General features: G+C 59.5%; 52 protein-coding genes and 7 pseudogenes (2 of these 59 only partly in view). 35 read left to right on the top strand and 24 right to left on the bottom strand.

The features are described from left to right. From QA644_RS31960 to QA644_RS32035, 16 genes and pseudogenes are all read left to right on the top strand, one after another. Positions 1-348: the 3' end of a DNA-binding domain-containing protein gene (locus QA644_RS31960; protein ID WP_283073060.1), read on the top strand. It extends 429 nt beyond the left edge of the window; only the last 348 of its 777 coding nucleotides appear in the window; its start codon lies off the left edge, out of view; the stop codon is at positions 346-348. Continuing rightward, on the top strand, positions 345-842 hold the full coding sequence (locus QA644_RS31965; RefSeq protein ID WP_239602795.1) for a DoxX family protein: 498 nt from the start codon (positions 345-347) through the stop codon (positions 840-842). The genes QA644_RS31960 and QA644_RS31965 overlap by 4 nt, the downstream gene beginning before the upstream one ends. Before the next feature lie 540 nt (positions 843-1,382). After that, positions 1,383-2,315, top strand: coding sequence for an AraC family transcriptional regulator (locus QA644_RS31970; protein WP_283073061.1), 933 nt, complete (start codon positions 1,383-1,385; stop codon positions 2,313-2,315). 450 nt (positions 2,316-2,765) lie between these two features. Next, positions 2,766-3,596 (top strand): alpha/beta hydrolase, encoded by an 831-nt coding sequence (locus QA644_RS31975; RefSeq protein ID WP_283073062.1) that lies wholly within the window; start codon positions 2,766-2,768, stop codon positions 3,594-3,596. Positions 3,597-3,709: 113 nt separating this feature from the next. After that, positions 3,710-4,915: an NAD(P)/FAD-dependent oxidoreductase gene (locus tag QA644_RS31980; RefSeq protein ID WP_283073063.1), complete on the top strand. Its 1,206-nt coding sequence runs from the start codon at positions 3,710-3,712 to the stop codon at positions 4,913-4,915. 747 nt (positions 4,916-5,662) lie between these two features. After that, on the top strand, positions 5,663-6,097 hold the full coding sequence (locus tag QA644_RS31985; RefSeq protein ID WP_283073064.1) for a DUF1772 domain-containing protein: 435 nt from the start codon (positions 5,663-5,665) through the stop codon (positions 6,095-6,097). 223 nt (positions 6,098-6,320) lie between these two features. Continuing rightward, a complete protein-coding gene (locus tag QA644_RS31990; protein WP_283073065.1) occupies positions 6,321-7,520 on the top strand; it encodes an ABC transporter substrate-binding protein in 1,200 nt (399 codons plus the stop codon). 127 nt (positions 7,521-7,647) lie between these two features. Then, entirely contained in the window at positions 7,648-8,514 is an 867-nt protein-coding gene (locus QA644_RS31995; protein ID WP_239601771.1) for a branched-chain amino acid ABC transporter permease, read from the top strand. A 4-nt stretch (positions 8,515-8,518) separates the two neighbouring features. Next, positions 8,519-9,508, top strand: coding sequence for a branched-chain amino acid ABC transporter permease (locus QA644_RS32000; protein ID WP_283073066.1), 990 nt, complete (start codon positions 8,519-8,521; stop codon positions 9,506-9,508). Positions 9,509-9,511: 3 nt separating this feature from the next. Continuing rightward, a complete protein-coding gene (locus QA644_RS32005) occupies positions 9,512-10,291 on the top strand; it encodes an ABC transporter ATP-binding protein (protein ID WP_283073067.1) in 780 nt (259 codons plus the stop codon). Positions 10,292-10,294: 3 nt separating this feature from the next. Continuing rightward, entirely contained in the window at positions 10,295-11,017 is a 723-nt protein-coding gene (locus QA644_RS32010; RefSeq protein ID WP_283073068.1) for an ABC transporter ATP-binding protein, read from the top strand. A gap of 23 nt (positions 11,018-11,040) precedes the next feature. After that, entirely contained in the window at positions 11,041-11,796 is a 756-nt protein-coding gene (locus QA644_RS32015; protein WP_283073069.1) for an aspartate/glutamate racemase family protein, read from the top strand. Positions 11,797-11,920: 124 nt separating this feature from the next. Beyond that, positions 11,921-12,625: a GntR family transcriptional regulator gene (locus tag QA644_RS32020; protein WP_283073070.1), complete on the top strand. Its 705-nt coding sequence runs from the start codon at positions 11,921-11,923 to the stop codon at positions 12,623-12,625. A gap of 195 nt (positions 12,626-12,820) precedes the next feature. Beyond that, the gene (locus QA644_RS35275) at positions 12,821-13,204 is read left to right on the top strand and encodes a dihydrodipicolinate synthase family protein (protein WP_349254130.1); all 384 of its coding nucleotides are present in this window, start codon (positions 12,821-12,823) and stop codon (positions 13,202-13,204) included. A 25-nt stretch (positions 13,205-13,229) separates the two neighbouring features. Further along, positions 13,230-13,628: pseudogene (locus QA644_RS35280) on the top strand (dihydrodipicolinate synthase family protein); the annotation flags it as partial. 587 nt (positions 13,629-14,215) lie between these two features. Beyond that, positions 14,216-15,919, top strand: coding sequence for an ISL3 family transposase (locus tag QA644_RS32035; protein WP_283073071.1), 1,704 nt, complete (start codon positions 14,216-14,218; stop codon positions 15,917-15,919). 101 nt (positions 15,920-16,020) lie between these two features. Here the strand turns inward: QA644_RS32035 and QA644_RS32040 are convergent, their stop codons facing one another. The 4 genes from QA644_RS32040 to QA644_RS32055 all read right to left on the bottom strand — a co-directional run bounded on the left by QA644_RS32040 (position 16,021) and on the right by QA644_RS32055 (position 19,444). Next, positions 16,021-17,031: a mechanosensitive ion channel family protein gene (locus tag QA644_RS32040; protein WP_283073072.1), complete on the bottom strand. Its 1,011-nt coding sequence runs from the start codon at positions 17,029-17,031 to the stop codon at positions 16,021-16,023. A 71-nt stretch (positions 17,032-17,102) separates the two neighbouring features. Beyond that, complete coding sequence (locus tag QA644_RS32045) at positions 17,103-17,528, bottom strand: cupin domain-containing protein (RefSeq protein ID WP_283073073.1); 426 nt, start codon at positions 17,526-17,528, stop codon at positions 17,103-17,105. A 62-nt stretch (positions 17,529-17,590) separates the two neighbouring features. Next, positions 17,591-18,343, bottom strand: a complete 753-nt coding sequence (locus tag QA644_RS32050; protein ID WP_283073074.1) for an SDR family oxidoreductase — start codon at positions 18,341-18,343, stop codon at positions 17,591-17,593. Positions 18,344-18,490: 147 nt separating this feature from the next. Beyond that, positions 18,491-19,444 (bottom strand): MBL fold metallo-hydrolase, encoded by a 954-nt coding sequence (locus tag QA644_RS32055; protein ID WP_239602771.1) that lies wholly within the window; start codon positions 19,442-19,444, stop codon positions 18,491-18,493. A gap of 74 nt (positions 19,445-19,518) precedes the next feature. Here QA644_RS32055 and QA644_RS32060 point away from each other — a divergent pair, with 74 nt between their 5' ends. After that, complete coding sequence (locus QA644_RS32060) at positions 19,519-19,686, top strand: hypothetical protein (protein WP_239602767.1); 168 nt, start codon at positions 19,519-19,521, stop codon at positions 19,684-19,686. 101 nt (positions 19,687-19,787) lie between these two features. On the opposite strand, the pseudogene QA644_RS32065 reads toward QA644_RS32060, so the two are convergent. Next, positions 19,788-20,133: pseudogene (locus tag QA644_RS32065) on the bottom strand (DUF1612 domain-containing protein); the annotation flags it as partial. A 131-nt stretch (positions 20,134-20,264) separates the two neighbouring features. On the opposite strand from QA644_RS32065, the gene QA644_RS32070 reads away from it, so the two are divergent. Then, positions 20,265-20,570 carry a hypothetical protein gene (locus tag QA644_RS32070; protein ID WP_239602765.1) on the top strand — a complete coding sequence of 102 codons (306 nt, stop codon included), beginning with the start codon at positions 20,265-20,267 and terminating at the stop codon, positions 20,568-20,570. Positions 20,571-20,693: 123 nt separating this feature from the next. On the opposite strand, the gene QA644_RS32075 is transcribed toward QA644_RS32070, so the two are convergent. Then, positions 20,694-20,945 (bottom strand): hypothetical protein, encoded by a 252-nt coding sequence (locus QA644_RS32075; protein WP_283073075.1) that lies wholly within the window; start codon positions 20,943-20,945, stop codon positions 20,694-20,696. A gap of 543 nt (positions 20,946-21,488) precedes the next feature. Between QA644_RS32075 and QA644_RS32080 the strand changes: the two are divergent. Together QA644_RS32080 and QA644_RS32085 are read left to right on the top strand one after the other, a co-directional pair. Further along, positions 21,489-22,456: pseudogene (locus tag QA644_RS32080) on the top strand (EamA family transporter). Positions 22,457-22,590: 134 nt separating this feature from the next. Further along, positions 22,591-23,151: pseudogene (locus QA644_RS32085) on the top strand (AAA family ATPase); the annotation flags it as partial. Positions 23,152-23,375: 224 nt separating this feature from the next. On the opposite strand, the gene QA644_RS32090 reads toward QA644_RS32085, so the two are convergent. Then, positions 23,376-23,519 carry a hypothetical protein gene (locus tag QA644_RS32090; protein WP_239602753.1) on the bottom strand — a complete coding sequence of 48 codons (144 nt, stop codon included), beginning with the start codon at positions 23,517-23,519 and terminating at the stop codon, positions 23,376-23,378. 54 nt (positions 23,520-23,573) lie between these two features. Here QA644_RS32090 and QA644_RS32095 point away from each other — a divergent pair, with 54 nt between their 5' ends. The 11 genes and pseudogenes from QA644_RS32095 to QA644_RS32145 form a co-directional block, all read left to right on the top strand. After that, positions 23,574-24,167 (top strand): DUF6088 family protein, encoded by a 594-nt coding sequence (locus QA644_RS32095; RefSeq protein ID WP_283073076.1) that lies wholly within the window; start codon positions 23,574-23,576, stop codon positions 24,165-24,167. After that, positions 24,160-25,173, top strand: coding sequence for a nucleotidyl transferase AbiEii/AbiGii toxin family protein (locus QA644_RS32100; RefSeq protein ID WP_283073077.1), 1,014 nt, complete (start codon positions 24,160-24,162; stop codon positions 25,171-25,173). The genes QA644_RS32095 and QA644_RS32100 overlap by 8 nt, the downstream gene beginning before the upstream one ends. Positions 25,174-25,198: 25 nt before the next feature. Next, positions 25,199-25,390 (top strand): hypothetical protein, encoded by a 192-nt coding sequence (locus QA644_RS32105; RefSeq protein ID WP_283073078.1) that lies wholly within the window; start codon positions 25,199-25,201, stop codon positions 25,388-25,390. 228 nt (positions 25,391-25,618) lie between these two features. Further along, positions 25,619-26,149: pseudogene (locus QA644_RS32110) on the top strand (substrate-binding domain-containing protein); the annotation flags it as partial. 353 nt (positions 26,150-26,502) lie between these two features. Then, the gene (locus QA644_RS32115) at positions 26,503-28,458 is read left to right on the top strand and encodes an SARP family transcriptional regulator (RefSeq protein WP_283073079.1); all 1,956 of its coding nucleotides are present in this window, start codon (positions 26,503-26,505) and stop codon (positions 28,456-28,458) included. Between the two features lie 40 nt (positions 28,459-28,498). Then, on the top strand, positions 28,499-29,530 hold the full coding sequence (locus QA644_RS32120) for a phosphatase PAP2 family protein (RefSeq protein WP_283073080.1): 1,032 nt from the start codon (positions 28,499-28,501) through the stop codon (positions 29,528-29,530). Between the two features lie 31 nt (positions 29,531-29,561). Further along, complete coding sequence (locus QA644_RS32125) at positions 29,562-31,256, top strand: S8 family serine peptidase (RefSeq protein ID WP_283073081.1); 1,695 nt, start codon at positions 29,562-29,564, stop codon at positions 31,254-31,256. Positions 31,257-31,360: 104 nt separating this feature from the next. Continuing rightward, positions 31,361-32,944 carry an HEXXH motif-containing putative peptide modification protein gene (locus QA644_RS32130; RefSeq protein ID WP_349254131.1) on the top strand — a complete coding sequence of 528 codons (1,584 nt, stop codon included), beginning with the start codon at positions 31,361-31,363 and terminating at the stop codon, positions 32,942-32,944. After that, the gene (locus QA644_RS32135) at positions 32,944-33,921 is read left to right on the top strand and encodes a ThiF family adenylyltransferase (protein WP_283073083.1); all 978 of its coding nucleotides are present in this window, start codon (positions 32,944-32,946) and stop codon (positions 33,919-33,921) included. The genes QA644_RS32130 and QA644_RS32135 overlap by 1 nt, the downstream gene beginning before the upstream one ends. Before the next feature lie 70 nt (positions 33,922-33,991). Then, the gene (locus QA644_RS32140; RefSeq protein WP_349254148.1) at positions 33,992-34,276 is read left to right on the top strand and encodes a hypothetical protein; all 285 of its coding nucleotides are present in this window, start codon (positions 33,992-33,994) and stop codon (positions 34,274-34,276) included. Positions 34,277-34,351: 75 nt separating this feature from the next. Next, positions 34,352-34,648: pseudogene (locus tag QA644_RS32145) on the top strand (DUF982 domain-containing protein); the annotation flags it as partial. Positions 34,649-35,170: 522 nt separating this feature from the next. Here QA644_RS32145 and QA644_RS35285 read toward each other — a convergent pair. After that, on the bottom strand, positions 35,171-35,446 hold the full coding sequence (locus QA644_RS35285; RefSeq protein ID WP_349254132.1) for a hypothetical protein: 276 nt from the start codon (positions 35,444-35,446) through the stop codon (positions 35,171-35,173). A 196-nt stretch (positions 35,447-35,642) separates the two neighbouring features. Then, positions 35,643-35,963: pseudogene (locus QA644_RS32155) on the bottom strand (DUF6088 family protein); the annotation flags it as partial. Positions 35,964-36,101: 138 nt separating this feature from the next. On the opposite strand from QA644_RS32155, the gene QA644_RS32160 reads away from it, so the two are divergent. Continuing rightward, on the top strand, positions 36,102-37,007 hold the full coding sequence (locus QA644_RS32160) for an EamA family transporter (RefSeq protein ID WP_283073086.1): 906 nt from the start codon (positions 36,102-36,104) through the stop codon (positions 37,005-37,007). 573 nt (positions 37,008-37,580) lie between these two features. On the opposite strand, the gene QA644_RS32165 is transcribed toward QA644_RS32160, so the two are convergent. Next, the gene (locus tag QA644_RS32165) at positions 37,581-38,393 is read right to left on the bottom strand and encodes a HEPN domain-containing protein (RefSeq protein ID WP_349254133.1); all 813 of its coding nucleotides are present in this window, start codon (positions 38,391-38,393) and stop codon (positions 37,581-37,583) included. Between the two features lie 579 nt (positions 38,394-38,972). Between QA644_RS32165 and QA644_RS32170 the strand changes: the two genes are divergently transcribed. After that, positions 38,973-39,971: a substrate-binding domain-containing protein gene (locus tag QA644_RS32170; protein ID WP_239602735.1), complete on the top strand. Its 999-nt coding sequence runs from the start codon at positions 38,973-38,975 to the stop codon at positions 39,969-39,971. Between the two features lie 46 nt (positions 39,972-40,017). Here QA644_RS32170 and QA644_RS32175 read toward each other — a convergent pair whose 3' ends face one another. The 9 genes from QA644_RS32175 to QA644_RS32215 form a co-directional block, all read right to left on the bottom strand. After that, a complete protein-coding gene (locus QA644_RS32175; RefSeq protein WP_283073087.1) occupies positions 40,018-41,283 on the bottom strand; it encodes an ABC transporter substrate-binding protein in 1,266 nt (421 codons plus the stop codon). Positions 41,284-41,309: 26 nt separating this feature from the next. After that, complete coding sequence (locus QA644_RS32180; RefSeq protein ID WP_283073088.1) at positions 41,310-42,146, bottom strand: carbohydrate ABC transporter permease; 837 nt, start codon at positions 42,144-42,146, stop codon at positions 41,310-41,312. After that, positions 42,143-43,066 carry a sugar ABC transporter permease gene (locus QA644_RS32185; RefSeq protein ID WP_074072790.1) on the bottom strand — a complete coding sequence of 308 codons (924 nt, stop codon included), beginning with the start codon at positions 43,064-43,066 and terminating at the stop codon, positions 42,143-42,145. Before QA644_RS32185 ends, QA644_RS32180 begins: the two co-directional genes overlap by 4 nt. Further along, positions 43,059-44,222, bottom strand: coding sequence for an ABC transporter ATP-binding protein (locus QA644_RS32190; protein ID WP_283073089.1), 1,164 nt, complete (start codon positions 44,220-44,222; stop codon positions 43,059-43,061). The genes QA644_RS32185 and QA644_RS32190 overlap by 8 nt, the downstream gene beginning before the upstream one ends. Further along, positions 44,219-45,049 (bottom strand): metallophosphoesterase, encoded by an 831-nt coding sequence (locus QA644_RS32195; protein WP_283073090.1) that lies wholly within the window; start codon positions 45,047-45,049, stop codon positions 44,219-44,221. The genes QA644_RS32190 and QA644_RS32195 overlap by 4 nt, the downstream gene beginning before the upstream one ends. A 216-nt stretch (positions 45,050-45,265) precedes the next feature. Continuing rightward, entirely contained in the window at positions 45,266-46,105 is an 840-nt protein-coding gene (locus QA644_RS32200) for a metal ABC transporter permease (protein WP_283073091.1), read from the bottom strand. Continuing rightward, positions 46,102-46,962, bottom strand: a complete 861-nt coding sequence (gene sitC / locus QA644_RS32205) for an iron/manganese ABC transporter permease subunit SitC (protein WP_283074071.1) — start codon at positions 46,960-46,962, stop codon at positions 46,102-46,104. Before sitC ends, QA644_RS32200 begins: the two co-directional genes overlap by 4 nt. Further along, positions 46,959-47,861, bottom strand: coding sequence for a manganese/iron ABC transporter ATP-binding protein (locus QA644_RS32210; RefSeq protein ID WP_283073092.1), 903 nt, complete (start codon positions 47,859-47,861; stop codon positions 46,959-46,961). Before QA644_RS32210 ends, sitC begins: the two co-directional genes overlap by 4 nt. After that, positions 47,858-48,772, bottom strand: a complete 915-nt coding sequence (locus QA644_RS32215; protein WP_022712915.1) for a metal ABC transporter substrate-binding protein — start codon at positions 48,770-48,772, stop codon at positions 47,858-47,860. The genes QA644_RS32210 and QA644_RS32215 overlap by 4 nt, the downstream gene beginning before the upstream one ends. A gap of 257 nt (positions 48,773-49,029) precedes the next feature. On the opposite strand from QA644_RS32215, the gene QA644_RS32220 reads away from it, so the two are divergent. After that, complete coding sequence (locus tag QA644_RS32220) at positions 49,030-49,893, top strand: alpha/beta hydrolase (RefSeq protein WP_283073093.1); 864 nt, start codon at positions 49,030-49,032, stop codon at positions 49,891-49,893. Positions 49,894-50,248: 355 nt separating this feature from the next. On the opposite strand, the gene QA644_RS32225 is transcribed toward QA644_RS32220, so the two are convergent. Further along, the gene (locus tag QA644_RS32225) at positions 50,249-52,252 is read right to left on the bottom strand and encodes an EAL domain-containing protein (protein ID WP_283073094.1); all 2,004 of its coding nucleotides are present in this window, start codon (positions 52,250-52,252) and stop codon (positions 50,249-50,251) included. A 259-nt stretch (positions 52,253-52,511) separates the two neighbouring features. On the opposite strand from QA644_RS32225, the gene QA644_RS32230 reads away from it, so the two are divergent. Then, positions 52,512-53,549 carry a class I SAM-dependent methyltransferase gene (locus tag QA644_RS32230; RefSeq protein ID WP_283073095.1) on the top strand — a complete coding sequence of 346 codons (1,038 nt, stop codon included), beginning with the start codon at positions 52,512-52,514 and terminating at the stop codon, positions 53,547-53,549. Positions 53,550-53,675: 126 nt separating this feature from the next. Here QA644_RS32230 and doeB read toward each other — a convergent pair whose 3' ends face one another. The 4 genes in view from doeB to eutB are tightly spaced (at most 32 nt apart) and all read right to left on the bottom strand, a layout consistent with a single transcriptional unit that may run on beyond the window. After that, complete coding sequence (gene doeB, locus QA644_RS32235) at positions 53,676-54,674, bottom strand: N(2)-acetyl-L-2,4-diaminobutanoate deacetylase DoeB (RefSeq protein WP_283073096.1); 999 nt, start codon at positions 54,672-54,674, stop codon at positions 53,676-53,678. A gap of 7 nt (positions 54,675-54,681) precedes the next feature. Continuing rightward, on the bottom strand, positions 54,682-55,863 hold the full coding sequence (gene doeA, locus QA644_RS32240) for an ectoine hydrolase DoeA (protein WP_283073097.1): 1,182 nt from the start codon (positions 55,861-55,863) through the stop codon (positions 54,682-54,684). Between the two features lie 32 nt (positions 55,864-55,895). Next, positions 55,896-56,888 (bottom strand): ectoine utilization protein EutC, encoded by a 993-nt coding sequence (gene eutC / locus QA644_RS32245; protein ID WP_283073098.1) that lies wholly within the window; start codon positions 56,886-56,888, stop codon positions 55,896-55,898. Continuing rightward, positions 56,885-57,340, bottom strand: the end of a protein-coding gene (gene eutB, locus QA644_RS32250) for a hydroxyectoine utilization dehydratase EutB (protein WP_283073099.1). It continues 546 nt past the right edge of the window; only the last 456 of its 1,002 coding nucleotides appear in the window; the start codon falls outside the window, past its right edge; the stop codon is at positions 56,885-56,887. The genes eutC and eutB overlap by 4 nt, the downstream gene beginning before the upstream one ends.

Here is a 57,340-nt window from a genome sequence, read left to right on the forward strand (position 1 = left end):
CTTGCAGACTTGCGGCTCGTCCCGCACCCTTCAGCGGGCTTGATCTCGTCGGACTATCCCGTTGGCTCCATCTGGAGCGCGCATCAGCAGGACATGGTTGCGCCGCTCGCCGACTGCGGACCGCAGGCCGTCCTGATCGTGCGGCAGGAGATGACTGTCAATGTGTATATCCTCCCGCCGCAGGACGCCGTCTTTGCGGCCTGCCTGTTCAACGCCGCCACGCTTGGCGCGGCGGCGAAGGCGGCATTTGGCGCTGGCCCCGCATTCGATTTCGGAACGGCGCTGATTGGTCTTGCCAGTCTCGGTGCATTCAGCGCCCTCCAACAGGATGAAGGAAACGTCCCATGAAGACCGAAGCAGTCCCCTCGCACGGCTCTGGCGCTGCCCTTGCCGCCCTCATCGCGCGTACCGAAGGCCTACTCGCCTCCGTTCCTCAATCGCTGCCGCTGCTGGCACTGCGCTTCGCGCTGGCGATTCCCTTCTTCAGGTCGGGACTGACAAAATGGGACGGATTCCTGACACTTTCGCAAGGTGCGAGATATCTCTTCGAACAGGAGTTCAAACTCCATATTTTCGGCAGCGAGATTGCCTATCCGTTTCCACTGGCGATGGCGACCGCAGCGGGGATCGGAGAACTGATCCTGCCGGTTTTGTTGGTCCTTGGCTTGGCGACACGCTTCGCCGCCCTCGGCTTGCTGCTGATGACGGCGATCATCCAGCTCACCATTCCAGATGGCTGGGCGAATTTCCACCTGCCCTGGGCGGCGATGGCGCTGGCATTGATCGTGTTTGGCGGGGGCAGGCTCGCGATTGATCCGCTTGTCATGCCCCGCCGCAAATGACCTGCGCTTGCAACGTGTATGCTGATATACAAAAACGTATCACGCAGCTGAATTAAATATGATTATGTATCGCTGCGGACCTGTAACGACCATGGTCGCGTGGCGGTGTGGGAACTGACGGCGGCCAGCTGAAGACTCATCTTCTCCTTCCTCCTCCGGTTCTTCTTCCTCTTCCCCATCCGGTGGAAATTCGCCATTCTCCATGACGTCGCGCATATCACCATAGGCGTTATCGTCGAAGTGGCCCCTCAGGCTGGCGGCGCATACATCGCGCGACGCTTGAGCTCGCGTGATTGAGAACCAGGTCCAATCGCGAACCAAACCTATCCTGGAGAATAGGTTTCGTCCTCGAAAATTCTTGATATCCTCGCTACATCTAGCAACGCGCGAATGACCAGAAGCACAGCGGAATTGCTCACGACATGGGGATGTCATGCGTAAGAAGACTGACAGGGTTGGCCACTATAGGCGGGCGCTCAACGAGCTGGCAATTGTTGCAAGGATCGCACGCAAGCAGCGCCAATCGACGAGCGCGCAACCATGAGCTTGCCTTGTTCCACCGATCCTCTCGAGAGCTCGCCGGCTGAGACCGAAACGAAGGCCGCCGAACAGAACCCTGCTAACGAGATGTCACGTGTTCTCAGAACTGCGCCAATTCATCTTGCGGCGGACCCCTCTGGCGGTGCAATCGCCCACTGGAATCACGGCCCCTTACATGATGTCGTCGAGCCCATGACCGACCACGTCATCATGGCTTACAACGGCGCGATACAGCGCATGGAACGGCGGTCAGGAAGATCGATCGTGAGCGGAACGTTTCGTCGCGGGGTTGTGATCATCATCCCGGCTGGATCAAGCTCCCGATGGGATATTCCAAAACCGGTTGATGTCGTTCAGCTCTATCTTCCCCACACGACACTGACGCGCATTGCCGACGAAACCGATACTTTCACGCCGACCGATCTTCTGGAGCGAACGGCGCATCCGGACCTCATTACATCCCGATTGCTCCTGAGCGCAGCCGATGTCCTGGAAGGCAATACGGCACTGGATACACTGTTCAGGCAGCAGTTGACCGATCTTCTGGCCACGCGCCTGCTGGCTGCACATACCGGCAAGGCACCGAGCTATCAGCCGGCGCTGGGCGGCCTCGCGCCGAGCGTGCTGCGCCGGGCCATCGAACGATTGCGGTCGGACGCAGACGCGGACGTCTCCCTCGCGGCCCTCGCTGCCGATTCCGGGCTATCACGTTTTCATTTCTGTCGCGCTTTCAAGGAAAGCACGGGGCTTTCGCCTCACAACTGGCTCCGTCAATATCGGCTCGAGCAGGCCATAAACATGCTACGTGATCCTCAAAATTCGATCGCGTTGGTCGCAGCCTCCCTCGGTTATGCCTCGCAAACAGCATTTGCAGCTGCATTCCGAAAATTGACCGGTGAAACACCGACCGATTGGCGGCGCCGCCACGGCTGACCGCAATCTCCTTTCGCCCTCGCCTCAGATTCCGGACTGTCGCGTCTTCGCTGCGACGTCATCGGCTCGAGCACGCGACGACCATGCCGCGCAATCCCCCTGGCATGGCGTTGTCGCAGCCTCACTTGACTGCGCCTCGCAAACAGCCATGGCCGCCACATTTCGAAAGCCGACCGGTAAAACGCCGGGCGATGAACTGCGGCGCATCCGTTAAACCGCAATTGCTCTGCAATGGCGCCAATCCCTCTGGCGCAGCCGCAGACTTGTTTCGTTAAACCACCACTGCGCCCATACCAATGGATCCTGCGGAGACAAAGGATGGTCTGGGACACCGATTACGGGTCAATCGCAACGAAGCGAGCTGTAGCGGCCTGCATACCCGATTTTAGCAACTGTCCGTCCGATTCAATGACGGGCACCGAAACAAATATTCTACAAAGGATCAGCACAATGACCTCCATTACAACCAGCGACGGTGTTCAACTTTTTTACAAGGACTGGGGACCGAAGTCCGCTCAGCCGATCGTCTTTCACCACGGCTGGCCGCTCAGCTCCGACGATTGGGATAATCAAATGCTCTTCTTCCTCGGCAAGGGCTTTCGCGTGATCGCTCATGATCGCCGCGGTCATGGCCGATCGAGCCAGGTGAGCGACGGTCATGACATGGATCACTACGCCTCCGACGTTGCCGCAATGGTCGACTACCTCGATCTTCACAACGCGATCCATGTCGGCCACTCTACCGGCGGCGGTGAAGCCGCGCGGTATGTCGCGCGCCACGGCAAGGGCCGCGTTGCCAAACTGATCCTAGTTGCGGCCGTGCCGCCATTGATGTTGAAGACCGCCGCCAATCCCGGCGGTTTGCCGATCGAGGCATTCGACGGATTGCGCAGTCAGCTGGCCGCCAACCGTTCGCAGTTCTATCGCGATTTTCCAAGCGGCCCCTTCTACGGCTACAACCGCCGGGGTGCCGAGCCTTCGCAGGCGGTCATCTCAAACTGGTGGCGTCAGGGCATGATGGGCGGCGCGAAAGCGCATTACGACGGCATCAAGGCATTCTCGGAGACGGATTTCACCGAGGACCTGAAGAACATCACCGTGCCGACGCTGGTGTTGCATGGCGATGACGACCAGATCGTTCCCATCGGTGCCGCCGCGCCGTTGTCGGCGAAGCTCCTGCAGGCCGGCACGCTTAAAATCTACGAGAACCTGCCGCATGGGTTGTGCACGACCCATCCAGATGTGGTCAATGCCGACATGCTGGCCTTCATCACCGCCTAAGCGACGTCGCTTCACCAATCCGTGCGCCATCGTTACCGACCATCTAGCCGCCCATCAGGAGCGGCAACGGTGACGCGCGGCCTTTTGAAACTACAAACCACGGAGTGAATAAAATGAGACTTGTGATTGTAGGCGCCGGTTTCGCCGGCATGTACGCCGCACTGTCCGCAGCCCGCCTGCGCGATATCGAAGGCGTTTCGCCCGAAGAGCTCGAAATCGCGCTGGTGTCCCCGGACCCGACGCTCGTCATCCGCCCCCGGCTTTACGAGCCGAAACCCGAGACCCTGACGGCACCTCTGCAGGATGTATTTCACGCCGTCGATGTCGCCTACGTGCAGGGCAGCGTGGAAGCGATCGATACGAAGGCCTGCACCGTAGAAGTCGTCAATGCCAGGGGCGAACGAAAGTCCCTTCAGTATCATCGCCTTGTGCTCGCCACCGGCAGCCGGCTGTTCCGCCCGAATATTCCGGGCCTTGCCGAATACGCCTTCAGCGTCGATAACATCGACGACGCCATTGCCCTTGATCGCCACCTGCACGAGCTTGCGAAGATGCCGGCCTCGGCCGCGCGAGACACCATCGTTGTTGCCGGCGCCGGCTTCACAGGTATCGAGGCGGCGACCGAGATGCCTTCGCGGCTGCGGACCCTGTTCGACAAAACTGCCAATCCGCGTGTCATTATCGTCGACCGCAGCAGCGCGGTAGCCCCCGACATGGGCGAAGGTCCGCGCCCGATCATCGAGGAAGCACTGCGCAAGCTCGGCGTGGAAACGCGGCTCAATGCCGGCGTTTCATCGCTGGATAAATCCGGTGTTACGCTGAATACCGGCGAGTATATAGAAACCATGACCGTGATCTGGGCGGCAGGCATGCGGGCCAATCCGCTGACCACCCAAATTCCCGGCGAGCGTGACAAATTCGACCGGCTGCTGGTCGATGGCTGCCTGCGTGTGCCGTCCGTACCCGGCGTCTTCGCCACCGGGGATGCGGCGCGCGCCGCGTGCGACGGCTGCGGCAACTACGCACTGATGTCGTGCCAGCACGCCACACGCATGGGTGCCTTCGCGGGCAACAACGCCGCCGCTGAACTGTTGGGCGTGCCGGCACGGCAATATCATCAGGAAGCCTATGTCACCTGCCTCGACCTCGGCGATGCCGGAGCCCTCTTTACCCGAGGCTGGGACCGTAAGGTGGAGATGGTCGGCGAGAAAGCGAAGGCGACCAAACAGGAAATCAACACCGTCTGGATCTATCCACCGCAGCCCGAGCGAGCCGCTGCGCTGGCTTCCGCCGATCCGGAGCGTGTGACGGACCTCTGATCGCATCACGACACGAGCTGCGCTCTGTGCAAGAGCGCAGCTCGTTATATTCCGGCCTGCTCGTAAGGCGCGCCATCAATTCATCGATCGTTTTCTCCTGTCGGTCACGACATGGAGCTTGGCGCCTAGGCCCGCCTTGGAACGGTCTCAGACTTTCGGCATCACGGACCCTTTTTGCCTGCGTGCACCACTGGCATGCCAATGAGCGCGAATGACTGTGGCATGCACGCACAACCATTCGAAATCGCCATCGTGGCTGAGGCTGTAGAAGAGATCCTGCAGCACGCCCCGCTCCGCCCAGTCAACAGCGGCGCCGCTCCGGCAGGTCGCGCCAGCGCCCACCGGACCGGGCGACCATTTCGATTTCGTTCGCATGCCAGCCCATAGCGGCGTCACTGTTAACGATTTGTTAACCACACAAAGTGAGGAAGACCCCAATTTACTGCCAAGCGACAGACGCTTTCCCATCCAAGACCCGTCCCGGATCGACAACCAGAGCCACAGGCCAGCCGCATAGAAATTCTCCCGCCGCAGTCGCAATTTGTCTAGAAGTTCACGCAAACTCCGGCAGGCAGACCACACAAAATCACCGGCGGTGATACCGGCTTGTCACAAAGCAACCGAAATTGGCGAAGGACGGAGAGCGCCGGGTGTCGGCGACACGCGTCTCACGCGTGCAGAGGAAAACAATGCACCTGCTGTCGGGGCGTTCATCGTGTATGATGGTCCGAGGTAGGAGAACGTCGAATGTTCGGTCTGCTCGCTTTGCTCACGGCGTCCATCTTCTTCGGCGCCGCCATTTACATAAACGTGGCCGAACAGCCGGCAAGGCTTGGCCTCGATGATCGCGCGGCCCTCGCGCAATGGGGTCCGGCGTACCGGCGGGGCTTCGAGATGCAGGCTTCTCTCGCGCTCGTTTCCGGCCTCCTCGGCGCTGCGGCCTGGTGGCAGACCGGCAATCCGCTTTGGGGTGTCGGCGCAGCGATCATCATCTTGAACTGGCCCTATACGATGCTCGTCATCATGCCGGTCAACCGGCGCCTGGAGGCAACGCGACCGGAAGAGGCGGGCGAGGAAACCCGTGACCTTCTTCTCCGCTGGGGCAAGCTTCATGCGGGCCGAAGCGCCCTCGGCGCAATCGCGGCGGCCATCTTTCTGCTCGCAGCCTTTCGCGGTCTTTGAACCGTCCTCCCGAGGGCTACACGCGCAATCGGTGCGAAGATTTCCCCTCAGCAGCCATTCAAAGTGCTTTGCGCGTCTGAAAAGACGCGCGGCGCTGTGGGACGGCGCAATCAATTTTGTATACAAAAATAGACAATAATGTTGACAACAATGTATTTTAGGATTTCCTTTGACGCATCCGCACCGCCACGGCGCACCGGATGCTAAAAAAATGGGGAGTGAGATGATCAACAGACGCTCGACATTGAAATCGCTGGCGCTCGGCGCCGTTTCGCTGCTGGCAATCGCGGCCGGAGGCACCTTTTCGGCGCAAGCCGAAAACAAGGTGCTCAAGATCGGCTTCGTTGGCGTGACCAGCGGTCCCGCCGCCGCCTGGGGTACGTCCAACGTGCGCTCGATGCAGACACGCGCCGACTGGATCAACGAGACCGGCGGCGTGAAGATCGGCGATGACACCTACAACATCACCATCGTCACCTTCGACGACCAGAAGGATCCCAAGCGTGCCATCGCCGGCATGGAGAAGATGGCCCAGGAAGGCATCCGCTATGTCGTCGGACCGAATGTCGACGACGGCGCCGCCGCCGTTCGCCCGGTGGCGGAATCTAAGGGGATCATCTATTTCCCCTATGCCTTCCCGAAATCGCTTTATGTCGCACCGGCTTCGAACGCGGTGCTCGGCATGGTCGCCAATTATCAGTCCGGGCCGGCGATTTACAAATACCTGAAGGAAAACAAGGGCGTGAAGAAGGTCGCCTTCATCGCCGCCAATGAATCCGATCCGCTCAGCCAGCGTGACAGCGGCGTTGCCGCCGCCAAGGAACTCGGGCTCGAAGTGGTCGCCGAGACCGACACCTACCAGACCGACACGCGCGACTTCACGCCCGTGCTGACACCCATCGTGCAACTGAAGCCAGACCTGCTCGTGCTGTCGGGCGTCGCACCGGCCAATGCGCCGTTGCTGATCCGCGCGGCACGCGAACTCGGCTATGAAGGCCTGATTTCGGCCGAGACAGCGCAGGACGCGACGGTGCTGCAGGAAGGCGCCGGCGAACTCGCCAACGGCTTCATCTCGGTCGGCGGCGCCTCAACGCCGGAGATCCGCACGCCGATGATGGAGGAATTCATCGATCGCTACATCAAGAAGTTCGGCGAATACAACGACGAGTCCAATACCAAGGTCTACGCGCTCGAATACATCATCGAAACGCTCAAGGCGAACCCCAAGGCGATCGACGACGTCGAGGAGTTCAAGAAGACCATGGACACGTTCTCGGCGCCCAATCCCTATGCCAAGAACGGCACGCTGAAATATGTCGGCATGACGTCCTTCGGCCAGAAGCGGCAGGTCTCGGTGCCGATGGTGGTGACCGAGTTCAAGGACGGCGCATTCCAGACGCTGTTCGTCGGTGAAGTGGACTGACATTCGTCGCGGTCACGTTGTGATCGTCCTGCGAGCGAGACCGGGAGCTGGTGAAAAACCGCCAGCCCGGCACCTCAATCGAGGTTCGGGAATAGTCCCGAATCTCCCACCGACTGGATCCGTCGCTATGGAACAGGTGATTGCCAACGGACTCTATCTGGGCGCCCAATACGCACTGATCGCGCTCGGACTGACGCTGATCTTCGCGCTGATGAACGTGCTCAATTTCGCCCATGGCCAGATGTATGTGCTGGGCGGCTTCGTGACCTATTCGATCTACGGCCAACTCAAGCTGCCTTTCGTGATCGCGCTGATCTGTTCGGGCGTGACGCTCGCGATCGTCGGCGCGCTGATGGAGAAATTCCTGTTCCGCACGGTGATCCGGCGCAGCAAACGCGAGGAAAGCACGATGCTGCTTGCGGCCGCGACCGCATTCTTCCTCGATGCCGTCGTGCTGTTGCTGTTCGGTGAGAAGCAGCGCGGCGTGCCGAAGATCATCAGCGGCGTCTTCGTTTCCGACAGGGTGATCCTGCCCTATGACCGGATTCTCGTCGGCGTTGTCGCCATTCTGATGATCGCCACCTTCATGCTCTTCATGCAATACAGCAAGCCGGGCCGGGCCATGCGGGCGCTGGCGCAGGATCGCATCGCCGCGCAACTGATGGGCGTCAAGGTCGAACGCTATTCGATGATCGGCTTCGCGCTCGGGGCGATGCTAGCCGGCATCGTCGGCGGGCTCCTCGTCAGCATCACCGGCGTCAATTCCGGCATCGGCGGGCCGATCTCGATCAAGGCCTTCCTGATGGTGATGATCGGCGGCGCCGGCGTCGTCGGTGGAGCGATCGCCGGCGGCTTCATCCTCGGCATGATGGAATCGGTCGGCCTCACCGTGCTGCGCGCCTATGGCGACATCACTTACCTCGTCATCTTCGCGCTGCTGATGATCTTCCTGAGCATCCGCCCTCACGGGCTGATGGGCAAACCGTGGGGTTGAGGCGATGGGCAAGTCACGAGCCAATACCGTCAAGATCGTCTCGGCCGCCCTGTTCCTGCTTGTGCTGCTGGTGGTGGTCCCGCTGCTGATCGCGGCAACGGGGCGAAGCGATCTTTATTACACACTGACATCCGTAGCGCTTCTCAGCATCATCAGCGCGGGCGTGTGGATCACCTTCTATATCGGCCGCATCAACATCGGCCAGGGCGCCTACGCGCTGATGGGCGGCTACGTCTCCGCCAGCCTGGTCATGAACTACGGCGTATCGTTCTGGCTGACCTTGCCGCTGGCGGGCCTGTTCTGCGCCGCCGCAAGCGTTCTCATCGGACTGCCGATCCTGCGCCTGCGCGGCGTCTATTTCGCCATGGTCACGCTGGTGCTGACGGAGGTCACCCGCCTTCTCGCCCTTGCCGTGCCGACGATCACCAACGGCGCCTCGGGTATCGTCAGCATTCCCCTGCCGGCCGGCATAAGCTTCTTCGGCATCACGCTCGTTCCGGATTTTGCAACGCTCGCGAATCCTCGCCTCGCCTTCTACATTGTTTCCGTATTGCTGATGGCGCTTTGCTTCCTGGGCCTCTACCGGCTCGCCCATTCCCGCATCGGCCAGCTCTGCCAGTCGCTGCAGCAGAACGAGGAGCTCGCCTCCTCGATCGGCGTCAACATCGCCTATCTCCGCGTTATCGCCTATGCGCTGTCGTCCTTCCTCGGCGGCGTCGGCGGAGCGATGTTCGCATCGATCTCCCAGTCGATCTACCCGTCGAGCTTCACGGTCGCCGACTCGGTTAATTTCATGCTCAACTGCTTCCTCGGGGGGCTCGGCTATGTTCTCGCGCCGATGCTCGGCACCTTCGTCCTCTATTTCGGCTGGGACCTGTTGTTCGAGACCGGAGAGTTCCAGCTCCTGATTTTCTCGACAGTGCTGATCGCGTTGATGCTGGTGTTACCGAACGGCCTGCTGAGCCTGACCCTGCCGCACAAGAGGAGGGCCTAGGCGGTGGCTGATATTCTCGAAATCGTCGGCCTCACCAAGCGTTTCGGCGGCCTCGTCGCGGTCAACAACGTATCCTTCTCCGTGCGCGAACGCGAGATCCTCTCGGTGATCGGGCCGAACGGCGCCGGCAAATCGACGCTGTTCAAGCTGATCGCCTCGTTCCTGCGGCCGACGGAGGGCGAGGTGCGTTTCAGGGGTGAACGGATCTCGGGACTCGCACCGCACATCGCTGCCCGAAAGGGAGTGGTGCGGACCTTCCAGGAGACCACGATCTTCAAGGACATGACCGTGCGCGACAATGTCGTGACGGCCCATCATCTGCGCTCGCGCGCCAGCCTTGCCGGATTCTATTTCGGCAGCGCGGCGGCGCGCGGCGACCTGGATGCATTCGGCACGTCGGCAGACGAGATCCTTGCCTTCCTCGGCCTGGCGGCGATGCAAAGCGAGGTCGCCAGCACCCTGCCCCACGGGCATCTGCGCGCACTCGGCATCGCCATCGCGCTTGCCACCAATCCGTCGGTCATTCTGCTCGACGAGCCCTTCGCCGGCATGAACCACGACGAGACGAGGCGGGCGATCGAGATCGTGCGGAAGCTGCGCGAACGCGGCATCACCGTGCTCCTGGTCGAGCACGACATGCCGGCGGTCATGAACATCTCGGACCGCATCGTGGTGCTCAACTTCGGCCTGAAGATCGCCGAGGGGGTTCCGGCAGAAATCCAGCAGAACCCCAAGGTCATCGAAGCCTATCTCGGTGCCGAAGACGAATCGATCGGATTGTAGGTCATGGAACCACTGCTGAAATTCGATGACGTCGAGCTTTACTACGACCACGTCTACGCCCTGAAGGGCGTGTCGATCGAGGTGTACGAAGGCGAGACCGTGGCGCTGATCGGTGCAAACGGCGCGGGCAAGTCGTCTATCCTGCGCGCCATCACCGGTCTCAGAAAGATCCGCAAGGGCGAGATCCACTACCACGGCAGCCGGATCGACGGCACGGCACCGGATGAGATCGTCCGGATGGGCATCTCCATGGTGCCGGAGGCACGCCGCGTCTTTCCCTTCATGACCGTGCGCGACAACCTGCTGATGGGCGCCTTCACCCGCACCAACAAGATCGAGATCCAGCAGAGCATGGACATGGTGCTGACGCGCTTTCCGCGTCTCAAGGAGCGCTATTCGCAGCAGGCCGGAACGATGAGCGGCGGCGAACAGCAGATGCTGGTCATCGGCCGGGCACTGATGGCGCGCCCTCGCCTGCTGCTGCTCGACGAGCCCTCGCTCGGCGTCGCGCCGAAGCTGGTGCAAGACATCGCGCGTTCGATCGTGGCGATCAATCGCGACGAAAAGGTCAGCGTTCTCCTTGTCGAGCAGAATTCGCGCATGGCGCTGCGCGTTTCCCAGCGCGCCTACGCGCTGACGACCGGCAAGGTGGCGCTCAGCGGAAATTCGGCCGAGATGCTGGCCGACGAGCGGGTCCGGCATCTATATCTCGGCGGCGAAATCTAGGCGGCGAAACTAGGCGGTAGGACATGCGCATCCTCGTCATAAATCCAAATACCACCGCTTCGATGACCGACAAGATCGGCAAGGCGGCAGAGGTCGCGGCCTCGTCCGGAACGCAAATCGTGGCGGTCAACCCGAAGGATGGCCCCCCGAGCATCGAGGGTTATTTCGACGAGGCTTTCGTCGTCCCGGGCATCATTGCGGAAATGGCAAAGGCGGGCGCGATGGATGCCTATGTGATCGCCTGTTTCGACGACACCGGTCTGGACGCGGCGCGCTGTGCCGCCGACGCTCCGGTGATCGGCATCGGCGAGGCGGCCTTCCATATCGCAACGCTGATCGCCGGCAAGTTCAGTGTCGTCACCACGCTCGCCCGTTCGGTGCCGGCGATCGAGCACAACCTGTCGAAATACGGCCTCGCCTCGCGCTGCGCCAAGGTCCGCGCCTCGGATGTCCCCGTGCTCGACCTCGAGCTGCCCGGTTCCGATGCCCGCCGCAAGATCTCCGCCGAGATTGCCCGGGCAATCACAGAAGACAAGGCGGAGGCGATCGTCCTTGGCTGCGCGGGCATGGCCGACCTCGCGCATGCGCTTTCGCAGGAACACGGCGTGCCGGTGCTCGACGGCGTCGCCTGCGCGGTAAGGCTCGCCGAAACGGTTTCGGCGCTGGGTCTAAGGACATCCAAGGTCGGTGGCTATGCCGCCCCGCTCGCCAAACGATTTGCCGGGCTCTACGCGCCGTGGTCTCCGGGAGGTGACAAAAGCGCCGACGGCACGCCATAGGCCCACGGCGCTGCAATTATGGGACTGCGGCTCGGCCGAGTGGGGCGGCGCACCGGGGTGGGATTGACCGGAAGGCGAGCCATATGAGACTTCATAGGGGCCGACTCGCCAGAAAACGATGAACATGTTGACAACACTCAGGCCCGAAAACGATCGTCAAAAGCCGGCGGCGCGCTGGTCGCCGATCTATCATAGTCTCAGGGACGCCATCGTCGGCCACCGCCTGTCCCCCGGCACGAAACTGCCGGAGGATGAGCTGGCGTCGATCTATTCGGTCAGCCGGACAGTCATCCGCGCCGCCCTCCAGGAGCTTTCGCACGATTGGCTGGTGCGGCTGGAGCCCAATCGCGGCGCCTTCGTCGCGCAACCCTCACCCAAGGAGGCGCGCGAGGTCTTCGAAGCACGCGCCTTGATCGAGCCGAGGGTTGCAGCACTTGCCGCCAGAGCGGCGAAACCGGGGGATGTGGGTCTTCTGCGCCACCATCTCGAAAGGGAGCATGAGGCGCTGCACGCCGGACGCGACAGCGACGCGATCATGCTTTCCGCCCTGTTCCACGTCGGCATCGCCGAAATCGCCGATCAATCCGTCATGACGGGCTTCGTCCGCGATCTCGTTTCCCACTCCTCGCTGATCATCGCGCTCTACTGGAAACGGCGGGACACCACCTGCGAGAGCCACGCCCATCACGCGCTGGTCGATGCCATCGAGGCAGGTGACCCCGACAAGGCTGCGGACCTGATGAAGGAACATATGCTCGACCTGCTGTCGGGTCTGGACCTGAACCGCACGGAGCAGAAGCCGGGCAACCTCGCCGATATCTTGCGCTGATATCGTGTTCCGGTATTCGGCGCATCGAGCCCATCCACCGCCAAATGCGTTACACGCAAGGCGCAGTAGCATTTTACAGCGCCGCGCGTCTTATCAGACCCGCAAAGGTCGCTGTAGCACTTTGAATTGCTGCATGTTTTTATCCCTAAATCGGTTACGATTTAAGGAAACATGCAGCAGAAAAGGAGAGCAGCCTTGCTATTTCACGGATTGTCCGCCTTCCCGATCACGCCTGCCGACCAGCAAGGCCGTGTGAATATCGATGACCTGGCGGTTCTGCTGCGCCGCCTCGGCGCCGCCGGGGTCGCCTCCGTCGGCCTGCTCGGAAGCACGGGTTCCTACATGTATCTCACGCGCAGCGAGAGGCGGCGGACAGTCGAGGCCGCCGTCGATTGCCCGGGCGGAAGCACGCCGATCATCGTCGGTGTTGGCGCGCTTCGCACGGATGACGCAGAGAGCTTGGCGCGGGATGCAAAAGCGGCCGGCGCCGACGGGCTCTTGCTTGCTCCGGTGTCCTACACGCCGCTGAACGACGAGGAAGTCTTTCCAATTCTTTGCCTCCGTCGCAGCCGCGACTGACCTCCCGCTCTGCGTCTATAACAATCCGGCTACGACGCACTTCTCGTTCAGCAACGCACTGCTGAAGCGGCTGGCAGGCGTTCCCAACATTGTTGCGGTGAAGAACCCCGCGCTGCCGCCATCGGAAATGCGGGCCAACCACCAGGTCCTCCAATCCATGCTCCCAACTCACTTTGCAATCGGCTACAGCGGCGATTGGCATGCGCCCGAGGCTGTGCTTGCTGGTGGTGTTGCCTGCTACAGCGTCATCGCCGGGCTCCTTCCGGAGCCGGCTCTCAAGCTGATGCAGGCTGCGCAAACGGGCGATTCAGCCGAGATGCAGCGCATCAACAGCCGCGCCGCCTTGATCAGCAGCAGGCGCGAAATCTCGCGCGCGCCGCCGATCGTCCGCGACTCTGGCGGACCCTCGTCGAGCTTTACATAGAGCGCCTCGTTATTCTGCTGTGTAACATAGATCGGTCGCTTTCCGTCCTCGAAGGGATCGAAGGCGACCAGCCTGACTGGCATTGGGACGTTCCGGTTCTGGTACTCGCGATTATAGACCGGGGTTGCGGAAACTCGGGTGAATCCAAAGCTGTAGTCGCAGATCGGCAGCCCGCGAAGGATGACCATCCGCTCTACGCCAGTCTTATCGAGAACGTCGCCCACGGCCTTCTGATACTTTGCGAGTTCGTTCTTGATGCCGGCGGCGCTGCTGAGCGTACTATGTCGGGCACCATCACGTCGACGGCCTTTTTCGCTTCAAGTCCTCCGCGAATGTGCTCGTCGACGAACGCAGCGTGCTCGATCGTCAGGCGGATCGGATCGTACTTCCGCGTCCAGTCACGGCGTATCACAACCGCCCGCGCGACGGCGCTGCTCGACACCGTGCCCTTCTCGATGATCCCGTTGTCAAACCATTTCGCCCGGATCTCCTCGATCGCCCGCTCCTTGTCGTTTGGCAGTTAAACGGGGTCTTCCTCACTTTGTGTGGTTAACAAATCGTTAACAGTGACGCCGCTATGGGCTGGCATGCGAACGAAATCGAAATGGTCGCCCGGTCCGGGCATTAAAGTGCAGAGCGTCATATCCGGCGAACAAGGTGATTGGGTTGTGTCTGCTTGCGGGCCAGAGTCTGGCATATGCCCAGATTGCCGACATCAGAGTAGAAGTCGACACGGCTGGTCGTACCGCAATCTTCAGGACCTGCCTATCCAAGGCAGTGCCGTGACGGTGAAGCTCCAGTTGCGCCGCTGGCGCTGCACATATCGGCCGTGCGGACGACAAACGTTCACTGACCGGGCCCCAGCGATTGCCTCCCCTTACGCCCCCAGGACAACGAGGGTCGCCGAAATAGTCGGCCTGCTCGGTCACAGTACAGGCGGGCGGCCCGGAGAGCGCTTGATGAGGCGGCTTGGAATGTCGATCAGTGACGACACCATCCTTCGGCACTTGAAGCGCAATGCTGCACGGATCGACGACGATCCCCCGGCACGTATCGTCGGTATCGATGACTGGAGTTGGAGGAAATCTTGGCGCTACGGCTCGATCATTGTCGATCTTGAACGCCGAAAGGTCTTGGACATTCTCGAGGACCGGAGCGTGGTAAGCGTTGCACGATGGTTGAAGCAGCACCCGTCTATTGAGGTGGTAAGCCGAGATCGATGCGGGCTTTACGCGCAAGCTGCTCGTGAAGGTGTGCCGCAAGCATCTCAGGTGGCGGATCGCTTTCATCTCATTCAAAATTTGCGGCTCGCTATCGAGGAACAGATGAGTCTTTCCGGTCGCGCTACAGGCAGAGCATTGCTGCCTGACGGGGACATCGAGATTGATCACGACGATCGAGCGACGCGTAACCAACTCCCTGAGAGGTCGAGGCGCAATCAGCTTCGCCGGGCACATCGGCAGTCCCGGAAGGATGTCTTCAAGACAGTACACGCCTTGAGCACAGAAGGTCTGTCGTGCTCGGAAATTGCACGTCGTACAGGATATGGCCGACGCAGCATCGCGAAATGGCTGACTTTCGCGACGCCACCCGATCGACGCAGGAGCGCGCTACAGCCGACATCTCCTCTATACTTCGAGGCGTTTCTCACCCAGTGTTGGAAGGATGGTAACCGCCGTGGGCGGCACCTGTTTCACGACATCAAGCACCGCGGATACACCGGCAGCTTCTCCAATCTTGAACGCCTCCTGGCAACCTGGCGCCGAGCCGAGAAGCCGGAACGGGATAAAGATGGTGCGGTACCGGCTCGGATCGATCTTGCCGACAAGACATCTGACGATGCGCCTGTGCGCGATCCGCACACTGGTCATTTAATCTCACCGGTTATAGCCGCTACTCTTTGCATAAAGCCGCGCGGAACGCTGACAATAAATCAGGCGCGGAAAGTCGATGCCCTCAAACAGGGATCACCGACGTTTGCGGTTTTGCGCAGCTTTTCCATGCGATTTCGAGGTATGTTTCGTAGCCGGGCTTCGGGGAAACTCGAACAATGGATCGAGGATGCCGTTCATTCTGGCCTTACCGTCTTGGCCCGTTTTGCCCGTGTTCTTCGCCGTAATATCGAAGCTGTCTGTAACGCCATCGACCTGCCGTGGAGCAACGGTCAGGCAGAAGGTCAGATCAACCGCCTGAAGACGATCAAGCGCGCAATGTATGGCCGAGCGGGCACAGAGCTTCTCAGAGCGCGGATGATGCCGATCTCCACACAAAGTGAGGAAGACCCTATTTAATTGCCATCGCAACCCGATATGGCACATGCGACGACAACTTCCTCGCATCCACCCAGCTTGCCTCAATTCGTACCTGGCTACGATCTTATGGGACCGGTGACCTAGACCGGTCGGCATTCGGCAGGATACTGATTGCCGATCGGTGCCGGCACGAAAGCGAGGCTTTCGGCCGGCATGGCCAGCGAAAGCCCGCTTGCTCTGCATTGGTCATGAAGCAGGTCGACGATCTCGTTCTTGGCGGGCGCTCGAATGGCGACGCTGTCGACGCGGAACTGCAGCTCGACTTCGATTGCGACCGCGTCGATGGCCGTCAAGGCAACGACCGGCGGCGGATTCTTGACGATTCGGACGCTGGCTCGCAGCACAGACCGCATGACTTCCTCGACAATGCGCGGTCTTTGCGTTGCAGCGATGCGCACACGCAACGCGATCAGGTGGGTTTCGTCAGGGCGGCTGAGGTTTGTCACGCCCTGCTTTGCCAGGATGCTGTTCGGTAGCACGACGACATTGTGCGTAACGGTCAGCAGGTTGGTGGAACGCCAGGTGGTTTCGATGACGCGACCCTCGGTTCCGTCGCTCAACTGGACCCAGTCGCCTATTGCATAGGCCCTGCCGAGTGTCAGCGCGATGCCGGAAAAGACATCACCCAGCGTATTCTGTAACGCGAGGCCGAAGATGACGGCGATGACGCCCGATGTTGCAACCAAGGTGCCGACCGGCATGCCGAAGACGAAACCGATGACGGAAAGCGCCACGCCGAGATAGATGACGGCAATGGCCATATCCTGGATGAGATGTGCTTCCCGTGGCTTGCGATTCAGTCTGACGTAGATCTGGATGAAGCCGATGATCGTCCAGGCGAGATGGGTCCACCACAGGATTCTGGCCGACTTGGAAAGCAGCGCGGCAAGACCTTGCGTGTAGATACCGTCGGGCCGATGCGGAGCGATGCCCCCCAGATAGAGCACGAGGCTCATGCTGGTGAAGAACAGGATCTGGACGATCAGGCGGCCCGTCGGACGGTTGCCGCCCTGGATGTGCCACACGACGATGCCGGCAATTCCCAGAAGGTTGATCAGAACAAGCGGCACGAAATTGTCATTACCAAACATGGCAGCAATCACCGATTTTGGTTGCGTCAAAGAGCGGCCGGGCACCAGCACTGCGGGCCCGGCCTGATCGGCTATTTCTTGATCGGGAATGTCAGTTCCTGCTCAGCGGTATCGACCACGAAGACTGCGAGCAGCCTTGCCGGTTTGGTCTTGCTAGCGTTTTCGCTGACACCGTGGCGATCGCCCGGCAATTCCGAAAAGCTGTCACCGGCCTTATAGACGGTGACGGGGCCATCGTTGACCTGACTGCGGATCGCGCCTTCGAGGACGGTCGCGTAAATGAAGGCGGACGCTGGATGAGTATGGCCCTCCGAGAAACCGCCCGGAGCATATTCGACGAGAACGCCCTTCATGCTCTTGCCGGGAACGTTCGGCAGTTCATGGTCATAGACCAGCGTAACCTTCGCGCCCTCGCCGCCACCCGGCGTATCATGTGCAAGAGCCGAACCTGATAGGAGAGCCGTCAACGCAACGGCAAAATGCAATGACTTGATCATGTCTATCTTCCTTTCGTGAGTAAGGCACCGGGCCGCCCATACGACGGCCCATATGCAAGTCGTTATTTTCTGGGCGTTGTCGCAAACCAATCGTCGAAACCGATGCGGCCGATGCGAGGATGATTGTCGGAGACGAGTGAACCGTCTTCCAGTTTGGTCCCGAAATACCGGGCATCCGGATCCGCGATAACGGTGCGGGAATCTCCGATCGCCTTGAGGTAGCGCGCGGCGAAATCGCAAAGACGTGCGCGCTCGGGGCCGCAGATTTCGATGATGCCGTTAGCCGGCGCCGCAAGCGCCGCGTCCGTTACGAAATCGGCGACGTCGTCGGACGCGATCGGCTGCAGGAAACCCGTCGACAAGCGCGCCGTGTCGCCGACCGTGCCCTCTTGGGCGATGCCGCCGAGAAATTCCATGAACTGTGTGGAACGCACGATCGTATAGGGAATGCCGGCTGCCAGGATGATCTTTTCCTGGGCGACCTTGGCTCGAAGATAGCCGCTATCCGGCAACTTATCCGTGCCGACGATCGAAAGCGCGACGTGGTGTTTCACGCCGGCCTCGATTTCCGCTGCCATCAGGTTCTTGCCCGCCGTCTGAAAGAATTCGAGCACGGCTTTATCCTCGAAGGATGGCGAGTTCGCGAGGTCGATTACCACCTCGGTATCCTTCAGTGCTTCCGCCAAGCCCTCTCCGGTGAGGGTATTGACGCCGGTTTTCGGGGCAGCGGCAATGACCTCATGCCCCTTCTTGCGCAGGCGCTCTGCAGTCTTGGAACCGATCAGGCCGGTTCCGCCGATAATCACGATTTTCATAAGATGCTCCATTTGCTGCGCGCCCATGCGGTGCGCGTGGTTCAATAGGTGGATAGGTGAAGGCCTGGTTGAAGCTCGGGCTTGAAGGCCGAGCTTGACACGGCCTTCAAGGATGACGCTCTGGTTCGACCTTAATTCAACATGCGGTCAGTAGTCCCAGAAGACCGGTACCCAACGAAAGGCGTTGCCGTCGACCGCGACATGACCAACAGAAGGAAACGGCATATGAGTTGCCACCAGCAGTTCGCCGGTCGCTGCCAGCTCCTGCAAAAGCCGGACCCGAACGCGGGCAGCCTCCTCGGGGTCATGTTCGAAACCGTTGTGCCAGTCGGGGTGGTCGAACCCGACCGCGAACACGGCGTCGCCGGCAAACATCAGCCGGTCGCCGCCGGACGCCACGCGGACCACGCTGTGCCCGGGGGTGTGGCCGCCGGTACGGGAGACGACCACGCCCGGCGCCACCTCATGCTCATCCTCGAACAACCGCAGCTGGCTCTGGTACTCTTTGCTGAACCGCTTGGCGGCCGCCCGAAGTGCGTCCGGGAAGCCCGCCGGCATCGAGACGTGAGAGAAATCGGGCGACTCCCAAAATTTGACCTCGGCAGCGGCCACATGGATCTGCAGGTCCGGATTCAGCCGTTCCTTCACCCCATCGACGAGCAGCCCGCCAACGTGGTCCATGTGCATGTGGGTCAGTACCACGTCGGTCACGGATCCAAGATCAATGCCGGCGGCCTCCAGTCGCTTCATCAACTGCCCGGCCCGCGGCAGGTTCAAGTCGGGGTCCAACCCCAGCCCAGCGTCGATGAGTATGGTCTGCCCGCCGCTACGCACCACGACGACGTTCAGCGCCCAGTCGAAGGCGTCCGGCGGCAGGAACATGTCGCCCAGCCAGGCGGCCCGGGCGGCCGGATCGGCGTTGTGGCCCAACATCGCGGTCGGCAGCGGTAGCACCCCATCGCTGACCACCAGCACGTCAATCTCGCCGATCCGCACCGCGTAGCGCGACGGAACCAGCTCTTCGGATCCCGGTCTACCGGGATGTGCGGTGTTGTCCAGTTTCATGCTTGCCTCCTGAGTGTTGTTGATCATCTGGTTCATCTTGAAAACTCCTTTGTTCTATCTTGGTGCTAGATCCTGGGTGGCTTGCGCTTCCTGGACGGGAAGCGCCGTCAATGCTGGTGAAGTCTTTAGCGATCGGCGACACACTCATTGCTGGCGTGTCCTCTGATGATCTATCGAAAGTGATTTGCCGCTGCGCCAGAACGATTGCTGCCGCTGTAGAGCAATTGCTGCTGATGCATCGCATGCCGCGATCGCCCGGGGTTTCGCCGGTCAGTTGAATGCGGCCGCGAGAGAACCGTCCGGCAATGATCCTCAAGGACATCCTGGCCTTCGGGATCGTCCTTTACGTGGTTCTCGACCGCTTCGACCTTAGGGTCGCCAGGGTTCGCTCCATCATCTGCCGGGCCAGCGCCAGCCGGTCGTGCTCCTTCAGGCCGATTTCCGCGGCCGCGGTCAGACCTCTGAGCGATCGCGAGTAGCCGGGTTTCGCGATCGCGATGCCGGCGCCGATCGACGGGAATGGATTTCGGGCCAAGATTGACGGCGAGGAGATGGGTCGCGGTGGTCAGGCCCGCCTGGCGCAGGGACGCGGCCGCCAGAAGCCGGCCGAGCCAGGGCGCGTGCTGCAGCACGCCCAGCTCGTTCCAGGCATCGAGGGCGACGATGACCTGCAGCACCGGTGGCAGATTTTCCGCCTGCCGCCGCACGGCACGCCATTCCTCGAGCGACCAGGAGGCATTCGTTGTCCCGCCGGTTTCCAGCGGAATACACAGGATGGGTTGTGCAAAAGTGTGAGTTGACCGTTTTCGATGGCGAGGCGACACTTGCAGCCCGCAGCAAGGCAGGAGGAAAAACGATGGATGAGCCAGACCGCTGGCGCCACATGGCCAGCGCGCCGAAAGACGGCAGTCGGATCCTCGTCACGATCCACCCGTCCGAACAGGGGCCGGCAGAAGTTGACCTCGCGTATTGGTCGAATGGCGATCAGTTCGGTGCAGAAGGCTGGCGTGCTTCCGATTCCTCGCCCGGCCGCATCATCGAATACGCCGAGCCGGAATTGAAGTGCTGGATGCCGATGCCTTCGGCCAATCTCAATCGCACCTCGATGCCCTCACCCTGGGAGGGCGACGACGCCCTGCAACTCGACGGGTCAGGGATTTGAGAACTCGATACCGGGAGCGACACTATCGGCTAGGCCTCGAGCGTACTTGGCTCCGGAGTATTGGCACGCGCAATATAGAAGAGGAAAGTCATCGATCGAGCGGCGGGTGGTATCGGAAACGACTCAGATAATCGTGATTCCCGCGCGCTTACCATAGCCTCTCAGCTCCAGAAGAAGATTGGGGTTTGTGGCAATATCGATACAATCCAAAACATCGAAGTCGCTCTCTCGGACACGATCTCCAAAAAGGATGAGGCAGCCCGCTGAATCGCATTGGCTGGACGTCCAAATAGAGCCTTTGATTTCGGGAAATGCCGTATGCAGAGCCTGCGCCCACAGCACAGTTTTTAGATAGCTCGACTTTGGTGTTTCCATCAAATTCGTGCGGGCAATGTTCCAGGCTTTGAGGTCCGGCGAATAGTTTTGCGACAGCGAGGTCTATGTTTGGCGCGTTTGTTTTCGATGTAATCATCCAGCGAAGGCATCCGACAATCATACGCAAAAACAAACACAAATATAGGGTTTTGCATATGATTGGCGACAAATCGTCGCCACGAAGCTGGAGCTTGACCACGTAACTTTCTGCCGTTCGATGATCTTTGTAAGAAGGATCGAGGTCAGTAATCTTGGCGCGCGCAGCACGGCCATTCTTTGAAAGGATCCGTCGACTCTCCCCCCAGAGGGTTTGCTGGCTTTCAAAGATTCCGACCTGATATCGAGCTGTGAATGACGCATTAAAGGCAGGTAGCGTGAGAGGAAACCGCCGCCGATCCGCCGGCTTGAGTAGCTTAGGTCCCCTTTTGCTGCCTGCTTGGTGTCCTTCGCCAGTCCTTCATAGTTCGGCCTTGGTCGAAGCAATGTCAGGCCAATCCACGATAAAGCAGAGGAGTTTTAAAACCACTCGAACGCGAGACGACCATGACAACACAAAAAACGGATATGAGAATAGAGCTCGCGCTTCTTCTCGCGCTCGCGACGCTTTGGGGCGCGTCCTACACGTTCATCAAGATCGGCGTGGAAACGATCCCCCGGTGACGCTGATCGCCGCCCGCACCTTGATGGCCGGCGCGATCCTTCTTGGCGTTATCAGGTCACGCGGATTGGTCTTGCCAAAGGACCTCGCGACATGGCGGCGTTTCCTGTTTCAAGCCTGCCTCAACAGCGTGATTCCATTTACATTGATCGCCTGGGCGGAACGCACCGTGGATGCCGGGCTTGCTGCGATTCTGAATTCGACGACGCCGATCTTCGCGTTCCTTTTGACGGTCCTTATCACGCGCCATGAACCAGTGACTGGCCGCAAGCTGTTCGGCGTTGCAGCCGGCATTACCGGCACCTGCCTCATCATCGGCATCGAGGCATTTCATGGGCTCGGCGATGAACTGCCGGCGCAGCTTGCCATTGTGGCCGCCACCGTCTGCTACGCTGGAGCCGCTATCTTCGGCCGGGGTTTCAAAGGGCTTGATCCAATCATGCCCGCAGCGGGATCACTCATCTGCGGTGCGGTCATCCTCATTCCCGTCAGCCTTGTCTTTGATCAGCCGTGGACATTGATGCCCTCTTCGGCATCGATCCTGGCATTGCTCGGTCTCTCGGTGTTTTCGACCGCCCTCGCGTTCGTCATCTATTTCCGGCTCGTTCACACACTCGGCTCGGTCGGTACGACTGCCCAGGCCTACCTCCGGGTTCCGATCGGCGTGGGGATCGGAGTCCTGTTTCTCGGTGAAACCATGACCTCAACCGCGTGGGCGGGGTTCGCTTGCGTCATTGCCGGAGTGGCCGCGATGACCATTCCCGCTCGCAAGCCAGCGCTGGCCGGTTTAGATCAGACAGGATGCCACGGTTTCACAAAGCTCACCGGAGCTATACGAACCCGTCATCCTTGAATCCTGGAACGCAGGAGGGATGCACCTCACCCGTCTGGTTAACCTTGCAATTGTGGATCATACCTCCATAATTGCGCGGATGACGGAAAACAGCAGAGCTCGTCGAGCTCCTCAATAACAATCCAGCGGTCGCCTTGCTCGGGCCTCGACAGGTGGGGAAAACCACCCTCGCATTGGAGGTCGGCGAGCAACGGCCGTCTATCTATCTCGATCTGGAATCCGACGCGGATCGTGCCAAACTCGCCGAGCCGGAACTTTATCTTACCGGACATGAGGACAAACTCGTTATCCTCGACGAGGTCCGTCGCGTCCCGGACCTGTTCCAGAACCTTCGCGGCCTGATCGACCGAGGGCGACGGAAGGGACTGCGCAGCGGCCGTTTCCTGTTGCTTGGCTCGGCCTCCATGGATCTCCTGAAACAGTCTGGCGAGAGCCTGGCCGGTCGGATCGCTTATCTGGAACTCGCACCGATCGACGGCTTCGAGGTCGAAGCCGGCGAACTCAACAGGCTTTGGGTTAGAGGAGGGTTCCCCGACAGCCTTCTGGCGGCGAACGACACCGTAAGCCAACGCTGGCGTATCGATTTCATCCGGACTTATCTCGAGCGTGACATCCCTCTTCTGGGTCCGGGGATCCCAGCCGAAACGCTACGCCGCTTCTGGACGATGCTCGCTCATCACCAATCAGGCCTCCTCAAGCATATCTCCGTCCTGTGCACGCCTCCGAAGATCCAGAAGCGGATAGAACGACATCGAAAGATGCCCGGTACTAGTATGCCGTGGCGCATCTTCCATTGTGATCATCAGAAGATCAGTGTCCGATCGGGCATCCCGATCGCCTCTCGCATGACTGCCAAAAAAGGAAAACCGCTGTCACAGGCATAGCGTCTGCCGGACTCGAATGGATAGTTGGTAGGTCATCAAGGATTGCTCGCCTTCCGGACCCGATCTTCGTCGGCGAGGGCGACATCGACGCCGCCCGCGAGATCGTGGAGAAGGTCGAGGACGCGGAGCTTTTCCTGTACCCGGGCGATCGGCACTACTTCGCCGACAGCTTGATACACCTTCACTTGCAGACTGTCAGAAAACTGCTTATATTTCTGACAGGAGAAAGACCTATGCAACGACTGACATCTCAAATCCTCGCCTATGCCGCACAACTGTCAGAAGGCACTGCGCTATCTGCAAAGAGCCTGCTGCATCTCGGAAACCGGGCGGCAGTGGATCAGGCTCTGTCGCGGCTGCATGGGCGTGGAGAACTGATCAGGGTTGGGCGTGGTGTCTATATGAAAGCTATCAAAAGCCGGTTCGGAAGTAGGCCGCCGACGGTCGAGCAGGCCGTCGAGGCGGTCGCGCATCAACGCGGCGAGATTATAGTTTCAAACGGGGCGGCCGCCGCTAACTCCCTTGGGCTCACAACACAAGTTCCGGTTCGCTCAATCTATCTGACCTCTGGCCGCAGCCGGATGATGAGTGTCGGCAGCCAGAAGGTCGAACTCAAGCACGTGCCTCGTTGGCAGTTGTCGCTGGCTACCCGGCCGGCCGGCGTCGCCGTACGCGCGCTCGCCTGGCTGGGGCCGGAGAGAGCGGAAGAGGCCCTGACGAGCATCAAGCGAAAACTGCCGCCTGAGGCGTTCAACGAGCTTGTCGCTGCAGCTCCCCAGTTTCCGACCTGGCTCGCAAGAAGCGTTGGAAAGGCAGCGCATGGCTGATCATTTCCTCCGGCTTTCAAACGATGACAAGCGTGAGGTTTTGGCCATTGCGTCAGATCGGTCGAGGCGTCCAGTTCACCTGCTTGAAAAAGATGTCTGGGTCGTATGGGCACTTCGAACGCTTTATGCAACGGCACTCGGCGAGAGCCTCCTATTCAAGGGCGGGACCTCACTATCAAAGGCCTACGGCGCCATCCGACGATTCTCGGAAGACGTCGACCTCACGTACGACATTCGCGCGCTCGCCCCTGATCTTGTAGGTGATACCGACGAGGCGCTCCCGAAGACGCGTAGCGAGGAGAAGCGCTGGTCGAGCGAAGTAAGGAAGAGGCTGCCGATCTGGGTGACCGAGACGGTTAGCCCCATCATCACTGAAACAATCAAGCAGCAGTCACTTCCTGCTGAGATCCGTATCGATGCCGATAAGCTTTACATCGACTACCATGCCATGAGCTCTGGATCTGGATATGCTGCGCCAAGCGTGATGTTGGAATTCGGAGCTCGGTCGACCGGAGAGCCGGCAAGTCTTCGAGACGTCGCCTGTGATGCAGACGGTCTCGTTGACGGTGTCGAGTTTCCGACCGCAAGGCCGAAAGTGATGCATGCTGAACGTACCTTCTGGGAAAAGGCAACTGCGATCCATGTCTTTTGCCTACAGGAGCGGCTTCGGGGCGATCGATTTTCGCGCCACTGGCATGATGTCGTCCGCCTCGACGACATTGGTCTGGCGGCCAGCGCAATCTCCGACCGTGAACTCGCCAATGCAGTCGCGAAGCACAAGTCGATGTTTTTCGCTGAGAAAGCCGCCGACAGATCGCCGATTGCTTACGACGAAGCGGTAAACGGCAAGTTGCTCCTGACCCCCAAGGGCGAGGGACAGAAGGCCCTCAAGGAAGACTACTCCAGGATGGTGGACGACGGTCTTCTTCTCGATGACGCCGAGCCATTTGACGAGTTGCTCGAACGATGTGCACGGATCTCTGAAAAGGCGAACTCGGCGGCTTGAGAGGTTAGTTGGCAGGACCCGTCGAATGGCAAAGCGCAACATGTCGAGAGAAGAACTCCTCACATTGGTGTGGGAGCGCCCGACCAGCGAGATTGCGGTCGAACTCGGCATCTCCGATGTCGCAGTCGGCAAGCTTTGCCAGAAATTGCAGGTTCCAAAGCCACCCCGGGGTTATTGGGCCTGGGTGGAAGCCGGTCAAACGCCTCGGCGCGCCTAGCTTTAAAGGCCTTTCGGGAGGAATTGGAGGCAAAACGCCGAAGCACCATACAGGCGCGCACCGCCGGACATTGCACTGAACTTCAATCGAAATTCCTAGCAGCCGCGCTCGACGTGCTCCGTGGTCGCGGCATCGGACACCATCGCTTCGACGTAAGGGCGCATGACCGACCAGATCCGCGCTTTGCGTGCGTAACGCCAGAGTTGATCCGGTTTACATCTGCGACTGACGAGTGCCGCCCTTCTGCCGTCCCTGCCGCCGACGGTTTTCCTCAACAACATGCCGACGCAGCGATTTCCCGCTGCGGTCACGGCCGACAACCGCAGCGCTGGACGCGAACTTACCGACTTTCTGATCGCTATGGGACACCGACACATCCTTTTCGTATCGGGAAATTTCGTCGCCTCCAATAGAGCTAGATCCCGCTATGCCGGTCATGTCGACGCCATGCATGAAAGGGGCCTTACGCCGCTGGATGCGGTCGAGATCCCGTTTGTCAGCGGTTATGAGGAGCTCGATCTCCGCGAGGCGATGACCACGTTTTCGCCGACGGCGATCATCGCCTCCAACGATCTTCTTGCCTTCGGCGTTATCGGCGCGCTCAGGCGCGAGGGCTTCTCGGTGCCCCGGCACGTTTCCGTCGCCGGCTTCGACGGTATCGCGATCGGCCGGCTGATGGACCCGCCGCTGACGACGATCGAGATGCCCGATGCCAGCATGGGAGCGACGGCGGCCTCGCTGCTCCTCGATATCTCGAAGAGAATTCTTAGCTTCGTTATTCAACCTGCTCCTTCGCCTCGGCGATTTGCGATACGGTCGTCGCCTGTTCCGACGTGATGGATGCAGATTGGCCCAGCAGGTCGCGCAGGAGTTCTGTGTAGTCCGATCGATTTGATCAGCCCTCGCTCTACCAGAGACTGCTTGCGCTGGAGCTCGTCTTTTACGACGTCCGCCCGCTTTTGAATGGCAGCCTTGTGTTCCCCCAAGCCGTGACGAATCTCGTCAAGCTCTTCGAGGCGTTGCTCAAGGATAAATAACATTGCTTTGACGCTGCTTTGACGGCAGGGCGCTACGACCGGTTTACGAAGTTACACAGAGGGTTTCAGCCGGTTATGCTTCAGTTTAATTATCACCAAAGCCTCGATCTTCCTTTCGGAATCCCGATTTCCCTTCCCGGTTGCTTGCCAGCCGCCGCAGGTATGGCAGACTGGTCTCCAGATGCCAGGTCTTCGGCCTGCCAGACGAGCGCATCGGAGGCAACGGGGGCGGGGCCGGTGGATCGCATGAACAAGGAGCAAAATCCGTTTCGGATGTTCCTGCTCGGGCCTTTTGCCCTTGTGGACGCTGAAGGGCGATTGGTCACTCCGAAATCCAAAAAAGCCCAGGCTCTTTTGGCGATGCTTGCATTGTCCGCCCGGGGCTCGCGCTCGAGAATCTGGCTTAGGGACAAATTGTGGAGCGACCGCTCTGACGACCAGGCGGCAGCTAGTCTGCGCCAGGCCCTTTTGGACGTTCATAAGACTCTGGGGCCTGCACGTGATCTATTGATTGCTGATAAGAATACCGTTTGGCTGGATATGGACCGACTCGTGCTTGATACCGAGCTGGTGGTTCGGACAAAGCGGTCCGCGGATCAAATCACCGACGAATTGCTCGAAGGTATAGACATCCGCGATCCAGAATTCGAGGACTGGTTAACGCTGGAACGGCAGAACTGGTATAGCCGGCTCAATCAAGGACAAGTCCACGATGTCTTCGAGCCGCGACAGCAGCCGAGCCGCGATATCGCCAAACGTTCCGCCCTGCTACCTTTGACAGGCGCCCCGGATGTGCCAAGACGAGGCAAATCCGTGGAAATCGCCAGCAGCAACCCATATCGGCGGCCGGCCGACGGTGATTGGCAATGGATCATGGTCCTTCAGCCCCCTATCGTGATGGGTGCTGGAGAGGGCGGACAAATTGCTACGACACGGTTCCAGAATCTCATTGCAAAAGCCATCATCGATGGGCTGGCCATTGGCGTCAGCGACCTCTCCTTCACCTTGCCAGATATTGAAGAGAGCGAACAGCAGATCAGCCTTCCGATATGCCTACAGCTTCGCCTCACGTTTGACGGCGACATGGTGATGATCGAACTGGTGATGAAGCACCTGATCAACAACCGTATTCATTGGCTGGGCAGTCAGGCAATCAACCGCATGCAGTTCGAGCGGGCCGAGTTCGGCACCGCCGCTGCGCTAATCAGCCAGGCCGTCGATCAGCTGGCCTATTTCCAGGAGACCCAGGCAAACGACAGTCGATTGTCGCAAGACGGCCTCCTGATCGACGCCGTCAATGCGATCTTTCGGCTGTCGCGCGGCGATCTAGATAACGCGGAGCGGCGCCTGGAAGAACAGATCCAGTATCAGCCGCGGTCATCGACTTTTGCCTGGCTGTCATTCATCCGGACTTTCCAGGTTGGCCAACGTTTCAACGCGCTTGACGCGCATCTGATCGAGGAAGCTCAGGCCTATGCGCGCAAAGCGCTGGAACTCGATCCGCAGAATTCCGTATCGCTCGCGCTCGTCGGCCACGTACATTCGTTCCTGTTCTGCGAATATGACTATGCGGCCAACCTGTTTGAAAAATCGATCCGCCTGAACCCGGCCCTGCCGCTCAGCTGGGATCTCTATGCGATGCTTCATTGCTATGCAGGCCAGCCCGACAAGGCCGTGGCCATGGCGCGTTGGGTACAAGAGCTCGGCGTCTACAGCCCGCATAAGTATTACTTCGACACGACCAAATGCATTGCAGCAGCGCTTGCAGGCGATCATGCCGCAGCCATAGCTGCAGGCGAAGAAGCCCTGCGGGCACGGCCGAACTTCAACAGCTTGCTACGCTATCTTGCCTCCAGCCATGCTCATTTCGACGATCTAGGCGGCGCGCGCCATTACCTGCAGCGTCTTGAGGCGGTCGAGGGCAGCTTCTCCATCAATGCCTTTCGCGGCAGCGGCTATCCGCTGCTCAATACAGGCGGCGGCCAGATCTTGATCGACGGCCTGCTCAAGGCGGGCGCCAAGCTGCGCTGAACCCGGACAATTTTTCAGAACTTCGCGCAAGGAGGCTGCAATGGAAGAAGCGGACACTACTGTGGAATCGCAATCAAAAATCGTTTTATTTCTAAACACTTATAAATTCAGGATTGAGCCGGATACGGTTCTTCCATGCGAACCCAGGGACGATGCCGGGGCTGATCCTCTCGCCGGTGCATCGCCGGTTGCGCCTGATGCAGTCTCCGAACCTGCGCTTTTCGTCGGCACGGATGAAGATGCATCGCTCCTGGCTGGGCCTATGATGGCGACGATGACCGTAGCCTCGGTCCTCAACAAGAGCGTGGCGAATAAGTCGGTGCTCAACAAGGCGTCGCTGAACAAAAACAAGAACAAAAATAAGAATAAAAACAAGAACAAGACGACGATGGACGGTGCCAGCCTTGGCGTGTCGCAGCTTATCCCTTCCTTCGAGCTGCGCAGGCTGCACCAGCAGCCGTCACGCAACGCCTATACCGCGGCGCGGCGCTTCACCTGGGAAACGCTGGATATACTGCCGCCACCAGGCCCCGATTATACCCGTCTCGAAACGACGGTGCTGCTCTCCATGCAACGCCGCGACCGAGAACGTGCGCGGCGCCTGCCCGACATCCAGATCGAGTCGACGATCTCCGTGACGGAATTCACCCGCGCATTGCATATCGAGGATCTCGGCGGTTTCGAGCAGACGGAAGGACTTTTCCAGGCGATCCTGACGGCCTGCGAATATGTAGGACTGATCTACAAGAGTCAGTTCAACCGGCTGCGGCCAAACCAGTTCGAGCCCATGCTGCGGCCGTTGCTGGCCGTGCCCGTCCACGAGTCCTATCCCAGCAACCACTCGTTCCAGTGCTTTTCGATCGCCTTCGCATTCTCGACGATCCTGCCGGAACATCCGGCCACCGACGAGCTAGCCCGCATCGCCCAGAACGTCGCCGAGAACCGTGAATGGGCTGGCCTCCACTATCCCAGCGACACGCAGGCGGGGCGAGATCTCGCCCGACGCTTCGCTCCCTACCTCCACGACGCGTTCGGTCCTCTATTCCAGGCCGTACACGACGAATGGGTCTGAATTCGCCCGCTGCACAACAGGGATCATGAACATGACGGATCAATCACAAATGCCTGAGCCCGCGCCGATCAACTACTATTATCTCTGGCACCTGACTGCGCTTGGTGTGGTCGACGCGGAATACGGATCGGCTCCGCCTGCTCCACCCGCGCTCGATGCGAGCGCCGCACGCGCGCTCCCCGATCCCCTCATCACCGGCACGGTCTGGGATGCCATCGCTTCCGCCGGCCCGTTGCGACCCGCGCGGGTCGCGCTGATCGATGTCGGCGTATCTTCGGACCATCCCAATCTGGCAACCCGGCTTGACCGGGAAGCGTCAATCGATTTGACGACCCATCGTTACGGCGCGCGCGTGCTCGAAATACTCGATACGACTACGTCGTTTGACCGCGAGGAAAGACATGCCTTCTTTGCCGGGCTCAACATCGCTCCGCTCGGCAATATCGGCCTTTCGAATGACGACCGGGACTATCTCAGTGACCTGGTTGCCGAATACGCCACGTCGGAGGGTGTTCTCCGGCGGCTCTACAATCCGGAATCGCTTTTTGCATCGCATGGTACGTGCTGCGCAGGGCTGATCGTCGGCGAACCCGCCGTTGTTGCGGAAGAAGGCACAGCAAGCGCTCCGCCGGAGGGAGCCTTCTACGGCAATGGTGACGAGTCGCGTACGAGCGGTAATCGCAATGTCATCCCCTATTTCGGCGTTGACCCTTTTTCAAGGATCATCTCTATCAGGACGTCCTTCGAAGACGATGTCAGGCAGTTCATCGCTGCCTTTCTTTATGCCTATCATCAAAAGGCGGACGTGATCGTCTTGCCGCGTGGTCTGCCGGACCCAAAACGCAGCGTCGTTGATCCGAAGAATGAGCTGAAGGCCGACTTGGAACTATGGAAAAACCAGGATGCCGCCAATCTCTTCACGCGCATTGCCTTCGCCGACCAGGGTGGGCCTGAACTGGAGCCGAAGGCTGCACAGAAAGGCTCCAATCCGGATCGCCCGTGGCATATCCTCAAACAGCTCATCCTCGCCATCAGTCGGCACATTCCGATCGTTTGCGCCGCGGGAAACAGTGGCGAAAGCCAGCTGATCTATCCGGCAAGTCTTGCCGCCGACGACAACGGCATCATCGCCGTCGGGGCCGTTACCGTCGAAGGTTTCCGTTCGGGCTACAGCAATTACGGCGAAGGATTGACGGTTGTCTCCCCCTCCGACGACGGTGAGGTCTTCAACCGGCATCAGTTGCGCCTCGACCGGCTTTCACCATTTGCCGCACAGCACGACTACAGTGCTTTTCGAATGCGGGAATACTACTATTCGCACTTCTCGCTGCTGACGACGGACCTGTCGGGGAGTTTCGGCTATGATCACGGCTCCGATCAATGGTCGGCGATCGTGCCGTTCGGAACCAATCCCGGCATCGGTGGAGGATACTACACCACCTTCGGGGGCACCTCCGGCGCGTCGGCGCAGGTGGGCGGGCTATGCGCCCTGATTCAGCGGGCCTACAAGAGCCGCCACAATCCCGGTGACCGCCTCTCGGGTCCTCATGTCAAGTCCATTCTGAAAGCCGCGTCCCGCCTGGACGCCATTGTCGCACCCGGAACGAGGAAACTGACGGCGGATTGCATGAATGCAGAAAGCGAGGACGCTCTCGACGCAGCCTATTTCTTCGGGTCAGGGCTGCCGAATGCGCGGGCGGCGATACAGGCGGCTCTGGCGATCTGACCGCTGCGCATGCGTTTTCCAAAATTCTAAGCCTCCTCGATCGAGGAGGCTTTTTCTTTGTTAACGTCATTTTTACGGATTTTTAACGCGGAACTGGCGGGCGAATGACGCCCTTGGGGAATAGTGCCTCTCAACCGACGACGCGCAACGTTCCGATGCCGGACGAAGCCGTCCCGAACTCGGGCATTTTCGCCCGAGATGCAACCTTGATCCGTCCGAAGACTAACCCACGGAGGCTGCCGATGTCCGCGTCCCGTATACAAGAATTGGCAGATGAGGCGCGTCTCCTGCTCAAGCGCAATCCCCTGATGGCAAGTACCGTCTCCCTGCAGCGCGTGGCAACTCGCAACCTTTTGAAGCGACGCTTCCAGTATGGCCGCACGCTTGCGGCGGCTTCGAAGCTCGCCGATTGTTCGGTCGGGATAGAGGCGCTGGCAGGTCATTTCCCCGATCTTGCAGATGGCGGATACACTCGTCTGCTGGAGCTTCCGCCAGCGGTTGCCGGACCGGTCGGTGCCGACCCCTACCGTTCATCCGCGCTTGCAGCCTGGATGGGTGGGCTCGCGCGCAGTCTGGAATGGCAGGCAGCCCGCCCCGATGTGCAAGTCGTCAGCGGTTATCTGCAGCCGGATCTGATCGCATCGGATCTTGAACTCGAACGTCAGCCGGCGTGCCGGCTCTCTTGCGGCATCGGCCTCGTCCGCATCGAAGGCCCGGCGCGAAGCCCTATCATGCAAGCCCTCCTCCGCCAATGCATGCCGGACTATCCCGGGCCCGACCGCCCCATCACGGACGATGCGGAATTGGATCGCATCGCCGACCATCTGGAGAAGGCCTTCGCATTAATCGCGGAATTGGACGAGTGCGGCTATCAGCGTCTGATCGCCGGCCTGCACACGCTTCACGTTGGCGTGCGGCGCGAACTGCAGTGTTCCTTTTCGAGTTCGAACGAATTGCCGGGTAGCGCGCTCATCGCTCTTTCCAGAGAGAGATTGCGCGACGGCGATCATGCCGCGACAGCGGCCCAACTGCTTCACGAGGCGGGAAATATCCTGCTTGGGTTTTATACGACCTCGGCGGCGGCATCCCTGCCTGGGGAGTTCCAATATGTCTCCCCATACAAGAACGACCTACAGACGCTCGAGAGCATCCTGCATACGGCCTACGCCATTCCCTGGGAGTGCGCCATGCGTATGGCATGCCTATCCACCGAGGCGGATCCTGAGCGCCGCGCCCGGAAAACGGCATTCATAATCGCCTATGCCGCGCGGCAAGTCCCGCTCATCGACATCGCTCGGAAAGGAATCGAACGTCTCGGCGGCGATGTCCTCCTCGACCTCCCAGACATCGCCGCCATTCCTTCCTGGAGTGGCCGGATCCTGGACCTCGTAGGCCAGTTGCTTGCCGAAGAGCCTGTCGCGCACCGCCAGGCCCATCTTGCCGAGCGCCAGCGAGTTCTCGATCGCCAAGCCTGGGATATCGGACAGATGCTCCTGCGCGGCAAGGAGCCGGTCGATCCTCGGATGGGCCGGCGAGAGATCGATGACAGCGGCGACAATATCAGCCTCTGGTACGACGGAAAATTCCACGTGATCCCGAAGGCCGCCGACCATGCGGTGGGCAAGGATTACGGTCGCTACGCCGCGGCGAGCCGCGGAATCGCGCCCAGCGAAATGGAGGCGATGTGATGATCAATTATCGGTCTAGACGATTGTCAGCGGCAGTCCGTGCGCCCGTCGACTTCCCGAACTTCTTCGCCCACAGCCTTGGGTGGGGCGGCAGGGGGGCTCTGTTCACCGGCAATAGTACCGATGCTGTCGAGGAACAGAGCCCCACTGTTACTGGGCCTGCGTTCGGCGGCGCGTTTGAGGGTTCCAATATGCCGGCTGAGGACGAATATGTCTCCGCCGCAATCGATCACGACGACGCCTTCCTGACGCCTCTATGCCATCGGCAACGCGGCTTCGCAGGGTCTCGCGAAATCGACTTCGTCATCATAGGATGCGGCGGCCTGGGCTCGCAGATTGCCATCCAGCTTGCGGCCCTCGGCGCGCGCCATTTCCTTCTCGTGGATGCCGATCGTATCGACGAGAACAACTTGAACCATCTCCCATGGGCGAGCGAAGCTGATCTCGGCTGCCTGAAGACGGACAAGCTGGCGACCTATCTGGCCGCGTGTTTCTCGGCCAATGTCTTCGCGCTGCCGGAATTTGCGGAAGGGGCCGCAGCGCTCCGATTAATCGCAGATTACGCCCACAATCCGTTCGTCGTTCTTGCCGGCGACGATTCTCATCCGGCCCAAGAGTTCCTGACGGCCTGCCACGCATCGAAAGCCGGCCTGCCGCCCCATCTGCATGTCGGCCGCTCCGGGGCCAATTGCATGGCAGGTCCCTCGGTCGCAGTGCATGAGGACGCATGTCCCGTCTGCCATTGCGCCGCCCAGGTCGAAACCGACGACAGCTTTCTCGCCCCACCGGCCGCTGCCGACAACGCATTTATCGCTAGCCTTGCCGTGTCGCAGATCGCCGAAGAGTGCCTTTCGAAGCACTCCGCATCACGGGGACGCCAATGGATATTGGACCTCAAAAGCAATCAGGCCGAGTTCCGTTGTCTTTCCAAACAGCTTGAATGTGCGGGCCTGTTTCGCCGCTACGAGAGGCGCTGATATGGATCATATCGAAATCGCTGATGCCATCTATCCGGCTGCGACAAATTCGGAGCCGCGGTCGTCCGCGCTGTGCTCAGTCATCGGCTATGCCGGTGCAACTGGCGGAAAGAACGATGAGCTGACCATATCCGAAGCTCTTCGTGATCCACTGATCGCCATGGTGATGCGCGCCGATGGCGTGACCTCCGAAGAATTCAAGCGAGTTCTTCAGACGGCAGCCCGTGAGATGGAAACTAAACTGGCCTACCCTATCAGAGGAGATGGGAAGGAACAGGCAATGAGGACGCCCACGCCTTCCCACCAATGGGAGGACACGCGACATTTTTGTCGAAACGACGCGGAAGATGGTTGACGAGCATGTGTAGTCAATCCCGGTTCGAACCATAGCACGGGATTCACATTGGCTGTCCGACGGAGTTCAGGGGCAATGAAATTCGATATGTTGAGAAGGTTCCCAACGATAATTCTTGCTTTCGCGGAAGGCAAAGATCGCAAGGTGATCCGTACCGCACGCGAGGCTGCCCAACTGTTGCTGAAGGAATGGCCCACCGACGATGGTGAGGAATTCTTCACGGCGGTGAGAACCTGTTTGGAGGTCCTTACCGGAAAAACCGAACCCGAGAACTTGCACGAGGCGATCGTCCGCGCCGCATATGAAGCGGGTATCGCGGCGATCACGACTGATCACCGCCTGGGTATCCTCAGGATCTATCCAGTCAGCGAGGTCGGCCGCGCACGCGCTCATCGCAATCCCGCTCCCATCGAACCGCTTCGCCTATCGCCATCAGTGCGCCGACGGCGGCAGCGAAAATGGTCGGGGCGATCCAAAAAGGCATTGATCGGAAACGCATCGGGGCGTTTCGAATGAAGGCGAAACTACCCCGCCTGTTGGGCAAGTTGGGTTTCAAATTCCGCTGGCGAACGATAGCCGAGGGCAGAGTACAGCCGCTTGTAGACCTCTTCGATAAACTTGGGCAATCGCTCGGCCACGTCCCCAAAGGTTCGTAGCCAGTAGACGCTGGAGGAAATAGCGAAGTCGTTTTCCCTTCGAACCTCCGTTCACTGCATATTTCGGGCCGTCGATGTTGACCTTGATCTCTGAGGCCAAGAAGTCGGAAAAGCTCGTGTCAGAGAAGTCCAGTACGAAACCCTGCCCCCCGGATGAAGTCGACGAGATCATCTACGAGGCGCAGATCGATGGACCGTATCGAGCTAATAAACCTTCCCTCCAGAATGCAGCATTGAGTTAGCTATTAATTGTTTCTTGGAGCTTTTTGATTTTGGCAAGTATGTCTTCGAAAGAGAGTGGCTTTTCATCAAACATCATTGGCGCCATGGCACGATAGTCGCCGCGCAAATCTTTGATACGGGAACCGCTTGGCATCAATCTCAGTGTACCGGGCCTTGCCGTATCGTAGCTGGCCCAACTGGACCAGAAGAAGGTCGCCTTGTGCTTTGCCACGGTTATCAAAAGGTCGAAATCGCTGGCCGCGGCTTTACCCTCCTCGGTGTCGAGGAGCATCGCGACGTCATAATAGTGGCGTGAGAATACTGCGGCGTGGCCGTCTCCGAGGGACGGTGCGCCTCGGCGTATCCTTTTCCTGCAGGCCGGTCCAGCAGACCCAGAAGTCTTTTTCGATGATCGTGTTGGCGACCCTCGAACAGCGCCTGTTTCGCCAAAGAGGGCAGCTCGATCATCAATCGGAAGAAGAGCTACACTATCCATCGATTTCACCCGACGCTGCGTTGGCGATCGATACGAGCGTCGGCCTCATCCAGGCGGGGGCCTGGACCGCAGAGGAAGCGAGCGTCTTCTTGTCACTTGCCGACAAACGACGCGCTGCGATCTGTGCAACGTCGCCGGCACGCATCGCTCCCACATGGCGAAGCGCTTGCACGACCGTGCCAGCCGCACTGCCAGGAGCGATCAAATGCTTGGGCGAGGCATGTCGCAGATCGACTACGCGCTTGCCCAAGACGACACGGCGGGAGGGACCATCGGTGAGATAGGTGTTCTTTGCCGGAACCTGCGTGGTCAGATGCAATATTCGACACCGGCCCAAGGATAGACTGCCTGATGTCCTTCGTCCTTCATAGTTCGGCCTTGGTCGAAGCAATGTCAGGCCAATCCACGATAAAGCAGAGGAGTTTTAAAACCACTCGAACGCGAGACGATCATGACAACACAAAAAACGGATATGAGAATAGAACTCGCGCTCCTTCTCGCGCTCGCGACGCTTTGGGGCGCGTCCTACACGTTCATCAAGATCGGCGTGGAAACGATCCCCCCGGTGACGCTGATCGCCGCCCGCACCTTGATGGCCGGCGCGATCCTTCTTGGCGTTATCAGGTCGCGCGGATTGGCCTTGCCAAGGGATCTCGCGACATGGCGGCGTTTCCTGTTTCAAGCCTGCCTAAACAGCGTGATTCCATTTACATTGATCGCCTGGGCGGAACGCACCGTGGATGCCGGGCTTGCTGCGATTCTGAATTCCACGACGCCGATCTTCGCGTTCCTTTTGACGGTCCTTATCACGCGCCACGAACCAGTGACTGGCCGCAAGCTGTTCGGCGTTGCAGCCGGCATTACCGGCACCTGCCTCATCATCGGCATCGAGGCATTTCATGGGCTCGGCGATGAACTGCCGGCGCAGCTTGCCATTGTGGCCGCCACCGTCTGCTACGCTGGAGCCGCTATCTTCGGCCGGGGTTTCAAAGGGCTTGACCCAATCATGCCCGCAGCGGGATCACTCATCTGCGGTGCGGTCATCCTCATTCCCGTCAGCCTTGTCTTTGATCAGCCGTGGACACTGATGCCCACTTCGGCATCGATCCTGGCATTGCTCGGTCTCTCGGTGTTTTCGACCGCCCTCGCGTTCGTCATCTATTTCCGGCTCGTTCACACACTCGGCTCGGTCGGTACGACTGCCCAGGCCTACCTCCGGGTTCCGATCGGCGTGGGGATCGGAGTCCTGTTTCTCGGTGAAACCATGACCTCAACCGCGTGGGCGGGGCTCGCTTGCGTCATTGCCGGCGTGGCCGCGATGACCATTCCCGCTCGCAAGCCAGCGCTGGCCGGTTGAGATCAGACAACATCCGGAGGGCTTCGAGCGGGAATACGCTGACCAATATTTTGATACAAACTTTGGTCAGCAGCGACGCAGACCTTGTTACTGACCAATATTTCTAAATAATTTTCGGTCAGAAAGCAGGTCCGCGTCGAAATAGCCTCGCCAAGTGATCGATGCCGAGCACCAAAGGGACTTATCGCGACCTGCCGAGATGACATTCGTTGCATCGCAAGATTCGGTAAAGAGATTGAAAGCGTTGCCATAGCTCGCCTCGTTATTGACCTCGGCCCAAAGCCCGTAGAGGCCCTTATGCCGCGATACGAATGGAGCGATATCCGACCTCGATGCCCGCTATCTCGGGCGCATATTGACCGGCCAGTATTTTGCCGGCGGCTCCGACCACCACTGGACCGTAGTCCGTCCCCTCTTCGTTGAAGATCACCCAAACATTGTCGCGACCTGCTTTCCTAAGCGCCTCAATTAACCAGAAGCGAGGCTGCGAATCTTAAATGAAGTCCTGGCTTCCGTAAGTAGCGTTTATCGGAAGTGAGCGTTTGCCGCAGCACGTAAGATCGCTTCATTCCCTCAACTGGCATTTGCCAACTGAGAAATGTAATCGGCACATGCGGCGTCAATCGCGTCAATCAGCTTCTCGGAACGAGCAATAAGCCACGACAGCGCCTCTTCGCTTATTGTGTAGTGAGGCGAATACCGTGCTTTCACATAGGCCTCGTTGAGTATATTGAACCAGGCGACGTACCGGCTTCGGTCGCGTGGCCAAGCCTCCGAAAGATGTTGCATTCTATCTTCCGCAAGTTGGCGCAGGAGCGAAAGATTGTGTGACGACGGGCTGTAATTTGTTAGCACCAAGAGGAGGCCCGAATAGGTTTGCTCTAACGCCTGATGCAGCAAGAACGCCGATTGCCTGAAGTTTCGCTCCGATTCATAAAACTTGGCACCCTTCAAAAACACTCGTCCATCGGAGAGTCTTTCATTGTAGTATGATCGAGCAATTTCATAGGCTGCTTCACGACTAAGGATTTTGGCTTCTGGGAGAGGCTGATCATCTGCTTCATAAAGGATGACGCCGTCGCGGCTTATGTCCGAGAAGAAGTAGCGGCCTTGATGAAGCGCGTCACCGACTTCGCGGCGGGAATGGATGATCGGATTGACCAAGGTCTTGATACCGCGGTCGCGCATCAACCGGTCCTTGGCAGCATACCAGTATTCGGGATCGGTCAGCTTCTTCGTGTTGACGATGATGAGAATATCGTAATCGGACCTATAACCCTTCATCGTATGCGGTTCATCGACCCAGGTCCCGCGGGCGTAGGAGCCAAAGAGGATGATCTTCCAGATGCGGGCCTTCTTCTTGAACTCCGCCTCCCCTCCCTTCAACGCGTTCTCGAATTCCTCGTGAATGATCTCGACAACACGCGCCAGTTCGCGCTGCTTCCTTTCCGGCAGATGATCGAGGCTCGACTTCATCAAGGGCAAAACTCCCACTGAATCACTATCTTAGCGCATGCGCTTGCCTGCGCGCCACCGCAATTTCTTAAGGGTAACAGGATCAGTTCGGTCCCGACGGGCTGGTCGATAAGAATGTCCTTGTAGATTGACGACATCGCCGTGGCTCGCGGTGTTTTCTTGATTTGTGAGCTAATAAACTACGGCACCTTGTGGTCGATCTCGCTCGCCGACAGAGGCTTTCCGCGCTCGCATGCTGCAGCATTCTGGAAGGCAAGTCTTCTGGCGAGACCGAACAAGCGCTTGTCATGAGTCGACTTGATGGGATGCTCTACATCATTGGCATGGCTGCGAACTGACCGTTTCAACATTTTTAGTCAACAGCATCAGAGGCTGCCAAGGAACCGGACGTTGTCAGCGCAACCATGCGATTCGCATAGCGCATCAGAAGCGGATTTTATGGTACTGGTGGCGCGCGATTTTCGATGACGTCATATTGCGGAGCATTTCATGACCACGCTGCAACAGGTGGCTTTTCGCGCGGGGTGTTCGCTTGCAACCGCCAGCCGGGTCTTAAACCGCAATGGTCCCGTCAGCGACGGAATGGTGCGCAAGGTACGCCGGGCAGCAGCCGAACTCGGCTATCGGCCAGCGGGACTTGCCGCTGGGAAGCTTGGGCGACGCCCGGTTGTCGGCGTCCTTATACCGAGCATAACCAATCCGGTTTTTGCCTCATCGCTTTCCAGCATTCAAAATCGCATGCTGGTCGCCGGTCACGGCGTTGTAATCGCCCAGTCCAATTATGATCCTGGGCGCGAGGCTGACGCCGTTGCATCACTCCTGAACGACCGTCCAACTGGCCTGATCCTTACCGTTTGCGATCCGCTGACGAGTGCAGCCCTCCTGCCGTCCCTGCCGCCGACGGTTCTCCTCAACAACATGCCGACGCAGCGATTTCCCGCTGCGGTCACGGCCGACAACCGCCGCGCCGGACGCGAACTTACCGACTTTCTGATCGCTATGGGACACCGACACATCCTCTTCGTTTCGGGAAATTTCGTCGCCTCCGACAGAGCTAGATCCCGCTATGCCGGTCATGTCGACGCCATGCATGAAAGGGGCCTTACGCCGCTGGATGCGGTCGAGATCCCGTTTGTCAGCGGTTATGAGGAGCTCGATCTCCGCGAGGCGATGACCACGTTTTCGCCGACAGCGATCATCGCCTCCAACGATCTTCTTGCCTTCGGCGTTATCGGCGCGCTCAGGCGCGAGGGCTTCTCGGTGCCCCGGCACGTTTCCGTCGCCGGCTTCGACGGTATCGCGATCGGCCGGCTGATGGACCCGCCGCTGACGACGATCGAGATGCCCGATGCCAGCATGGGAGCGACGGCGGCCTCGCTGCTCCTCGATATCGCCGAGAACGCCGCCCCTGCCCGCCATCTCGATGTTGCCTATACGCTGCGCAAAGGCGGAACGGTGCGCGATCTCACTCAAGATCCGACATGGTAAAGCCGCCGAATGTGAGATGCGGCGGCTTCGTGCTGAGGCGAACGGCTCAGCTGCGCGGCAGCATGCCCTGAACGTTGTCGGCTGCGTCGTCGAGCGCTTCCTTCGGCTCGGCAGAGCCGTCGACGATGCGCGAAAGGTTGTCGACGATCGTCTGCGTGACCTTCACGCCGTTGCTGCCCGGGAAGGCATACCAAGGCACCATCACCGGCATCTGGCTCAAGCCCGCCTGGAAGAGCTGGTTCTGCTTATAGAAATCGCCGAGATATTCGGCCGACTTGGCGGCAAGTTCGTTGTTCGGAACATAACCCGTACCTGGAACGACGACAGAAGCGCCATAGGGGCCGGCAGCGAACTTGGCGAACTTCCAGGCGGCGTCCTGCTTTGCTTCATCCTGCGTCAGGATGACGACGGCGTTGCCGCCCGTCGGCAGGCGCCCGTTGACCGGATCGATCAGCGGGATCTTGGCCGTGCGCAGATCGAACTTGTTGCCGACATTCTTGATCGTGTTGCGCAACGCGCCGGTCGTCTGGAATTCAAAACCGACCTTGCCGGCGGCAAAGGCCTGTTCACCGGCAGCCTTGGTGAAGACAGGCATGCCGCCCTCAGTGACCATGCGGTGCAGGGTCTCGACGGCCTTCTGACCTTCCGGGCCATTGAACGCAACCTTGCTCTCGTCCTCGTTCAGCATCTTGCCGCCGGCGCCGAAAAGCAGAGCCGAAAACATCCAGTCGTCGCCCTGCCAGCGGAAATCGATGCCGTCAACGCCGTTGCCGAGCGCCTTGATCTTGCCGCCAAGCGCAATGACCTCGTCCCAGGTCTTCGGCGGATTGTCCGGATCGCCGCCGGCTGCCTTCACGAGATCGGCATTGTAGTACATGATCGGGTTGGAGGTCGCAAAGGCGAGACCGACCTGCTTGCCGTTGACTTGCGCAAGCTTCAGGATCGTGTCGGAGAAACCCTGCTCGGCCATGTTCCCGTCCTTTTGGACGAGCGGGCTCAGATTAAGACCGACGTTGCGCTCGTTTAGCATGCGCAGGCGATTGAGGCCGACGAATGTGACGTCGGGCAATTCGCTGGTGCCGACCTGGCGAAGGATCGTTTGGATACCTTCTTCATAAGTCGCAGACGGGCTTGCGAACTGGATCTTGATATCCGGATTTTCTTCCATGAACTTCTTCGAGATCGTGTCCATCACGTCCTTGAAGAAGCCGGGCATGGGGTAGTGAACCGTCAGCGCTGTTTCGGCACGAGCCGGAAGCGAAATTGCCATCGATACAGCCGCTGCGGCGAGAAGCTTGGTGATATGTTTCATCGCTCGTTCTCCTTTGTTAGAACCGGTCAGCCTTTAAGACCGGTCATGGTGATGCCCTCGACGAAACGTTTCTGCGCCAGCAGGAAGACGGCAACGAGGGGAAGGGTAATGGTCAGCGTTGCCGCCATCAGCGCGCCGTAGTCGTCGCCAGCTTCGGCGGCGCGGAAATACATCAGACCGAGCGGCGGCGTCGCATAATCCTGCCTGCTGATGACGACCAGCGGCCAATAAAGATCGTTCCAGTGGGCGACGACCGAAAAGATCGCAAACGCGGTCACTGCAGGCCAGGCGTTGGGAACAATGACGCGGGCGACGATACCGAGTTCCGACATGCCGTCGAGCCGGGCGGCATGGATGAGATCATCCGGCATGGCGCGAAAGAACTGCAGAAACATGAAGATCGCGAAAACCGAAATCGTAAAGGGAGCGACAAGGGCGGCATAGCTGTTGAGCAGCGAAGCGCGGTCGAAGGCCACATAAAGCGGCAAGGCGGTTGCGTGAATCGGCACCAGAAGGCCGAGCATGACCAAGACCATCATCATTCGTGCGGCGCGGAAGCGCAGCTTCGCCATAGCATAGGCGCAGGGGATCGCGACGAGCACCTGGAAGAAGAAGATCAGCCCGCAGACGACGATCCCGTTCCACAGCAGCCTCCCCATCGGCACGCGGCCCAGCGCCTTGGTGAAGTTCTGCACATAGTTGAAGTGCTCGGGGATCAGCGACAGAGAAGAGGTGAAAATATCGCTCTGCGCCTTGCCGGCGGTCGAGATCATGAAGACGTAGGGCGCCAAAAACACAATGGCGCCAAGGCAAAGCAGTGCCAGACGGATAAGTCTGACGAGGGGAAAGGCGCTCGTCGTCATGTGTAGTGGACCCGGCGATCAAGAAGGCGGTACTGCAGGAACATCAGCACGACGAGGATTGCGAGAAAGACGACCGTCATCGCCGAGGCATAGCCGACCCGCAGGTAGACGAAGCCTTCCTGGTAGATGGTGAAGAGCAGCACCTCCGAGGCTTTGTTCGGACCACCCTCGGTCAGCGTCTTGACAGTCTCGAAGACCTTAACGGCGTTGGTGATGCTGATGGTGATGACAAAGAGCGTCGTCGGGCCGAGCATCGGCCAGGTGACCAGGAAGAAACGATCGACTGCGGATCTGGCGCCGTCCACTTCGGCTGCGGCATAAAGCTCACGCGGGATCGCCGTCAGGCCAGCGAGGAAGAGCACCATATTGAAGCCCGCCGATTGCCAGACGCCGATGATCGACAGGCTGTAAAGCACCGTGCCGGAGCTGCCGAGCCAGTTCGGGCCGGAAAGGCCGACAAGCGAAAGCAGCGCGTTGAGCGGACCGATGGTCGGATGGAACATATACTGCCAGACGGTCGCCATGGCGACGATCAGCGAGGCGACAGGCAGGAAATATGCGGTGCGAAAGAAACTGCGCGCCGTGGTCTCGCTTTCGATCAGCATCGCAATGCCGAGCCCGAGGCAGATCGAGACCGGCGCGACGATTGCCGTGTAGACCGCCGTGTTCCACAGCGACCTGCGAAAGGTGCGATCGGTGATCAGGTCAGCGTAGTTTTCCAAACCGACGAAACGGAACGTTCCATAGCCGAGCTCGAAGTCGGTGAAGCCGAGGATGATGACGGCAACGACCGGAAGAAGCACGAAGAGGAAAAGCAACACGATCGCCGGCAGCGCCAGCATCCAGGCAATGCGGGCTTCGCTCAGCCGATGCGCTGCGGCCGGATCTCGCGGCATGGCCATGGACGTGACGCTAGCCATGCGCCTTCTCCCGTGTGGCATCCGCAGCAGCAACGACACTGCGCAGGCGCAGGCCGTCTTCGGCAAAGACCATGGCCCGTTCGCATGAGAGCTGAAGGCCGACGGGAGCGCCGGCTGAAAGACCGGCGGCCCGCGCAGGCGAAAGCTTGACGATCATTGTCTCGCCGATCGCATCCAGCCGGCAATAGATAATGACCTCTGATCCCAGGAATTCGATCCGCTCGATGCACGCGGGAAGTCCGTCATGCCTGCTCTCGGCAAGGTGAACGAATTCTGGGCGAATGGCGATGGTGACCGAAGCTTTCGACTGCGCCATGGTCTTAAGCGCCAGGCGAATTCCGCCAAAGGCGACGATACCGCCTTCAGCAACAGCCGGCAGCAGGTTGATGCGCGGCTGGCCTATGAAGCGGGCAACCTCGATATGCGCTGGGTCATCGTAGATTACTTGCGGACTCGCGAGCTGCAGTAGATTGCCGCCGATCATCACGGCGAGGCGGTCCGCCATTGAGAGAGCCTCCGCCTGGTCGTGCGTGACATAGACGGTGGGTACGCCGGCGCGGCGATGCAGCTCGACGATTTCGCCGCGCGCATGGACGCGCAAGTTGGCGTCAAGGTTGGAAAGCGGCTCGTCCATCAGGAAAACGTTTGGTTGGCGTACCATGGCGCGGGCAAGGGCCACGCGTTGGCGCTGGCCGCCGGACATCTGGCCAGGCTTGCGGTCCAGCAAATGGTCGATCTTCAACGATTTCGCCATCTCCTTGACGTCACGCTCAATGCTTGCACGGATCGTGCGCTGGCCGGGCGTCAGCGGCCCCATGAATGGCAGGCGCTGCATTCTTGAGAGCCGGCGCATTGCAAGCGGCACGGCGATGTTTTGCGATGCCGTCAGGTGCGGGTAGAGCGCGTAGGATTGAAAGACCATCGCGATATTGCGGTCGGCCGCTGCCATCGCCGACACGTCGCGCCCGCCGATCGCAATTTCGCCCTCGTCGGCATGGTCGAGACCGGCAAGGATACGCAGCAAGGTGCTCTTGCCGCAGCCTGAAGGACCGACAAGCGCGATGAACTCGCCGGGCTGCGCATCGAGGCTCACGCCCTTGAGGATTTTGCTGCCGCCGAAGGACTTCGTGATACCGCGAAGCGAAAGCGCGCTCATTCGGCCGGCTCCTGCGCCTTTGCCGCATGCGGATAGACCTCGTGCACGACGTCGTCGAGCACATGCGCCGTCATGCCGGGAACCGCGACGGTGTGGCTTTCGGCATCATCGCCAAATTCGTGGACAACGGCACCGATCAGGCGCTTGCCCGGCATTTCACGCTCCATCTTGTCGATGATGAAGGCGGCCGACGGTCCCCATGTCAGCGCTGTCTGTTCGAAGCGTCCCTGCCAGGCCCAGTGCAGATGGCCGCTGGCAAAGAGCGCGACGTCATGTGCGGCGATCAGGTCGTAAAGCCGGCGGCGCTGGGCTGGCCTGACGCTCCAGTAACCGGTATCGCCTTCATCCGGCTCGTCGACGAAAAGCGGCTTGTGCGCAAAAAGCGCAACGCGGCGGCCGCCCCGGTCTTCCAAAGCCTTGCGGAGCCATTCGAATTGCGCTTCCTCCTCGTCATCCTCATGGCCGAGCAGCTGCGAATTGAGGCCGACGAAGCGCCAGGAACCTGCGTCTTCCAGCCATCGATCCTCACCGGCCAGCCGCCGCCAGCGCTGAAGCCGCTCAGTATTGACCGGCTGACGCGAGCCTGGGAGATCGCCGACATCGTGGTTACCCGGAACGATGAGCATCGGGATGGAAGCCTGACGCATGAGGTCCATCGAAAAGATGATGTCCTCGCCCAGATCCGCGCCGTCGACACTGAGATCGCCGGTATGGATGATCAGATCGGCACCGGTTTTTTCGATCCATGTCAAAAGCGGCGCCCAATTACCGTTGAAATGCGGCTTGTTCGGGCTGAAATGCGTATCGGTGATCTGAATGATTTTCATGGGCGCGCCTCCGGGTCAGGGAAGCGTCAAAGGTCCCTTTGAACGAGCGGCGCTTCTTAGCGACCTCTCTAGAAGGCTCCCATGTCAAATAGGCAGCGGCGGTTTTCAGCTGTTTTCCAGTTTTGTCATAAATCCGTCATGAAGCATCATGTCTTCGCAGAGGCGGAAGTGAGACCCCGCAGACCCCGCACTGTTTCTGGCCCATCCCGCAGGGACCTATTGCGGTGTCGCCTGCGACCGCTTCGTCCTTACGGTGACGATAAAGGCGGCCGTAAACAGGATGGAGAGCATCAACACAATGGTCGGCGCCGGTGCGCTATCAATGAAAAAAGACAGATAGATTCCAGCACCTGAAGCGATTAAGGCGATGACCACCGACAGGATGAGCATCCTGCTGAAGCTGCGCGTCAGCAGGAAGGCAATAGCGCCCGGTGCAATCAGCATCGCGATGGCGAGGATAATTCCGACCGCCTTCAACGCACCGACAACGGTCAGCGAAATCAGGCAGAGCAAGCCGTAGTGCAACAGGTTGACCCGAAGGCCGACGGCCCTCGCCTGGGCCGGATCGAAGGCATGCAGCAGGAAATCCTTCCACTTGATACCGATGATGCCCGCGGTCAATGCCGCAATGACGGCCGCCTCGGCAATGTCGCGCCAGCCAACGCCCAGCATGTCCCCGAACAATATGTGATCGAGATGCACCTCGGACTGGATTTTGACGTAGAGCACCAGGCCGAAGCCGAACATGCCTGAAAACACGATGCCCATCACCGTATCCTGCTTGATGCGGCTGTTGTCTTTCAAAAAACCAGTGGCAACCGCACAGAACATGCCGGTGACGAAGGCGCCAACTGCAAAAGGGATGCCGATGATATACGCAATGACCACGCCAGGAAAAACCGCATGGGAGATGGCATCGCCCAGCAATGACCAGCCCTTGACCACGAGAAAACAGGAAAGCAGCGCCGTCGGCACGGCCACAAGCATCGAGATGACCAGCGCATTGACCATAAAGCCGAACTGGAAAGGCGAAATCAGCGTCTCAAGGATATTCATTGACGGGCCTCGTGAACTTCGGCCGCCCTGCGACGCGCCGCCAGCATTCCGTGTTTGGGAGCAAGGAAGAAGGCGGCAAGGAAGAGGAGGGTCTGCAGCACGACGATGATGCCGCCAGTTGCGCCGTCCAGGAAATAACTCGCATACGCACCGACGAAACTGGTCGCCGCGCCAATGACGACGGCGATCGCGAGCAGCCGGGGGAAGCGGTCCGTCAGCAGATAGGCAGTGGCGCCCGGGGTCACCACCATACAGATGACGAGGAAGGCACCTACCGTCTGGAGGGCGGCGACCGTCGATGCCGAAAGCAGCGTGAAGAACATGATCTTGAGCGCAGTGGGATTGAGGCCGATCGACCGTGCATGGGTCTCGTCGAAGAAGGTGACCATGAGATCCTTCCATTTGACGAGAAGGATGGCGAGCGAGACAAACCCGATGACGGCGAGCTGGAGAGTGTCCTCCGGCGTGATGGCGAGAATGTTGCCGAGCACGATGGTCTGGACGTTCACCGAGGTCGGCGACAGGGACACCATGAAGAGGCCGAGCCCGAAAAAGGAGGAGAAGATCAGGCCGATAATGGCGTCCTCTTTTAGCCTAGTACGCTGGTTGAGGAAGAGCATCGCGGCGGCCGCAAGGCCGCCGGAGAAGAATGCGCCGACCGAAAAGGGCAGGCCCAGCATATAGGCGCCGGCCACCCCGGGGACGATGGAATGGGAAAGCGCATCGCCGATCAGTGACCAGCCCTTGAGCATCAGGTAGCAGGATAAAAACGCGCAGACACCGCCGACCAGAGCCGACACCCACATGGCATTGAGCATGTATTCGTAGGTGAAAGGCTCGATGAGGAAGGCCATCAGCGCGAGCCTCCATTACCCCGTGGCTCGTGCGCGACGAACCGGCCGTCTTGCAGCACGAGCGGGCGTTCGTCGTCGGTCATCACATCGATCGGATGTGACTGGCCATCCTTAGCCTCGGCCAGCAAGAAGTGGCGCAGCACGCCGCCAAAGGCCTTCTCAAGATTTGCCTGCGTGAAAGTCTCGGCAGTCGTGCCATGGGCGAGCACTGTGCCTTTGACGAGCACGGTGCGGTCGCAGAATTCAGGCACCGAGCCGAGATTGTGCGTGGAAACCAGCATGACCCGGCCCTCGTCGCGCAACTCGCGAAGCAACGCGATGATCTGGTCCTCGGTCTTGACGTCGACACCGGTGAAGGGCTCATCGAGCAGGATGACACGGCCGTCCTGGGCGAGCGCTCGAGCCAGGAAAACGCGCTTCTTCTGCCCGCCTGACAGCTCGCCGATCTGGCGTGTGCGGAAGTCGCTCATGTTGACGCGTGCGAGTGCCGATGACACAGCAGCGTGATCGGCCGCCTTCGGGATGCGCATCATGCCCATGTGGCCGTAGCGGCCCATCATGACAACGTCCTCGACCAGGACTGGAAAATCCCAATCGACCTCCTCGCTTTGCGGCACGTAGGCGACGAGGTTCTTGCGCAGCGCCTCACCGACTGACATCCCGAGCACTCTTATGTCGCCCTTGGCGAGACGCACGAATCCCATGATCGACTTGAACAGCGTCGACTTGCCGGAGCCGTTGACCCCGACCAGTGCGGTGATCGTGCCCATCGGGATCTGGAAACTCGCATCCCAAAGCCCAGTATGGCCATTGCGATAGGTGACGGTGGCGCTTCTCACCGCAATGCCCGATCCCGCATCGAAAGACGCGGGCCGGGCAAGATTGCTGAGCGGCTCATTCATTGCGACAGGCCCTCGACAAGGCCCTTTTCGACAGTGTCGGAAGTTACGCGGAGCAGATCAATATAGGTCGGCACAGGCCCGTCCTCCTCGCTGAGGGAATCCACATAGAGCACGCCGCCGTAATGTACTCCGGTTTCGCGCGCCACCTGCCTGGCCGGCTTGTCGGACACCGTGCTCTCGCTGAAAACGGCAACGATCTTGTTGGCATCGATGGCATCGATCACCTTGCGGACCTGTTGTGGTGTTCCCTGCTGGTCGGCATTGATCGGCCAGAGATAGAGTTCCTTCAGGCCAAAGTCACGGGCGAGGTAGGAAAAGGCGCCCTCGCTCGACACCAGCCAGCGCTTATCCTCGGGAATCTGCGCAAGCTTTTCTCGGATCGGCGTAATGGTCGCCTCGATTTTCTCTTTGTAGGCGGCAGCGTTGGCCTCGTAGGCCGCGGCGTTCTTTGGATCGTACTTGACGAAGGCATCGCGGATGTTGTCGACATAGATCAGGGCATTCTTCGGCGACATCCAGGCATGCGGGTTGGGCTTGCCGGTATATGGTCCTTCGGAAATGCTCATGGGTTGAACGCCTTCCGAGACGACGACACCCGGAACGTCACGGAGATTGACGAAAAACCTTTCGAACCAGCGCTCGAGATTAAGGCCGTTCCAGAGGATAAGTTGAGCGCCCTGCGCCCTTTGTATGTCACCGGGTGTCGGCGAATAATTGTGGATTTCCGCACCCGGTTTGGTGATCGATTCCACGATGGCGGCATCGCCCGCCACGTTCTTGGCCATGTCGGCGATGACCGTAAATGTCGTCACCGCCTTGAACTTCTCCTGAGCCGCTGCCGGCATCGCTGCGACCGACACGATTGCTGCCGCGATCAGTCCGGCCAACAAGCGCCCTACCCGTTTCAACATGCCGATGCTCCTTGCTGCGAATGATTTGCATATGCAGTCTTATGGAAAGGCCTCCATCTTTGCAAGTGCGACTTATTCGCAATTATGAAAGCTTCGTGAAATTTGATCTGCGAGCCTGAATGGGACGGCGGCATCTACCACGGCGCTGCCACCCGATTATCCGGAAAAATTTCGAACCCTGGCCTGTCGGATTGCGCAAGGAACCTTCGTCTTATCATCAGCAGTGGCGAAACGCACGCGATAGAGAGGAAAGACCCATGTTCCGCACAGCCCTGATTGCAGCAGCCCTGTTTGTCACCAGCTCCCTCCTTGCCGAGGCCCAACCGGCGGGCAACCGCGTTAACGTCAACGGCATGCAGATCTATTACGAAGTGTCCGGCGATGGCGATCCGTTGGTCGTGCTGCACGGCGCCTATATGAACATCCCCTCCATGGGAACAATTATCCCGAAGCTCGCCAAAACCCATAAAGTCTACGCCCTCGAGTTTCAGGGGCACGGCCGCACCACCGACATCGACCGGCCGATCACCTATCCCAATCTGGCCGACGACGTGGCGGCCTTTATGGACGCAGTCGGGCTCAAGAAGGCCGACATATTCGGCTACTCCATGGGTGCGGCCGCCGGGCTACAAGTTGCCATCCGCCATCCGGAAAAGGTGAACAAGCTGATCGCAGCCTCCGTCGCTTATGATGCAGAGGGCTGGCAGCCGGAGTTCAGGGCCTTCATCCCGCAAATGACGGTGGAAATGTTTGTCGGCATGCCGTTTGCTAAGGACTATCGCAAGCTTGCCGCCAATCCCGACGGTTTTCCCGCCCTGGTCAAGAAGCTGATCGCGCTCGAACACGAGCCGATTGCATGGGAAGCGGACGTCAAGGCGGTGAAGACACCGGTGCTGATCGTCACTGGCGACGCCGACGTTGCGACCCTCGAACATTCCGTTGCCATGTTCCGGCTGCTCGGCGGCGGCACCATGGGCGACATGGGCAAGCCGCTGCCGACCTCGCGCCTCGCCGTCATGCCGGCGACGTCGCACACGGCTGTCATCAACCAGGCCGAACTACTGCATGCCTTTATCGAGCCGTTCCTGAAGGGCGAGACGCCGAAGGGCATGTTCGACTAGGTACGCATCGCTGCCCGTCGTAAGGGCTTTGCACTGTCAATCATATTTCAGCGAGATTGCTGTTTTCAACGAATAATGAAATCGAAATCTGAGTGAAACTGGCGCTGCGAGACGGCAGGCCGAAGGGATCAGCATGTTCGCCCTGCACTATTACGCGCCGTGGCTTGGCAGCCTCATCCCCCAGCGCGACCGGCATCGTCAAATTCACCGACTGTCGATCTGGAATCCGGCATGACATCGTCGAGGGGCGTTGCTGAAACCACGCTCAGGAAAGGGGTCCCCTGCCATCCGGCATGGAAATCGACCTCATCGCCATAAAGGAAAGGCGCTGGAGCTTAAGCCCCAGGATCTCAGATCAGGAGGCTTGCGCGCTGTAGGCCAGGTCATCATCGGGCGTGGTCACCTCCACGGGTCGGCGCGCAAATTCCGAGGCTGGAACGGGTCGTCCCACGTAAAATCCCTGAACATCGTCAATTCGGCATTCCCGCATCAGCTCGAGCTGTTCCGCCGTTTCGACGCCTTCTACAAGAATGCGATGCCCACGATTGCGGATGAGCCGGATTATGTCGCGCAGCATAGATCTTCCACGCGCAGTATCGCTGTCGTGAAGGAAGGACCGATCGATCTTGACGGTGTCGAAGTCGATCAGGCGAAGCCAGGAAAGACCCGCGAAGCCGGTCCCAAAGTCGTCCAGCCAAATCTTGATGCCAAGCGCTTTCAGGTCGCTAATGCAACGGATAACATCCGAATGCATTTCCAGTTCAAGCCCCTCGGTTATTTCGAACGCGATCCTTGCGCCCATCACGCCGGTCTCGGAAAGGACGGCGGCGACGCAGGAGGCAAAACCAGGTGCTCTCAACTGGATCGGCGAAACATTCACGCTCACCAGTTCGATATGATTTGCAGCCAGCAGTTCCCTGCAAACGGTGCGCAGCGCCCAATAGCCAAGTTCCATTATCGCACCGGATCGCTCGGCTACCGGAATGAAGAGGCTTGGCGGCGCTGCAGTGCCGTCAGGCATGCTCAGTCGCATGAGAGCCTCGACCGCATGCACGTTGCCACTTTCGACCTCTTGAATCGGCTGATAGACAAGGGAGACGAGCTCCTGAGCCACGGCAACCTTCAAAAGCGCGGCTATGTGCGCCGTTTCGTCGCCGCTTTGAGGATCGTTCGGATCGAAAAGTTCTGCGCAATTGCGGCCGTTTGCTTTCGCCGAGTAAAGAGCGCGATCCGCTTCGTTGATGATTTTCTCAAGTTTCGAACCAGATTCTGGTCTTGTGACTGCCGCGCCAACGCTGACCGTCACCACCGGCACCCCGTCGAGACGCTGCCCGTGCGCAATTTTAAGGTCTTCGACGGTTCGACGGAGTTTTTCAGCGATGTCCGCAGCCTCCACATCGTTGCGCAGGGCCGCGATTACGATGAACTCCTCGCCGCCGTAACGCCCAATCGTCGCCCCTATAGGCGCCACAGCGTCGTCAAGAGCCGTCGCCACAGCGATGAGGCATCTGTCCCCCTCCTGATGACCATAGAAGTCATTATACTTTTTGAAGAAATCGACATCGATCAGAAACGTGGCAAATTCGATCCCCTGCGTTTGCCATTTCTCCCAACAGTCACGCAACTTTTGGTCGACGGCCCTTCGGTTTTCCAGTCCGGTCAATGGGTCGGTATTCGACAGCCTGAGAAGTGCTTGTCCCCGCTCCGAGGCTTCCTGGTGCTGGAGGTCCGCCTCATGCGCGTTGAGGAAGACATTGAAGCGTTCCTTGTTAAGCTTCCAATTCACATAGGACGTGAATGTGAAACAGGACAGGTAGAACGTCACGAAAGCGAGATCGTAGGAAGGCCCGGGACTGAAGACTGCAAGCGACGCAAGGAAAATCGCCAGCACCAGGCTGGATGCGATAACCGATAATGCAAAGCGAAAGCTGAAGAAGAGGTTCGCGCCCATCATGAAGATCGCGCCGAACACCATATAGTAGGACAGACTTTCAACTCTTGTCGTCAACAGCGTCGGAATGACCCATCCCGCATAGCCCAGGACCAAGGCGGCCGCGCATGTCAGATCGAGGTAGTTGGTACGAACGCCTCGCCGAAGTTGAACTTCAAGCACGAGCAGGGCTCCGAGCCCGACGATCACCCGCGCGATTATGGTGAAGATCGCCACATCGGGAACAAGAAGCAGGTCGGTCACGAAGAACATCAGATAGACCGTGACTGCCAACCAAAGGCCAGCGCGGGTCGACGTTCTACGACGCTGATCGCCCTGTTCGAGATAGAGAGCGCGCAGATCGCAGGACTGATAAGCCTTTTCCTGCGCAAAGAGCGTTGTCTCGACTTCTGCCAGCGTGTGCCTCATGCACGGTTCACCCGAACTCATCGAAAGGTTTCCGTCCGCTTCCGCGTCGTCGAAACAATTTGCGGTCATTGCAGATGGCACGGCCAAGGTTGTCGCGACGATAGTTATTGTCGATGAAGTTTTGGTTAAGCCCCATGCCGGCACAAGGTTGCCGGGTCACAATGGGTTACCGATTTTCCGCTATTGCGCCATTTATTAAACTCTAGCGCGAGGCAATTTCTTTTTCTATAGTTAGCTTAGTATTAACGGAAACAACAAAGTGAACCGATTTCAAACAGCTCTCGACGGAGTTAGCCTCGTCACCCCTGATCTCATCGCGGGGAGTTCAAAATTATCAGACAGCGGGTATCTGCAAGAACGCTTCATTGAAGGGCGTGCAGAACTGGCCGTTTTGCTCGCCTTAAGCGAGCAGCAATTCAAGAACCGCTTGCCGGCGGCAGAAATCGTCCGGGATCTGACGACGCGGCTGAGTGACCTGAGGCAAAAGCTGCCTTCCTCCGTCTGGCAGCGCCTCACACCGATTGCTCGCGAACATCCCGTCGCTGCCTATCTTCTTGAAGATCCCCTGACCCGCTGGTCCTTCGAAAAACCTCGCGGCTACTCGGGCGACGCTCAACTTCTCGACTTCATTTACGAGCATCCGAGCATGAACCCGGCGATCGAAAAGGCTTCCGCTCTGGGACGGGATCTTTATGCATACACAAAGCAAGCTTCGTCATCTGTCGCTGTGCGCGAAAGGCGGAACCTTCTGACCGCAAAGGTGGACGCCATCGCATCTGGTCGGCCGGGCGACACCGAGATCCTGACGATCGCCGCTGGACATCTGAGGGAAGCGGACCAGTCGCAAGCGTTGAAGGACGGCGCGATCAGTCGCTGGGTGGCGCTCGACCAAGACCCGCTCAGTGTCGGATCAGTGGCGCGCGACTTTGCCGGAAGTCCGGTCGAGGCCATCAATGGCTCCGTACGCACGCTCTTGTCACGTTCTCAGCAACTGGGGCGTTTTGACTTTATCTACGCGGCCGGCCTCTACGACTACCTTGCGCACAATGTGGCAGTGAAGCTTACCGAACGTTGCCTGCAGATGCTCAAGCCCGGCGGTCAATTTCTGTTCGCCAACTTCGCGCGCGACATACACGTCGAGGGATATATGGAAACGTTCATGAACTGGGCTCTTCTATGGCGCTCTCAATCGGAGATGTGGTCGATTATAGGGGGCCTTCCAAATCAGGATCGGTTTGAAGCAAAGGTGGAGTTCGGCGAAAACAGGAACGTCCTCTACGCGATCCTGCAGACCTGAAGTTCGATGCTGATGCGGGCCGCCTGAGACACAGATCGCCTCGACCGGCTCTTACCGGAACGGCGGTCGTGACGAGGCAGCAACAGCGCCGCGCCTTTGCGCGGCGCTTGAACCATCTGTGCAGGTTCAAACCGCCAGGACCGCGGCGCAATCGCCAGGTTTTATCAGTCCCGGAAAATGCCGTGCAGCGAGGATGCCGGTCATTCTTGAGCAGAGCTCGACCGGAAGACTGCCGGTTCTTCCGACCGGATGGATGCGTGCCACAACCTCACCCTTTTTCACGGGCTGGCCGAGGTCGACTGCAAATTCGACGAGCCCTGCTTCCTCTGCGAAGAGGAAGCAGTCTCCATCCGGCATGTCGAGCCACTGGGTGGGCTGCTCTTCGACGACACCCTCAACAATGCCGGCATGCGTTAGAACGTTCATCACCCCGCGTTTGGCAATGGCCGCGCTTTTCGCCGTCGCCGTCCCGCCGCCGCCAAGCTCGGTGGTGATGAAGATCTTGCCCATCTCCTCGGCGGCCGTGTCGTACATGCCGACGGCGTCGATCTCCAGCATTTTCATCGAGTAGGGCGCGCCGAACGCCTGCACGAACTCGAAACCCTTTGCCTCCTGTTTCTTGTCTGGAAGAATGTGGGCGGCGCAGAACGGCAGAAAATCGAGTGTCCTGCCGCCCGAATGGAAGTCGAGCACGATATCGGCAAGCGGCAGAAGGACCCGCTGGAAATAATCGGCGATCTTCTGTGTGACCGTGCCATCCGGCCTGCCCGGAAAGCTGCGGTTCATATTGCCCTTGTCGATCGGCGAGGTTCTGGTCTGCGACAGGAACGCCGGATAGTTCATGGCGGGCACGATGATGACGCGGCCTTTGACTTCTTCTGCCCGAAGCGTGCGGGCAAGATCGAAGAGTGCGATCGGCCCTTCATATTCATCGCCGTGATTGCCGCCTGTCAAAAGAGCGGTCTGGCCGTGGCCGTTTCTAATGACGGTGATCGGGATCATGACCGATCCCCATGCGGAATCATCGCGGCTGTAGGGCAGCCGCAAGAAACCATGCTGAACGCCGTCCGCCTCGAAATCGACCGTCGCACTGATCGGCGATGGGCGCATTATTGTATCGCTCATCATCCCATCAGTCCTTGACCATCAACTTTCGCGGCACGTTGGCGAGGCACTCGACGCCAGTCTTCGTGATCAGAATGCTTTCGGTCGTCTCGAAGCCCATGTCTTCGAGCCACAGACCTGTCATGAAATGGAAGGTCATGCCGGGTTTCAATTCCGTCTTGTCGCCGGGACGCAGGCTCATGGTCCGCTCGCCCCAATCCGGCGGATAGGAAAGCCCGATCGGATAACCGGTACGATTGTCCTTCACGATCCCGTATTTTTTCAGGACCGCAAAGAAGGCATTGGCGATGTCTTCGCAGGTATTGCCGGGCTTTGCGACGGCAAGGCCGGCTTCCATGCCTTCGAGCGTTGCTTTTTCCGCATCGAGAAAAGCCTGCGTCGGCTTGCCGAGGAAGACGGTCCGCGAAAGCGGCAGATGGTAGCGATTATAGCAGCCGGCGATCTCGAAGAAGGTTCCCTCGCCCCGTTTCAACGGCCGGTCATCCCAGGTGAGATGCGGGGCAGAGGCCTCCACGCCCGACGGCAGCAAAGGCACGATGGCCGGGTAATCCCCACCGATCCCGTCGACGCCTCTTGTCCCTGCATCATAGATCTCCGCGACGAGATCGCATTTGCGCATGCCGACCTCGATCTTGTCGAAGATGCGCTGATGCATGGCTTCGACAATGCGCGCGGCATTGCGCATATATTTGACTTCCGTCTCGCTCTTGACGGCACGCTGCCAGTTGACGAGCGCGGTGGCGTCGACGAAACGGGCATTCGGCAGATGCTTTTGCAGCGAAGCGAAGGCTGCCGCCGAAAACCAGTAATTGTCCATCTCGACGCCGATCGAAATCTTACTGAGGCCGCGGTCCGTCAAAATGCCGGAGAGGTAATCCATCGGGTGCCGCTCGGTCGACTGCACGTAGTGATCGGGATAGCCGATGATGTTTTCGTGTTTCAGGTAGGCGGTGAGCTTCGCGCCATTGGCGTCCTGCCCGCGGCCGAACCAGATCGGTTCGCCGGACGGCGGCACGATCACGGCCTGATGCACATAGAAGGACCAGCCGTCGTAGCCGGTCAGCCAGGCCATGTTCGATGGATCGCTGACGATCAACAATTCGATGCCCTTGGCTTCCATCGCCTTTCGGGTCTTGTCGAGGCGGGCGCCGTATTCCTCGCGCGAAAATTTGAGTTTAGGCTCACTCATGGTCTTTTCTCCCTTGTCCGGTGCCGCACCGGTCAGCTTTCGAATATGGTTCCGGCGTTGGCAGCGTTGGCTCGCGCAAAGGCAAGCGTGGCGATAGCGGTGTCCTGTATGCCGGTGCCGGTCAGGTCTGCGATCGTGATTTGCGTGGCGTCCGAACGGCCCTGACGTTGACCGGCTACGATCTGTCCGAGCTCCGGAAATGCCGCGTCGGCGGCAACCGTGCCTGTTGCGATCGCGTGGTGAAGTTCGCCCAGCCGGCGCGTCTGCTTCAGGCTGTCGGCGACATAGAGCCAGGCTTTGGCGATTGCGACGGGGTCAATCTCGTTCTTGTGTTCCGCATCAGAACCCATGGCCGTCACATGCTGGCCGGCCTCCAACCATTCGGCTTTCAGGATCGGCGTTTGCGAAGGCGTGGTCGTGACGATGACGTCGGCCCCAGCGACCGCATTCTTCGGGTCTGCCACCGCGGTGACGGCCAACCCAAGCGCCTTCGCGAGCTGCGCGGCAACGCCCTGCGCCTTGGCAAAATCGCGCGCCCAGATCCGCGCCTCGCGGATCGGCCGTACCAGCATCAGCGCCTCAAGCTGCAGTTTCGCCTGCATACCGGCCCCGAAGATCGCCGCGACCTTCGAGTTCGCGCGGGACAGATGCTTTGCTGCGACGGCTCCTGCAGCCGCCGTTCTGACGTCGGTCAGGTAGCCGTTGTCAAGGAGCAGCGCTTGAACAAGGCCGGTTCTGCTGGAAAGCAGCACCATCATCCCGTTCGTGCTCGCAAGCCCGATTTTGGGATTGTCGAAGAAACCGGGACTGATCTTGATGGCGAAGCTTTCGATGCCTGGGACATAAGCCGTCTTCACATCGACTTCGCCACGATGTTCCGGAACGTCGAGCCTCAGGATCGGGGGCATGGAGACAGCTTTCGTCGCCAGCGCTTTAAAGGCATCTTCGACGCAGGCGACCGCGTCAAGATCGAGGCCGATGACCTTCCGAAGATCTGCTTCCGTCAGAATGACCATGGAGCTCATGCCACATCCTTTCTGATAGGCGCGGTCGCGCCGTTGATCACACTTCGATGCTGCTCCATGTCGACATTGCGGCCTGACAGGATCGCAACCACCGGCCCGGTGATCTCGATCTTGCGGGCAAGCAGCGCCGCAACCCCGACAGCACCCGCTCCCTCGATCACCTCGCGTTCCATTGAATAGGCATGACGCATGCCCGCGGCGATCTCCGGCTCGCTCAGAAGAACGACGTCATCAAGCAGGTCGCGGCACATCGAGAAAGTGAGCTGGTTATCGAGGCCGATGCCGCCACCCAGGGAATCGGCAAAGCTCTCCTCTTCCTGGACCTCCACCGGGCGCCCTGCCTCAAGGCTTGCCTTCATGGCGGCACCCCGCTCCATGGTGAGGCCGATGATGCGAACGTCCGGATTGATCGCTTTCAGCGCGGCTGCGACACCAGACGCGAGGCCGCCGCC

The organism is Rhizobium sp. CC1099 (assembly GCF_029714385.1).
In the GTDB taxonomy this organism is placed as follows: Bacteria; Pseudomonadota; Alphaproteobacteria; order Rhizobiales; family Rhizobiaceae; genus Rhizobium.

What these genes read in the sequence shown, in the direction of transcription:
- QA644_RS32130 (WP_349254131.1), top strand. Translation starts at nt 31,361, where the DNA reads ATGACGCCCTTGGGGAATAGTGCCTCTCAACCGACGACGCGCAACGTT.
- QA644_RS31965 (WP_239602795.1), top strand. Translation starts at nt 345, where the DNA reads ATGAAGACCGAAGCAGTCCCCTCGCACGGCTCTGGCGCTGCCCTTGCC.
- eutC (WP_283073098.1), bottom strand. Translation starts at nt 56,888, where the DNA reads ATGAGCTCCATGGTCATTCTGACGGAAGCAGATCTTCGGAAGGTCATC.
- QA644_RS32115 (WP_283073079.1), top strand. Translation starts at nt 26,503, where the DNA reads ATGCTTCAGTTTAATTATCACCAAAGCCTCGATCTTCCTTTCGGAATC.
- doeA (WP_283073097.1), bottom strand. Translation starts at nt 55,863, where the DNA reads ATGAGTGAGCCTAAACTCAAATTTTCGCGCGAGGAATACGGCGCCCGC.
- QA644_RS31970 (WP_283073061.1), top strand. Translation starts at nt 1,383, where the DNA reads ATGAGCTTGCCTTGTTCCACCGATCCTCTCGAGAGCTCGCCGGCTGAG.
- QA644_RS32180 (WP_283073088.1), bottom strand. Translation starts at nt 42,146, where the DNA reads ATGACGACGAGCGCCTTTCCCCTCGTCAGACTTATCCGTCTGGCACTG.
- QA644_RS32045 (WP_283073073.1), bottom strand. Translation starts at nt 17,528, where the DNA reads ATGATCAAGTCATTGCATTTTGCCGTTGCGTTGACGGCTCTCCTATCA.
- QA644_RS35285 (WP_349254132.1), bottom strand. Translation starts at nt 35,446, where the DNA reads ATGCTCCTCGACACCGAGGAGGGTAAAGCCGCGGCCAGCGATTTCGAC.
- QA644_RS32040 (WP_283073072.1), bottom strand. Translation starts at nt 17,031, where the DNA reads ATGTTTGGTAATGACAATTTCGTGCCGCTTGTTCTGATCAACCTTCTG.
- QA644_RS31990 (WP_283073065.1), top strand. Translation starts at nt 6,321, where the DNA reads ATGATCAACAGACGCTCGACATTGAAATCGCTGGCGCTCGGCGCCGTT.
- QA644_RS32220 (WP_283073093.1), top strand. Translation starts at nt 49,030, where the DNA reads ATGTTCCGCACAGCCCTGATTGCAGCAGCCCTGTTTGTCACCAGCTCC.
- QA644_RS32060 (WP_239602767.1), top strand. Translation starts at nt 19,519, where the DNA reads ATGCTGGTGAAGTCTTTAGCGATCGGCGACACACTCATTGCTGGCGTG.
- QA644_RS32185 (WP_074072790.1), bottom strand. Translation starts at nt 43,066, where the DNA reads ATGGCTAGCGTCACGTCCATGGCCATGCCGCGAGATCCGGCCGCAGCG.
- QA644_RS32010 (WP_283073068.1), top strand. Translation starts at nt 10,295, where the DNA reads ATGGAACCACTGCTGAAATTCGATGACGTCGAGCTTTACTACGACCAC.
- QA644_RS32125 (WP_283073081.1), top strand. Translation starts at nt 29,562, where the DNA reads ATGACGGATCAATCACAAATGCCTGAGCCCGCGCCGATCAACTACTAT.
- QA644_RS31980 (WP_283073063.1), top strand. Translation starts at nt 3,710, where the DNA reads ATGAGACTTGTGATTGTAGGCGCCGGTTTCGCCGGCATGTACGCCGCA.
- QA644_RS31975 (WP_283073062.1), top strand. Translation starts at nt 2,766, where the DNA reads ATGACCTCCATTACAACCAGCGACGGTGTTCAACTTTTTTACAAGGAC.
- QA644_RS32035 (WP_283073071.1), top strand. Translation starts at nt 14,216, where the DNA reads ATGCGAACGAAATCGAAATGGTCGCCCGGTCCGGGCATTAAAGTGCAG.
- QA644_RS32190 (WP_283073089.1), bottom strand. Translation starts at nt 44,222, where the DNA reads ATGAGCGCGCTTTCGCTTCGCGGTATCACGAAGTCCTTCGGCGGCAGC.
- QA644_RS32020 (WP_283073070.1), top strand. Translation starts at nt 11,921, where the DNA reads ATGTTGACAACACTCAGGCCCGAAAACGATCGTCAAAAGCCGGCGGCG.
- QA644_RS32210 (WP_283073092.1), bottom strand. Translation starts at nt 47,861, where the DNA reads ATGAATGAGCCGCTCAGCAATCTTGCCCGGCCCGCGTCTTTCGATGCG.
- QA644_RS32135 (WP_283073083.1), top strand. Translation starts at nt 32,944, where the DNA reads ATGATCAATTATCGGTCTAGACGATTGTCAGCGGCAGTCCGTGCGCCC.
- QA644_RS32195 (WP_283073090.1), bottom strand. Translation starts at nt 45,049, where the DNA reads ATGAAAATCATTCAGATCACCGATACGCATTTCAGCCCGAACAAGCCG.
- QA644_RS31995 (WP_239601771.1), top strand. Translation starts at nt 7,648, where the DNA reads ATGGAACAGGTGATTGCCAACGGACTCTATCTGGGCGCCCAATACGCA.
- QA644_RS32200 (WP_283073091.1), bottom strand. Translation starts at nt 46,105, where the DNA reads ATGAATATCCTTGAGACGCTGATTTCGCCTTTCCAGTTCGGCTTTATG.
- QA644_RS32120 (WP_283073080.1), top strand. Translation starts at nt 28,499, where the DNA reads ATGGAAGAAGCGGACACTACTGTGGAATCGCAATCAAAAATCGTTTTA.
- QA644_RS32225 (WP_283073094.1), bottom strand. Translation starts at nt 52,252, where the DNA reads ATGAGGCACACGCTGGCAGAAGTCGAGACAACGCTCTTTGCGCAGGAA.
- QA644_RS32170 (WP_239602735.1), top strand. Translation starts at nt 38,973, where the DNA reads ATGACCACGCTGCAACAGGTGGCTTTTCGCGCGGGGTGTTCGCTTGCA.
- QA644_RS32075 (WP_283073075.1), bottom strand. Translation starts at nt 20,945, where the DNA reads ATGGAAACACCAAAGTCGAGCTATCTAAAAACTGTGCTGTGGGCGCAG.
- QA644_RS32070 (WP_239602765.1), top strand. Translation starts at nt 20,265, where the DNA reads ATGGATGAGCCAGACCGCTGGCGCCACATGGCCAGCGCGCCGAAAGAC.
- QA644_RS32000 (WP_283073066.1), top strand. Translation starts at nt 8,519, where the DNA reads ATGGGCAAGTCACGAGCCAATACCGTCAAGATCGTCTCGGCCGCCCTG.
- QA644_RS32095 (WP_283073076.1), top strand. Translation starts at nt 23,574, where the DNA reads ATGCAACGACTGACATCTCAAATCCTCGCCTATGCCGCACAACTGTCA.
- QA644_RS32215 (WP_022712915.1), bottom strand. Translation starts at nt 48,772, where the DNA reads ATGTTGAAACGGGTAGGGCGCTTGTTGGCCGGACTGATCGCGGCAGCA.
- doeB (WP_283073096.1), bottom strand. Translation starts at nt 54,674, where the DNA reads ATGAGCGATACAATAATGCGCCCATCGCCGATCAGTGCGACGGTCGAT.
- QA644_RS32175 (WP_283073087.1), bottom strand. Translation starts at nt 41,283, where the DNA reads ATGAAACATATCACCAAGCTTCTCGCCGCAGCGGCTGTATCGATGGCA.
- QA644_RS32015 (WP_283073069.1), top strand. Translation starts at nt 11,041, where the DNA reads ATGCGCATCCTCGTCATAAATCCAAATACCACCGCTTCGATGACCGAC.
- QA644_RS32050 (WP_283073074.1), bottom strand. Translation starts at nt 18,343, where the DNA reads ATGAAAATCGTGATTATCGGCGGAACCGGCCTGATCGGTTCCAAGACT.
- QA644_RS32160 (WP_283073086.1), top strand. Translation starts at nt 36,102, where the DNA reads ATGACAACACAAAAAACGGATATGAGAATAGAACTCGCGCTCCTTCTC.
- QA644_RS31985 (WP_283073064.1), top strand. Translation starts at nt 5,663, where the DNA reads ATGTTCGGTCTGCTCGCTTTGCTCACGGCGTCCATCTTCTTCGGCGCC.
- QA644_RS32055 (WP_239602771.1), bottom strand. Translation starts at nt 19,444, where the DNA reads ATGAACCAGATGATCAACAACACTCAGGAGGCAAGCATGAAACTGGAC.
- QA644_RS32105 (WP_283073078.1), top strand. Translation starts at nt 25,199, where the DNA reads ATGGCAAAGCGCAACATGTCGAGAGAAGAACTCCTCACATTGGTGTGG.
- QA644_RS32100 (WP_283073077.1), top strand. Translation starts at nt 24,160, where the DNA reads ATGGCTGATCATTTCCTCCGGCTTTCAAACGATGACAAGCGTGAGGTT.